At 50.3% G+C, this 57671-nt stretch carries 50 protein-coding genes, 1 pseudogene and 1 riboswitch (1 of these 52 running past the window's edge); of the genes and pseudogenes, 27 read left to right on the forward strand and 24 right to left on the reverse strand.

From position 1 onward, the window contains the following. Positions 1-116: 116 nt before the first annotated feature. The 4 genes from mnmA to FH974_RS10445 all read left to right on the forward strand — a co-directional run bounded on the left by mnmA (position 117) and on the right by FH974_RS10445 (position 4638). Complete coding sequence (gene mnmA / locus FH974_RS10430) at positions 117-1226, forward strand: tRNA 2-thiouridine(34) synthase MnmA (RefSeq protein WP_047884069.1); 1110 nt, start codon at positions 117-119, stop codon at positions 1224-1226. 14 nt (positions 1227-1240) lie between these two features. Then, a complete protein-coding gene (gene hflD / locus FH974_RS10435) occupies positions 1241-1858 on the forward strand; it encodes a high frequency lysogenization protein HflD (RefSeq protein ID WP_047884068.1) in 618 nt (205 codons plus the stop codon). Between the two features lie 160 nt (positions 1859-2018). Beyond that, on the forward strand, positions 2019-3386 hold the full coding sequence (purB, locus tag FH974_RS10440; RefSeq protein ID WP_047884067.1) for an adenylosuccinate lyase: 1368 nt from the start codon (positions 2019-2021) through the stop codon (positions 3384-3386). A 118-nt stretch (positions 3387-3504) separates the two neighbouring features. Next, positions 3505-4638 (forward strand): ribosomal protein uL16 3-hydroxylase, encoded by a 1134-nt coding sequence (locus tag FH974_RS10445; protein ID WP_047884066.1) that lies wholly within the window; start codon positions 3505-3507, stop codon positions 4636-4638. A gap of 83 nt (positions 4639-4721) precedes the next feature. Here FH974_RS10445 and oppF read toward each other — a convergent pair whose 3' ends face one another. The 6 genes from oppF to FH974_RS10475 all read right to left on the reverse strand — a co-directional run bounded on the left by oppF (position 4722) and on the right by FH974_RS10475 (position 10972). Continuing rightward, the gene (oppF, locus tag FH974_RS10450; protein WP_047884065.1) at positions 4722-5711 is read right to left on the reverse strand and encodes a murein tripeptide/oligopeptide ABC transporter ATP binding protein OppF; all 990 of its coding nucleotides are present in this window, start codon (positions 5709-5711) and stop codon (positions 4722-4724) included. Continuing rightward, the gene (oppD, locus tag FH974_RS10455) at positions 5711-6676 is read right to left on the reverse strand and encodes an ABC transporter ATP-binding protein (RefSeq protein ID WP_047884064.1); all 966 of its coding nucleotides are present in this window, start codon (positions 6674-6676) and stop codon (positions 5711-5713) included. Before oppD ends, oppF begins: the two co-directional genes overlap by 1 nt. A gap of 77 nt (positions 6677-6753) precedes the next feature. After that, a complete protein-coding gene (oppC, locus tag FH974_RS10460; protein ID WP_047884217.1) occupies positions 6754-7665 on the reverse strand; it encodes an oligopeptide ABC transporter permease OppC in 912 nt (303 codons plus the stop codon). A gap of 14 nt (positions 7666-7679) precedes the next feature. Further along, complete coding sequence (gene oppB, locus FH974_RS10465) at positions 7680-8600, reverse strand: oligopeptide ABC transporter permease OppB (RefSeq protein WP_047884063.1); 921 nt, start codon at positions 8598-8600, stop codon at positions 7680-7682. A gap of 118 nt (positions 8601-8718) precedes the next feature. After that, entirely contained in the window at positions 8719-10350 is a 1632-nt protein-coding gene (locus tag FH974_RS10470) for an ABC transporter substrate-binding protein (RefSeq protein WP_047884062.1), read from the reverse strand. A gap of 445 nt (positions 10351-10795) precedes the next feature. Continuing rightward, the gene (locus FH974_RS10475) at positions 10796-10972 is read right to left on the reverse strand and encodes a hypothetical protein (protein ID WP_157038305.1); all 177 of its coding nucleotides are present in this window, start codon (positions 10970-10972) and stop codon (positions 10796-10798) included. Positions 10973-11631: 659 nt separating this feature from the next. Between FH974_RS10475 and FH974_RS10480 the strand changes: the two genes are divergently transcribed. Further along, positions 11632-12036 (forward strand): MerR family transcriptional regulator, encoded by a 405-nt coding sequence (locus FH974_RS10480; protein WP_047884061.1) that lies wholly within the window; start codon positions 11632-11634, stop codon positions 12034-12036. Positions 12037-12229: 193 nt separating this feature from the next. Here the strand turns inward: FH974_RS10480 and FH974_RS10485 are convergent, their stop codons facing one another. The 6 genes from FH974_RS10485 to moaA all read right to left on the reverse strand — a co-directional run bounded on the left by FH974_RS10485 (position 12230) and on the right by moaA (position 16863). Continuing rightward, on the reverse strand, positions 12230-13264 hold the full coding sequence (locus FH974_RS10485; RefSeq protein WP_047884060.1) for a porin: 1035 nt from the start codon (positions 13262-13264) through the stop codon (positions 12230-12232). A gap of 467 nt (positions 13265-13731) precedes the next feature. Further along, positions 13732-14268 carry a hypothetical protein gene (locus FH974_RS10490; RefSeq protein ID WP_047884059.1) on the reverse strand — a complete coding sequence of 179 codons (537 nt, stop codon included), beginning with the start codon at positions 14266-14268 and terminating at the stop codon, positions 13732-13734. 394 nt (positions 14269-14662) lie between these two features. Beyond that, the gene (moaE, locus tag FH974_RS10495; RefSeq protein WP_047884058.1) at positions 14663-15109 is read right to left on the reverse strand and encodes a molybdopterin synthase catalytic subunit MoaE; all 447 of its coding nucleotides are present in this window, start codon (positions 15107-15109) and stop codon (positions 14663-14665) included. Positions 15110-15111: 2 nt separating this feature from the next. After that, positions 15112-15357: a molybdopterin synthase sulfur carrier subunit gene (gene moaD / locus FH974_RS10500; protein WP_047884057.1), complete on the reverse strand. Its 246-nt coding sequence runs from the start codon at positions 15355-15357 to the stop codon at positions 15112-15114. Then, entirely contained in the window at positions 15354-15833 is a 480-nt protein-coding gene (moaC, locus tag FH974_RS10505) for a cyclic pyranopterin monophosphate synthase MoaC (protein WP_047884056.1), read from the reverse strand. The genes moaD and moaC overlap by 4 nt, the downstream gene beginning before the upstream one ends. A gap of 40 nt (positions 15834-15873) precedes the next feature. Next, the gene (moaA, locus tag FH974_RS10510) at positions 15874-16863 is read right to left on the reverse strand and encodes a GTP 3',8-cyclase MoaA (RefSeq protein ID WP_207103263.1); all 990 of its coding nucleotides are present in this window, start codon (positions 16861-16863) and stop codon (positions 15874-15876) included. Beyond that, positions 16852-17010, reverse strand: a riboswitch (molybdenum cofactor riboswitch). (Overlaps the previous gene by 12 nt.) A gap of 181 nt (positions 17011-17191) precedes the next feature. Between moaA and FH974_RS10515 the strand changes: the two genes are divergently transcribed. The 3 genes from FH974_RS10515 (at position 17192) to yvcK (ending at position 19294) form a co-directional block, all read left to right on the forward strand. After that, complete coding sequence (locus FH974_RS10515; protein ID WP_047884054.1) at positions 17192-17419, forward strand: hypothetical protein; 228 nt, start codon at positions 17192-17194, stop codon at positions 17417-17419. 154 nt (positions 17420-17573) lie between these two features. Further along, positions 17574-18149, forward strand: a complete 576-nt coding sequence (locus tag FH974_RS10520; protein WP_047884053.1) for an LON peptidase substrate-binding domain-containing protein — start codon at positions 17574-17576, stop codon at positions 18147-18149. A gap of 197 nt (positions 18150-18346) precedes the next feature. Next, the gene (gene yvcK / locus FH974_RS10525; RefSeq protein WP_084712470.1) at positions 18347-19294 is read left to right on the forward strand and encodes a uridine diphosphate-N-acetylglucosamine-binding protein YvcK; all 948 of its coding nucleotides are present in this window, start codon (positions 18347-18349) and stop codon (positions 19292-19294) included. Here the strand turns inward: yvcK and FH974_RS10530 are convergent. From FH974_RS10530 to uvrB, 3 genes are all read right to left on the reverse strand, one after another. Then, entirely contained in the window at positions 19256-19615 is a 360-nt protein-coding gene (locus tag FH974_RS10530) for an Hpt domain-containing protein (RefSeq protein WP_047884052.1), read from the reverse strand. The genes yvcK and FH974_RS10530 overlap by 39 nt on opposite strands. An 18-nt stretch (positions 19616-19633) precedes the next feature. After that, positions 19634-21067: a quorum-sensing sigma-54 dependent transcriptional regulator LuxO gene (gene luxO, locus FH974_RS10535; RefSeq protein ID WP_047884051.1), complete on the reverse strand. Its 1434-nt coding sequence runs from the start codon at positions 21065-21067 to the stop codon at positions 19634-19636. A 466-nt stretch (positions 21068-21533) separates the two neighbouring features. Continuing rightward, entirely contained in the window at positions 21534-23570 is a 2037-nt protein-coding gene (gene uvrB, locus FH974_RS10540) for an excinuclease ABC subunit UvrB (RefSeq protein WP_047884049.1), read from the reverse strand. A 965-nt stretch (positions 23571-24535) separates the two neighbouring features. On the opposite strand from uvrB, the gene rsxA reads away from it, so the two are divergent. From rsxA to nth, 7 genes and pseudogenes are all read left to right on the forward strand, one after another. Then, positions 24536-25117 (forward strand): electron transport complex subunit RsxA, encoded by a 582-nt coding sequence (gene rsxA, locus FH974_RS10545; RefSeq protein ID WP_047884214.1) that lies wholly within the window; start codon positions 24536-24538, stop codon positions 25115-25117. Continuing rightward, positions 25118-25699, forward strand: a complete 582-nt coding sequence (gene rsxB, locus FH974_RS10550) for an electron transport complex subunit RsxB (RefSeq protein ID WP_047884048.1) — start codon at positions 25118-25120, stop codon at positions 25697-25699. Position 25700: 1 nt separating this feature from the next. Then, a pseudogene (rsxC, locus tag FH974_RS10555) lies at positions 25701-28137 on the forward strand (electron transport complex subunit RsxC). Between the two features lie 2 nt (positions 28138-28139). After that, positions 28140-29186, forward strand: a complete 1047-nt coding sequence (rsxD, locus tag FH974_RS10560) for an electron transport complex subunit RsxD (RefSeq protein WP_047884046.1) — start codon at positions 28140-28142, stop codon at positions 29184-29186. Between the two features lie 10 nt (positions 29187-29196). Next, positions 29197-29823: an electron transport complex subunit RsxG gene (gene rsxG, locus FH974_RS10565; RefSeq protein ID WP_047884045.1), complete on the forward strand. Its 627-nt coding sequence runs from the start codon at positions 29197-29199 to the stop codon at positions 29821-29823. Positions 29824-29833: 10 nt separating this feature from the next. After that, on the forward strand, positions 29834-30526 hold the full coding sequence (locus tag FH974_RS10570) for an electron transport complex subunit E (protein ID WP_047884044.1): 693 nt from the start codon (positions 29834-29836) through the stop codon (positions 30524-30526). 126 nt (positions 30527-30652) lie between these two features. Next, on the forward strand, positions 30653-31294 hold the full coding sequence (gene nth / locus FH974_RS10575; protein WP_047884043.1) for an endonuclease III: 642 nt from the start codon (positions 30653-30655) through the stop codon (positions 31292-31294). A gap of 81 nt (positions 31295-31375) precedes the next feature. Here the strand turns inward: nth and FH974_RS10580 are convergent, their stop codons facing one another. After that, positions 31376-31750: a hypothetical protein gene (locus tag FH974_RS10580; RefSeq protein ID WP_242551822.1), complete on the reverse strand. Its 375-nt coding sequence runs from the start codon at positions 31748-31750 to the stop codon at positions 31376-31378. 117 nt (positions 31751-31867) lie between these two features. Then, positions 31868-32755 (reverse strand): flagellar protein MotY, encoded by an 888-nt coding sequence (gene motY, locus FH974_RS10585; RefSeq protein ID WP_047884042.1) that lies wholly within the window; start codon positions 32753-32755, stop codon positions 31868-31870. Between the two features lie 274 nt (positions 32756-33029). Here motY and rnt point away from each other — a divergent pair, with 274 nt between their 5' ends. The 4 genes from rnt to FH974_RS10605 all read left to right on the forward strand — a co-directional run bounded on the left by rnt (position 33030) and on the right by FH974_RS10605 (position 39608). Continuing rightward, positions 33030-33698 (forward strand): ribonuclease T, encoded by a 669-nt coding sequence (gene rnt / locus FH974_RS10590; protein WP_047884041.1) that lies wholly within the window; start codon positions 33030-33032, stop codon positions 33696-33698. A 417-nt stretch (positions 33699-34115) separates the two neighbouring features. Continuing rightward, positions 34116-35375 carry an outer membrane protein transport protein gene (locus FH974_RS10595; RefSeq protein ID WP_047884040.1) on the forward strand — a complete coding sequence of 420 codons (1260 nt, stop codon included), beginning with the start codon at positions 34116-34118 and terminating at the stop codon, positions 35373-35375. A 34-nt stretch (positions 35376-35409) separates the two neighbouring features. Next, entirely contained in the window at positions 35410-37845 is a 2436-nt protein-coding gene (locus FH974_RS10600) for a VolA/Pla-1 family phospholipase (protein WP_047884039.1), read from the forward strand. Positions 37846-38345: 500 nt separating this feature from the next. After that, a complete protein-coding gene (locus FH974_RS10605) occupies positions 38346-39608 on the forward strand; it encodes an outer membrane protein transport protein (RefSeq protein WP_207103264.1) in 1263 nt (420 codons plus the stop codon). Positions 39609-39875: 267 nt separating this feature from the next. Here the strand turns inward: FH974_RS10605 and FH974_RS10610 are convergent, their stop codons facing one another. Beyond that, positions 39876-40481: a peroxiredoxin C gene (locus FH974_RS10610; protein WP_047884035.1), complete on the reverse strand. Its 606-nt coding sequence runs from the start codon at positions 40479-40481 to the stop codon at positions 39876-39878. A 320-nt stretch (positions 40482-40801) separates the two neighbouring features. Between FH974_RS10610 and FH974_RS10615 the strand changes: the two genes are divergently transcribed. After that, a complete protein-coding gene (locus FH974_RS10615; RefSeq protein ID WP_047884034.1) occupies positions 40802-42124 on the forward strand; it encodes a Na+/H+ antiporter family protein in 1323 nt (440 codons plus the stop codon). A 158-nt stretch (positions 42125-42282) separates the two neighbouring features. Here the strand turns inward: FH974_RS10615 and FH974_RS10620 are convergent, their stop codons facing one another. After that, complete coding sequence (locus FH974_RS10620) at positions 42283-42621, reverse strand: Grx4 family monothiol glutaredoxin (protein WP_047884033.1); 339 nt, start codon at positions 42619-42621, stop codon at positions 42283-42285. Positions 42622-42927: 306 nt separating this feature from the next. Between FH974_RS10620 and sodB the strand changes: the two genes are divergently transcribed. Further along, positions 42928-43512, forward strand: a complete 585-nt coding sequence (gene sodB / locus FH974_RS10625) for a superoxide dismutase [Fe] (RefSeq protein WP_047884032.1) — start codon at positions 42928-42930, stop codon at positions 43510-43512. Positions 43513-43776: 264 nt separating this feature from the next. Here the strand turns inward: sodB and asd are convergent, their stop codons facing one another. After that, positions 43777-44892, reverse strand: coding sequence for an aspartate-semialdehyde dehydrogenase (asd, locus tag FH974_RS10630; protein ID WP_107193821.1), 1116 nt, complete (start codon positions 44890-44892; stop codon positions 43777-43779). 786 nt (positions 44893-45678) lie between these two features. Between asd and nhaC the strand changes: the two genes are divergently transcribed. The 4 genes from nhaC (at position 45679) to fldA (ending at position 53232) form a co-directional block, all read left to right on the forward strand. Further along, positions 45679-47124 carry a Na+/H+ antiporter NhaC gene (gene nhaC / locus FH974_RS10635; RefSeq protein ID WP_047884030.1) on the forward strand — a complete coding sequence of 482 codons (1446 nt, stop codon included), beginning with the start codon at positions 45679-45681 and terminating at the stop codon, positions 47122-47124. Between the two features lie 363 nt (positions 47125-47487). Next, positions 47488-48837 (forward strand): hydroxylamine reductase, encoded by a 1350-nt coding sequence (hcp, locus tag FH974_RS10640; RefSeq protein ID WP_047884029.1) that lies wholly within the window; start codon positions 47488-47490, stop codon positions 48835-48837. A 124-nt stretch (positions 48838-48961) separates the two neighbouring features. Continuing rightward, a complete protein-coding gene (gene nifJ / locus FH974_RS10645) occupies positions 48962-52642 on the forward strand; it encodes a pyruvate:ferredoxin (flavodoxin) oxidoreductase (protein ID WP_242551823.1) in 3681 nt (1226 codons plus the stop codon). A 101-nt stretch (positions 52643-52743) separates the two neighbouring features. Then, a complete protein-coding gene (gene fldA / locus FH974_RS10650; protein ID WP_047884028.1) occupies positions 52744-53232 on the forward strand; it encodes a flavodoxin FldA in 489 nt (162 codons plus the stop codon). 165 nt (positions 53233-53397) lie between these two features. Here fldA and FH974_RS10655 read toward each other — a convergent pair whose 3' ends face one another. The 4 genes from FH974_RS10655 to yejK form a co-directional block, all read right to left on the reverse strand. Then, entirely contained in the window at positions 53398-53754 is a 357-nt protein-coding gene (locus FH974_RS10655; protein ID WP_047884027.1) for a nitrous oxide-stimulated promoter family protein, read from the reverse strand. A 129-nt stretch (positions 53755-53883) separates the two neighbouring features. Then, positions 53884-54075, reverse strand: a complete 192-nt coding sequence (locus tag FH974_RS10660) for an Hpt domain-containing protein (protein ID WP_217393214.1) — start codon at positions 54073-54075, stop codon at positions 53884-53886. Continuing rightward, on the reverse strand, positions 54063-55100 hold the full coding sequence (locus tag FH974_RS10665; protein ID WP_207103266.1) for a hypothetical protein: 1038 nt from the start codon (positions 55098-55100) through the stop codon (positions 54063-54065). Before FH974_RS10665 ends, FH974_RS10660 begins: the two co-directional genes overlap by 13 nt. 208 nt (positions 55101-55308) lie before the next feature. After that, the gene (gene yejK / locus FH974_RS10670; protein WP_047884025.1) at positions 55309-56322 is read right to left on the reverse strand and encodes a nucleoid-associated protein YejK; all 1014 of its coding nucleotides are present in this window, start codon (positions 56320-56322) and stop codon (positions 55309-55311) included. 84 nt (positions 56323-56406) lie between these two features. On the opposite strand from yejK, the gene FH974_RS10675 reads away from it, so the two are divergent. Together FH974_RS10675 and FH974_RS10680 are read left to right on the forward strand one after the other, a co-directional pair. After that, positions 56407-56625 (forward strand): YejL family protein, encoded by a 219-nt coding sequence (locus tag FH974_RS10675; protein WP_047884024.1) that lies wholly within the window; start codon positions 56407-56409, stop codon positions 56623-56625. Positions 56626-56676: 51 nt separating this feature from the next. Beyond that, positions 56677-57671: the 5' portion of a DUF3413 domain-containing protein gene (locus FH974_RS10680; protein ID WP_047884023.1), read on the forward strand. 859 nt of this gene lie beyond the right edge of the window; the window shows 995 of its 1854 coding nt (coding positions 1-995); its start codon is at positions 56677-56679; the stop codon falls past the right edge of the window.

The following is a 57671-nucleotide window of genomic DNA, read 5'->3' on the forward strand; positions in this document are numbered from 1 at the left end:
AACCACTGATTTGAGTCCGTTAAATAATTAAAGTGTGATTCTGCTCTCGCTCTGTTTCGGTAAAAAGCTTTCTGTTAGAATCACGCTCTTAACTTTCTTAACGACTGAAGAGAATTATGTCAGATAACAGCCAGAAAAAAGTCATTGTCGGTATGTCCGGCGGCGTTGATTCCTCGGTGTCCGCTTACCTGCTGCTTCAACAGGGCTACCAGGTTGAAGGCCTGTTCATGAAGAACTGGGAAGAAGACGACAACGATGAATATTGCTCAGCAGCGGAAGATCTCGCTGATGCGCAAGCTGTATGTGACAAACTGGGTATCCCCCTGCACACCATCAACTTTGCCGCTGAATACTGGGACAATGTGTTTGAGTACTTCCTGGCAGAATACAAAGCAGGCCGGACACCGAACCCAGACATTCTTTGCAACAAAGAAATCAAATTCAAAGCATTTCTCGAGTTTGCCGACGAAGTGCTGGATGCCGACTACATCGCCATGGGTCACTACACCCGCCGCTCTTTCCCGGCTGAAGGTGAAAAAGTGCAGATGCTGCGCGGCGTCGACAATAACAAAGACCAAAGCTACTTCCTGTACACACTGAGCCACGAGCAAATCGCACGCAGCCTGTTCCCGGTTGGTGAACTGGAGAAAACAGAAGTACGCCGCATTGCAGAAGAGCAAGGTCTGGTTACCGCGAAGAAAAAAGATTCCACAGGTATCTGCTTCATCGGTGAGCGTAAATTCACTGAATTTCTGAGCAAGTACCTGCCAGCCCAGCCGGGTAAGATTGAAACGGCAGAAGGCAACGAAATCGGTGAGCACCAAGGGCTGATGTACCACACCCTGGGGCAGCGTAAAGGTCTGCACATCGGTGGCCAGAAAGGCGGCAACGGTAACGAAGATCCTTGGTACGTTGTCGACAAAGATGTAGAACGCAATGTACTGATCGTAGGCCAGGGTAAAGACCACCCTCGTCTGCAGTCTTTAGGCCTGATTGCCTCGCAGCTGCACTGGGTTGACCGTCAACCAATCCGTGAACCGCGCACTTGTACAGTGAAGACCCGTTACCGCCAGCAGGACATTCCTTGTACCGTTATCCCAGTGGATGATGAAACCATCAAGGTGATTTTTGATGAGCCGCAAATCGCGGTAACACCAGGCCAGTCTGCCGTTTTTTATGACGGTGAAATCTGCCTGGGTGGCGGGATTATCGAGAAGCGTATCTAAGGGAGTTGATACACGTGGCACACACTTTATATGACCGTACTATTGCATTCGCAGCTATTTGCCAGGCAGTAAAGCTTGTTCAGAAAGTCGCCCGTGACGGCCACTGTGATGATGACGCGCTGGAAGCGTGCCTGAACAGCATCATGGTGACTGACCCGTCCAATACCCTGGAAATCTACGGCCAGGAATCCAAACTTCGCCTGGGTCTGGAAGCACTGGTATCTGAAATTGACAATACACCGTCAGGCAATGAACTGACCCGCTATCTGGTCAGTATTATGGCTCTGGAACGCAAACTGGCCAGCCGCCGCGACAGTATGGCTCAGCTGGGTGATCGCATTGATACTGCGAAGCGTCAGATCGAACATTTCGAGCTGATGGAAGATCAGATGATCAGCAACCTGGCCAGTATTTACCTGGACATCATTAGCCCGCTGGGCCCGCGAATTCAGGTGACCGGTACCCCGGCACACCTGCAGCAGCAAAGTGTTCAGCATAAAGTCCGTGCCCTGCTTCTTGCCGCAATTCGTGCCGCAGTGCTGTGGCGTCAGGTTGGTGGTAAACGCCGCCACCTAATCTTTGGTCGGAAGCAGATGGTTGAGCAGGCGAAAATTCTGCTGGCTCGCAGCTAATCAACGACTCAAAAAGCAATACCGATTGCGATACAACAAAAAGCGTTAGGTCGCCCGTCGATTGGCGGCCTGAGATAAAAAAGTCCTGCTGAGTGCCATTCAGCTTGGCAGGACCCTCAGTTATACCTTGTTTAAACCTCAAAAATCAGGAGAGAGCAACATGGAACTGTCAGCATTGACTGCTGTTTCCCCGGTAGATGGCCGTTACGGAAGTAAAACGAGTGCCCTTCGCAGCATTTTCAGTGAATTTGGTCTGCTAAAGTACCGCACCATCGTTGAGATCCGCTGGCTGCAAAAACTGGCCGCTACTGATGCTATCGTGGAAGTTCCTGCGTTTAGTGATGAAGCCAATGCCTTCCTTGACCGCATTGCTGCTGAGTTCAGCGAAGAAGACGCAATGCGCATCAAAACCATTGAGCGCACGACCAACCACGATGTAAAAGCTGTTGAATACTTCCTGAAAGAAAAAGTTGCTGAAGTTCCTGAACTGCATGCAGTGAACGAGTTCATTCACTTTGCCTGTACGTCTGAAGATATCAACAACCTGTCACATGCCCTGATGCTGAGTGAAGCGCGCGCGCACGTGATGCTGCCGGAAGTGCGTAACGTCATCGATGCGATTAAAGGCCTGGCGGCTGAATACCGTGACGTACCGCTTCTGACTCGTACTCACGGTCAGCCGGCTTCTCCGTCGACCATGGGTAAAGAGATGGCTAACGTGGCGTACCGCATGGAGCGCCAGTTCAAGCAAATCGAAAACGTTGAAATCCTTGGTAAAATCAACGGTGCTGTTGGTAACTACAACGCACACCTGTCTGCGTACCCTGAAATTGACTGGCACCAGTACAGCGAAGAGTTCGTGACGTCTCTGGGTCTGACCTGGAACCCGTACACAACGCAGATCGAACCGCACGACTACATCGCAGAGCTGTTTGACGCCTTCGCGCGCTTCAACACCATCCTGCTGGACTTCGACCGTGACGTATGGGGCTACATTGCTCTGGGTCACTTCAAGCAGAAGACAATCGCTGGTGAAATCGGCTCTTCAACCATGCCGCACAAAGTTAACCCAATCGACTTTGAAAACTCTGAAGGCAACCTGGGTCTGGCCAATGCGATCTTTTCTCACCTGGCACAGAAACTACCGGTTTCTCGCTGGCAGCGTGACCTGACGGACTCTACTGTTCTGCGTAACCTGGGTGTTGGCTGTGGCTACGCGATCATCGCGTACACATCTACCCTGAAAGGTATCAGCAAGCTGGAAGTGAACCGCAGTGCACTGGAAGCTGAGCTGGACAAGAACTGGGAAGTACTGGCTGAGCCTATTCAGACAGTCATGCGTCGCTACGGCATTGAAAAACCTTACGAGAAGCTGAAAGAGCTGACCCGTGGTAAGCGTGTTGACGGCGAAGGCATGCGTAACTTCATCGATGGTCTGGAACTGCCAGAGCACGAGAAGGCACGCCTGAAAGAAATGACGCCAGCCAACTACATCGGTGCAGCAATCGAGCTGACTGACAAGCTGTAATCACGTCATACAAAAATTTATATTCAAGGCCAGCACGATGCTGGCCTTTTTCTTTCTACAATAAAACTACCGACATTCGGGTATACTACCCGCTTACACAGTCAGCTATATATCAGATATGTATCAACTCACCTTCTCAATGGATGAATTTCTGGCCGAATACTGGCAGAAAAAACCCACGATTATCAAAGGCGGCTTCAAGCATTTTATCGACCCGATCAGCCCGGATGAGCTGGCCGGTCTGGCGATGGAAGAAGAAGTCGACTCCCGTTACATTGCCCGTCAGGGAAAAGAGTGGGACGTGAAGCACGGGCCGCTCAGCTTTGACCATGTCCCGGAAGACAACTGGTCGTTTACCGTCCAGGCAGTTAACCACTGGCACGAAGGTGCAGCTCGCCTCGTCACACCTTTTCGGGCTCTGCCAGGTTGGCTGTTTGACGATTTGATGGTCAGCTATTCCACCCCGGGCGGCGGTGTCGGCCCTCATATCGATCAGTACGATGTGTTTATCGTACAAGGTTCCGGCAAACGTCACTGGCGGGTCGGACCGAAGAAAGATGACTATGAGGAAGAATTTGGTCATCCGGCCCTGCGCCATGTCAAAGGGTTTGATCCTATCATCGATGAAATTCTGGAAGCTGGCGATATTCTTTATATTCCGCCAGGTTTTCCGCATGACGGCTATGCCATTGAGACCGCGATGAGCTTCTCTATTGGTTTCCGTTCGCCGAAGAAACAGGAACTGCTGAGCAGTTTTGCCGATTATGTGATTGCGAATGATATTGGCGATGTGCATTACCACAACCCGAAACTGCATGCCCGCAAGGCCAGTGGTGCCATTCCGGCCAATGAATTTGCCGATCTGGAAGGGATGCTGCGCAGTCTGATGGATCACCCACAGCTAATGCGTCGCTGGCTGGGTGAACACCTGAGCAACAATCGCCATGATCTGGATGTGATTGCCGCAGAGCCACCATGGCAACAGGCGGAAATTTACCAGTTCCTGGAAAGCGGCGAAGCACTCAAGCGTCTTGGCGGCCTGCGAGCTTTCTATTACCCGGAGCAACCACATGTGGTCTTCATTAATGGTGAGACTTATGAATTACCTGAAGAGTGCGGTGTTGCGGCAACCTATTTGTGTGATGAAGAAAACATCACCCAAAACCTGCTCGGTAAACTGTTGGACCATCCGGCCTTTATTGCCCTGCTGACCCAGCTGGTCAATCAGGGATACTGGTACCCGGTTGAGTAAATAAAGACAGCTTAGCCTGCCGGATACAGGCATAAAAAAAGCGCGGCTTTGACGCCGCGCTTAAAGCCTGTCACAGGCTTGGATTAGTGAGCATGCAGACAAGACACAGCGTGAATGTCAGTGCCTTCCAGCTGTGGTTTTTTCTCTGCACAAGCCGCGGTGGCTACCGGACAACGTGTACGGAAAACACACCCCGACGGCGGGTTCATTGGGGATGGTAAGTCGCCTTCCAGCAACTGAATTTCTTTATTACGTTCGAGCTCCGGATCCGGAATCGGCACGGCTGACATCAGCGCTTTGGTATACGGGTGCTTAGGTTCGGTGAACAACGCATCCGCTTCTCCCATCTCCACCGCATTACCCAGATACATCACCATCACGCGATCAGAAATATGTTTCACCACTGACAAGTCGTGAGCGATGAAAATCAGACTCAGACCCATTTCTTTTTGCAGCGATTTCAGCAGGTTGACCACTTGCGCCTGAATCGACACGTCCAGAGCAGATACCGGTTCATCACAGATAATCAGCTTCGGCTTCAGAATCAGGGCGCGGGCAATACCAATACGCTGACACTGGCCACCGGAAAATTCGTGCGGGTAACGGTTAATCACGTTCGGCAGCAGGCCCACTTTCGCCATCATGGCTTTAACCTGTTGCTTTACATCATCAGAAGACAGTTCCGGGAAATACGCTTTTAGCGGCTCAGCAATGATTTCGCCAACCGTCATACGCGGGTTCAGCGATGCCAGTGGATCCTGGAAAATCATCTGAATGTCTTTACGCTTTTCACGCATTTCTTTGTGATTCAGCCGAGTCAGATCCTGGCCCAACCACACAACCTTACCGTCAGTCGCTTCCACCAGGCCAATGACGGCACGAGCAAAGGTCGATTTACCACAACCAGACTCGCCCACGACCCCCAGCGTTTCACCTTCGTAAAGGCGAATACCGACCCCATCCACGGCTTTCAGCTTGAGAGGTTTGGTCCACGGCCAGGCCGATTTCTGGGCAATATCAAAGTGAACTTTCAGATCTGTAATATCCAGCAGCAGGTTCTTTTGTACATCCATTACCATGTCCCCACATCAGAAAAACAAGCACGTAAGCGGCCATCGGCAAACGGTTCCAGCGCAGGCGCCTCCTGCGAACAGCGGCTGGATGCCCGGTGGCAACGCTCCTGATACGGACAGCCAACTGGCAGACGCAGCAGGTTTGGCGGGTTACCCGGGATTGTCGGCAGCTCTTCCCCTTCCGTATCCAGACGCGGGATCGCTTTTAGCAGGCCTTCGGTGTACGGGTGCGCCGGCTTATAGAAAATCTCATCGATTTTGCCGTACTCCATGGTACGTCCGGCATACATGACCAGCACTTTGTCACAACTACCGGCTACCACACCCAGATCGTGAGTGATCATAATGATCGCCGTATTAAAGTCGCTCTTCAGCTCGTTCAGCAGTTCCATGATCTGCGCCTGAACGGTCACGTCGAGAGCCGTAGTCGGCTCATCGGCAATCAGCAGTTTAGGACGACACAGCAGCGCCATAGCGATCATCACACGCTGACGCATACCGCCGGAAAACTCGTGCGGGTACATAGTGATACGCTTGCGGGCTTCAGGAATTTTCACCGCTTCCAGCATACGTACGCTTTCTTCAAACGCTTCTGCTTTACCCATCCCTTTGTGCAACATCAGGACTTCCATCAGCTGATCGCTGACTTTCATGTACGGGTTCAGGGAGGTCATCGGATCCTGGAAAATCATGGCGATTTGTTCTGCCCTGATCTTATTCAGCTCTTTTTCCGGCAGGTTCAGGATCTCACGGCCTTCAAATTTGGCACTGCCAGAGATCACGCCGTTTTTCGCTAGTAATCCCATGATAGCAAAGACGGTCTGGCTCTTACCTGAGCCTGATTCGCCAACAATACCCAGGGTTTCACCCTGTTTCAGAGAGAAGTTCAGATCGTTTACCGCGGTGACAATGCCATCCTGAGTCTTAAACTCTACGCGTAGATCTTTGACATCTAATAAGCTCATAATACTTCCTTATAACTCTTCACCTTCAGCCTGAACGGTCAAGTTAAGCCGTCAGGCCGACGGGCGTCTTATTATTGTTATCTGTCTTTCGGATCCAGTGCGTCACGCAATCCGTCACCCACATAGTTAAAGCAGAACAGGGTCACCACCATAAAGGCGGCAGGGAACATCAATTGCCAAATCGCCACTTCCATTGTCTGTGAGCCTTCTTGCAGCAATGCGCCCCAACTGGTCATTGGCTCTTGTACCCCAAGGCCCAGGAAGCTGAGGAAGGATTCTGTCAAAATCATTGACGGTACCAGCAGCGTGGAATAAACAGCAACGATACCCAGTACGTTAGGCACGATATGGCGGGTAATGATGCGCCATTTGCTTACGCCTGAAACATGCGCGGCCTCGATGAACTCTTTGCTGCGCAGCGACAGTGTCTGACCACGCACGATACGCGCCATATCGAGCCAAGAAATGGCCCCGATTGCCACGAAAATCAGCATGATGTTTCGGCCAAAGAAAGTTACCAGCACGATCACGAAGAACATGAACGGAATGGAGTACAGGATTTCCAGAATACGCATCATGATGCGGTCTGTTCGGCCACCGATGAAACCAGAGGCCGCACCGTAAAGTGTACCGATAATCACGGCCACCAGCGCGCCCATGATACCGACCATCAATGAGATTCGACCGCCGATCAGGGTACGGGTGTAGAGGTCACGCCCCAGGCTGTCCGTCCCGAAGAAGTGCCCTTCCGGACCCAAACTTGGCGCGCTATGCAACGCGTACCAGTCAGTATCATCAAATGCGTACTGACTGAACATCGGGCCAAAAATCACGGCCAGGGAAATCAGGAACAGGATCGCCAGACTCACCATGGCCGCACGGTTGCGGGTGAATCGAATGCGGGCATCCTGCCATAAGCTACGGCCTTCAATTTCCAGCTGCTCGGAAAAATTTTCAACGGCCTTCACGTTTTCTTTTTTAGTAAGCATCATCTGTTGGCCTCTTAGTAACGAATCTTCGGATCAATGTACGCCAGCACAATATCAACCACGGCGTTGAAAATAATCGTTAGTGTCCCGATCAGGATAGTGATACCCAGAACCAGCGAGTAATCGCGGTTAAAGGCAGCATTCACGAACAACTTACCGATACCCGGCAGACCAAAGATAGTTTCGATAACCACAGAACCTGTGATGATGCCGACAAAAGCCGGACCCATGTATGACACCACCGGTAACATCGCTGGTTTCAGAGCATGCTTCAGGATGATGTAGGTGTAGCTCAGTCCCTTCGCACGTGCAGTACGGATGAAGTTACTGTTTAGCGTTTCAATCATGCTACCACGGGTAATACGGGCGAATGTCGCCACGTAAAGCAGCGACATGCCGATCATCGGCAGCAGCACAAATTTTGTAGAACCGTCGTTCCAGCCACCCGCCGGCAACCAGCCCAGGTTGATGGAGAAAATGTAAATCAGTACCGGCGCGAGGATAAAGGACGGCATCACTACCCCGGCCATCGCCGTCGACATAATGCAGTAATCCACCCAGCTATTCTGTTTCAGGGCGGCAATGGTACCGACCGTGACCCCCATTACCAGAGCAAAGATAAACGCAAAGAAACCGATTTTTGCCGATACCGGCAAGGCTTCAGAAACCAGCTCATTAACGGTGAAATCTTTGTATTTAAATGACGGGCCGAAGTCACCCTGGACGATATTGGTCAGGTACGTGGTGTACTGATCAAATACCGGTTTATCCAGGCCGTATTTGGCTTCAATATTCGCCATCACTTCCGGCGGAAGCGGGCGCTCACTTGAGAAAGGGTTACCTGGTGCAAAGCGCATCAGGAAGAAGGAAATTGTAATTAACACCAACAGGGTCGGTATTGCTTCAAAAATCCGTTTAGCGATGAATTTAATCATAAACTCCACCGTTCATCAGTCTGTGACAGTCAAATCAACTGGTATAAAAATACCAAAGCTGCACTGCTCTCTTCCTGAGAGCAGTGCATAAAGGATCATTGCTTATAGTAACTATGAATTAGTCAGCGATGATGTAGAGGTCTTTACTGAAGATGTTATCTTCAGGGTTACGCTCTGGGTAACCGCCTAGCTTAGGATTTACCAGACGTGCGTTCACATAGTGGTAGATAGGCATGATAGGCATGTCTTTCGCCAGCAGTGATTCCGCATCTTTGTAAGCACTTGAACGGTCTGCGTCAGATGCAGCAGTCAGTGCCAGGTCCAGTTTTTTGTCGTAAGACTGGCTAGTGTACTTCGGATAGTTCTGAGAGTGGCCATCACGCATGATTGCCAGGAAGGTAGATGCTTCGTTGTAGTCACCACACCAGCCGGCACGGGAAACGTCGAAGTTACCCTGACGCTTGCTGTCCAGATAGCTCTTCCACTCCTGGTTTTCCAGCACTGCTGTCACACCCAGGTTTTTCTTCCACATAGACGCGATAGCGACCGCAATCTTCTTGTGGTTTTCACTGGTGTTGTACAGCAGGTCGAATTTCAGTGGATTATCTTTGCCGTAACCCGCTTCAGCCAGCAGGGCTTTCGCTTTCTCTACGCGCTCTTTCTGAGACAGCTTAGAGTAGTCAGGCATTTCAACTTCCAGACCATTGGTCGCCAGTGGCGTGAAGTTGTAGGCTGGTGTTTCACCTTTACCAACGATGAATTTGGCAATAACGTCACGATCGATTGCATAAGACAGTGCTTTACGTACTTTCTCGTTATCAAACGGTGCTTTCGCCGTGTTGAACTCGTAGTAGTAAGAACACAGGTAAGGTGTCACTTTGACATCTTCCGGATGCTCTTTCACCAGACGGCTGAAGTGCTCGTTTGGCATTTCATAAGTAACGTCTACTTCACCGGCCAGGAAGCGGTTCATTTCAGCAACCTGATTTTCGATCGGCAGGTAAGTGACTTTGTTCAGTACCGTGTGGGCATTGTCCCAGTAGTTCGCATTGCGCGTCAGAACGATACGCTCGTTCACTACCCAGTTATCCAGCACGTATGCGCCATTGCTGACGTAATTTTCAGGGCTGGTCCACTTGTCACCGAACGTTTCAACGACCTTCTGGTTTACCGGCTTCATAGAAGTATGCACGGTCATTGAAACGAAATAAGGAACGGGTTTTTCCAGAGTGACTTTCAGAGTGTGCGCGTCTACCGCTTCTACACCCAGAGTGTCAGGAGATTTTTTGCCAGAAATAACATCTGATGCGTTCTGCATTGTTGTCATTTCCAGGTATGAAGCATAAGGAGAACCCGTTTTCGGATCCGCCAGACGACGCCAGGCGTATACGAAATCGCCGGCAACCACTGGGTCGCCGTTAGACCATTTAGCGTCTTTACGCAGGTGGAAGGTCCAGGTTGTGTTATCTGTTGTTTCCCATGACTCAGCAACACCGCCAACCAGCTTGCCTTCACCATCCTGGTTAACCAGACCTTCCAGCAGATCACGGATAACGTTAGATTCTGGTACACCAGATACTTTTTGCGGGTCCAGGGATTCTACTTCGGTGCCGTTGCCACGAACCATTTCCTGTTTATCAGCCAGTTTGACACCAGCAGGAACATTCGCAGCAAGAGTAGAAAATGATGTGGTTGCTACCGCCATACCCGCACCCAGAAGAAGAGCCTGGGTAATCTTATTCTTATACATGCATTAACTCCGATACATAGATTGTACGTCCTTGAGTCTCTTCGGTCGGCATAGACTCTAACCTGTTGCAATATTTGCATCGTTAATCCTAAACGACACAAAGCAACCGAAGAATTGGTCAAAACATTAGCAGGCATCGAAGTAATTTGCCACATTTTGTTTACAGAAAGCGACATAATTCCGATCTGTAACACCCATATAGAACAACCCACCAGATGCAACAAATGTTGCAGTTTGATGTATCACAGAACAGGTAATGAGGAGTAATTTCCGCCAGAAAACCCAAAAAACAACAAAAATTGAATAAATAATCATAAAACTGAACAAACCGGCAGCATATTCATCTTTTTGCAACGTTTAAAAAAAGAACAGTCAACTGGAGGTCTGTCAAAACTTGAACTCATACCAAAAAAAGCGCCTTTTCGGCGCTTAAAATTTGATCAGGCTATTTATTTTCACTGTCTATGTTGATGTTTGGCGGGATATCATCCATCGATTCTGCTTTTTTCTCGACGACAGGCTGCCTGCCTTCATGACTGACCACCTCGTCAAACAGACCATCGTGGTTAATATCACCCAGCATTTGTTTAATCCGGCGATTGCTCATGCGTTTGTGCTTCATGGAACCCTCCGCTGTTAACCGTTAAGTGCAGTGCATGACAAGCCCGGTTGCCATGCAGGGCTGATAAAACAGACAAAGCAGACGTAGTGCAATACTCTTTTCTGACGGCTGTCATTTAGTCTGATAAACCAGCACTTCTACACTATGGCACAGGATGACCTATCCTGCCGGAAGGGTCCGATTCTCAGCGCTTTTTTAATAACTGCTATGCATATAAAAGAGACCTTATAGAATAAGTTTTTACATAGACTCATTTTCAAGACGGACACGTTTCTCTAACACATGAATAACGCTACTATCATCTCTGTTGGCTATGCACTTCATAACATTAGTCTTAACCAACACATTCCGTTCCCGTTCCGTTCTATCTTGAGAGTTTGAAAAGTATGAGACCAGCTGGTTGTTTTTCACGTCCAAGCCCTTCCCGTGTACGTCATGGTTATGTGCCTCCGGCTCATAAAACCAAAGACGGTACCAACGGTGCCAAATAAGCGTTAGCAGCCTTGACACCACCTCTAGCCCCTTGATTTCAAGGGGCTAGTTTCTTCTTTATTACCTCACTTGTTATTTGCTCCCCACTGTGAAATTATCCGGAAGGATCAAGGAACAGGTCCCGGCCCTGACGGCCGTAACATCAGTGGTAATAAACGGAATGTACAATGATCACCAAACCCTCCTCCCGGCAACACACCTACTCCATTTCTGAACTGGCTGAAGAATTCTCAGTAACCTTAAGAAGTATCCGCTTTTACGAAGATCAGGGGCTTCTGAAACCACAGCGAGAAGGAAAAAACCGCATTTTCTCTCGTCAGGACAGAGCACGCCTAAAATTAATCCTGCGCGGAAAAAGACTGGGCTTTACGTTGAATGACATTCAGGAGCTGTTTAATTTGTACGATGCTGAGGCTCAAAACAAAAAGCAGGTGCAGGTGATGCTCAATACTATTCGGGCACGGCAGTATAAACTGCTGCAGCAACAGGCTGATATCGACCTGATCATGATGGAGCTCAACGCTGCCGAGCGCAGGTGTTACCAGCAAATGAACAAATTCGACGAACACTGATGATACAGAACAGGCCACGTTCCCGATTTTTCCCTCTTTATATAGGAGGTACCTAAAGATAAAAAAGGTGCCTAAGTACAAGAGCATCTATATAAAGAAGGAGTAATTCTCAGCTGGCTGGTTAGCCTATCCGATAAAAAAGCCCGGCAGATACCGGGCAAAAATAAACAAGACAATGAACCATGGACCAGAATTACCAGTAAACGCGAGCACCTACAGCAAACGAGCTTTCGCCGTCAGCAGTTGCAATACCAACGAAGCTATCGCTTTCTTTGTTGGTGTAGCCCAGTGTGCTGCCGTCAGCATACGCGTATTCAACATACACACGTGACCAGCTGTTGAAGTGGTAATCGGTGCCAATGTAGAACAGTTTACCGTCACCATCTTCGGTGAATGCATCGGATTTCTGATCTGTATATTCATAGCCCGCGTAAGCTGTTGCATTGTCCGCCCAGCTGAAAGTACCGGCCAGACTGTATGCGTCTTCATCGATGGTTGCACCAGTCGCTTTGTTTTCCAGTTCCGCGTTGTAGTACGTGAAACCGATCAGCGCCGGGCCAAAGGTATACTCAACAGTACCTTCATAGTAAGTGTTTTCGATATCCGCAGAAACACCATCGCCAATAGAAACGGTTTTATCACGGTTAACACCACCACCCAGGTGGAAGTTAAAACCACCAAAGCTTGATGCGACGAACAGCTCAGACAATTCCTGATTTGAATCATCTTCTGGCAAACCGTAGTTAGCAGCCAGAATGAAGTTTTCACCTTCGTAGTTATATTTAATCAGTGAATCGTGGCGAGCACCTGATAGCGTTGAATAACGCAGACCGGTTCCACCGAAGAAGTACGAGTAATCTGCACCGTAGATATCATCAGCAACAACCCACTGACGACCAAAGGAGATCTTTCCGAATTGAGTGTCCAGTCCCGCAAAGTGCAGGCGGTTTTTCATTGCATAATCTTCAGTATCGGTAGTGTAGTTAAGTCCGAATTCAACCTTACCGAAAACATCCACAGTATCATTAACTTTGTACTGCGCTTGCACACCAGCTCGTGATGAACCGGCATTTAGAGTCACATCCTTGTCCTCTAGCTTTTTGATTTCCGTACGCAACTGACCATAAAAATCGACCAGGGCCTCATCACTTTTCACGATTTCGACGGCCGACGCGGTGGTAGAGAATAATACGGCGGGAATAACTGCTGCTAGTAGTGTTTTTTTCATTTTACTTTCCTGTAATTATTTTGTGTATCAACTCGTCCTGAGTCGCCACGAAACATAGCAACAGAACTTTTTAACATCAACATAACAAAATACTGCTAAACAGCTTTCTAAAAAGATCTAAACCCAACCACCAAAAACATACAATCAACAAAAAAATGAATAAAAAACCAAAAAAACAGAACCAAGCAATTGATAAATTAATCATTAAATGACTAAAACACCTTTTCACATCAGGAAAAATTAAATAACTAAAAGGAATATTTAAACTATAAACAAACAAAATAAATATAAAAAATCACATAAAACAAACATGAACACCACAAAGCAGAACAAAAAACAGTCTATTTTTATCCTCACAAAGAATTTAATAATGGGGGATTTTTGCAGGGACTTAAGATTGGGATGGGCAAAAACAAAAAAGCGGATATGAAAATACCCGCTTATCAAATATGAAGATGAATGAATATTTAATGAAGTGGAATTCTGACAACCCACACTTTATGCTGTTCACACACATCGACACCTTGTTCAGCCATTTGACGTAAATAGGCTAAACGATGATGCCCTTCCAATAAGTTAAACGGGGCTTTCAGCGTTTTGCCATTAAGCATGGGTAGATCTCTTTCATAGTGGAGAACGATAGGCGCAACTGGCCAAGTCCCCAGCAACTGCATTTCCTGAACCAGCCAGCTTCTCTGGAACAGTGGATTCATCATTCGACCCGATAATTTGTTCACTGTATCAATATGAGGCGTTTGGATTTTTGACTGAATATTCGTGGTCGTCCACTCTTCTAAACTGAATCGCATTGACTGAAAATCCAGCCAGCCCCAATTATAAAAAACGCCTTTCCAATGGCGATACACCCATTGTTCCAACACATCATCCGGAAAATGCGGCAAAACGCGCTGCGCTTTTTCTTTCCATTGTTCCCAGGGTTCGCAGAAGCGACTGCCAAATCCCTCGGGCTCTAATTCATAGAGTAAACGATCGCTCCTGATCATAGGCCAGCTCCCTTGTCTCATTCTTCGTTGACTGACTAAGTGATTTGTTACTGAATGCAATCTCATGATTAGCCGGATATACAAGCCCCTCACAACGCCCGATTAACCATTCAGTTTTAATGGTTATTTATCACCTTTAAATTCAAAGTAGCACAGGGATAACAGAAAAAACACCTGAATAATCAAGAAAGTTTATGCAGCTGAATATAGGGGGATAGTTCGTGGTACAGCGTTTTCAACTGAAAGGGATAAGGGATTGAATTTCTCTTTAGAGGATATAGCTAGGTACGCGGCAGGGAGAACCAAAAATTGTAGCCGGAAAATGGTAACGCAATGTAGCACAGCACCTGAACAGACAGATATCAGGTGCTGATACAGGTCAGCAGACTGCTGATTATTTTTCCCAACGTTTAGCAGCGTTAGTATCTGTCTCTCGGGCATCTACCCATCGGGACGCTTCCTGGGTTTGCTCTTTCTTCCAAAACGGGGCCTGCGTTTTCAGGTAGTCCATGATGAACTCACAAGCTTCGAAAGCAGCACCGCGATGCGCGCTGGTCACGCCAACGAACACAATCTGATCACCCAGATTTAAATCACCTACCCGATGAATCACGCGCACTTTTAGCAGCGGCCAGCGTGTACGCGCTTTATCGACGATCTCAGCCAGCGATTTTTCCGTCATTCCCGGATAATGCTCCAGCGAGAGTCCGGTAACACTGTCTCCCTGATTGAAATCACGGACTTTACCGATAAACGTGACAACCGCGCCGGCGTCCGTCCCTTCCGCTAGCAGCGCATATTCCTCAGCCACCGAGAAATCTTCAAACTGAACAGAAATCATCATCAGCCTCCGGTCACTGGTGGGAAAAAGGCCACTTCATCACCGTCAGTCAGTTCGCTATCAAGAGACGTGATTGTCTGATTGACCGCAACCAGCAGCTTACCTGGCTCCAGCGCCAGCTGCCATTTATCACCCTGCTCCGCCAGATGGGCACGCAGTGCTTCAGCCGTCGCAAATTCAGGTGTCATTTCCAGGCTATCCGTCCCCACCAACTCTTTAACCTGTGCAAAAAACAGAACTTTAATCATGCTTCCACCTTAAAATGACCCGATTTACCGCCCGTTTTTTCCAGCAACCTAACCTGACTGATGACCATATCTTTTTGCACCGCTTTGCACATATCGTAAATTGTCAAAGCAGCAACCGATGCAGCAGTAAGAGCTTCCATTTCTACGCCGGTTTTTCCTGCTAGCTTACAACAAGATTCAATCCGTACTTTGTTTTCTGACTCAATGGCTTCCAGCTGTACTTCCACTTTTGACAGTAGCAGCGGGTGACAAAGCGGGATCAGATCCCAGGTTTTCTTCGCTGCCTGAATACCAGCGATGCGGGCTGTCGCGAAGACATCCCCTTTATGATGCTGTCCTGAGACAATCAACTGCAGTGTTTCAGGCGCCATATGCACAAAGGCTTCTGCGCGTGCTTCTCGTACTGTGTCTGCTTTTGCAGACACATCAACCATGTTTGCTTCGCCTGAAGCATTAATATGCGTAAACTGATTCATCCGTATTTACCAGAAGAAAAGAATTAGAGATCAGGCAGTCTTAACCGCCAATAGATGCCAGATGAGGAGTCATCCCGGTGTTGCCTTCCTGAAGAAAATGGCTCACCGCTTTATCATTCAACCCACCCTGAATACGCGCGATCAACGCCTCTCGCTGGTCATCCTGCTGCATGAGATCACGTAAGTCGACACCGTGATCGCCAAACAGACACAGGTGCAGTTTCCCCATAGCAGAGACACGCAAGCGGTTACAGCTTTTACAGAAATCTTTCTCGTAAGGCATGATCAGACCGATTTCACCCTGATAGTCCGGATGACAGAACACCTGAGCCGGGCCATCATTGCTGCTCTTGAGTTTAAGCACCCAACCGTTAGCAATGAGATGATTGCGGATCGCGACACCAGAGACATGGTGGTTATTGAATAACGTGTCCATCTCACCGGTTTGCATCAGTTCAATAAAGCGCAACTGAATAGGACGATGTTTGATCCAAGCCAGAAATTGCGGCAGCTGCTGGGAGTTCAGATCTTTAAGCAGCACGGTGTTGACCTTCACCTGCTCAAAACCGGCATCAAAAGCCGCATCAATGCCTTCCATCACCTGCTGAAACATGTTCTCGCCAGTGATCTGGTAGAACATTCTGGGGTCAAGGCTATCGACACTGACATTGATGCTCGTCAACCCGGCGTCACGCCATTGACGTACCAGCTTGGCCATCCGGTAACCATTGGTTGTGGTAGCCACTTTCTTAATGCCCGGCTGTTCTGCCACGGTGCGGATGATGTCGGTAAAATCTCGACGCAGGCTTGGCTCTCCGCCAGTGATGCGGACTTTTGTTGTGCCACATTCTGCAAAAGCAGCCGTAACTCGATGGATTTCATCCAGCGTCAGAAAAGACGGCTTTTTCTTCTCCGCCGGGTGGTAGCCATCAGGCAAGCAGTATGTGCATTTGAAGTTACAGACGTCTGTAACTGAAAGACGCAAATAATAGAATTTGCGATGGAAGCTATCTTCAAATTGTTTCGCCACGGAACACCTTTCCAAATATGGGAGGCCGATGCATTTCTTTATCGACCCTGGTGACAACCTGTCACTGGCTTAACTCACCTATCCCCGTCACAGACCCTTGGCCAAGATCAGGAACTTAGTGCAGCAAGCTCGGAGTTATGGCAATTGTGCCTCTGTTGATTAAACCGAAATGAGCACAATAGCGTACTGTTAATAAAAGTATCAGATCATTAGCACGTGTGGCAAATCACTGCAAAAAATTCGTGCCGCATTCTACCGTTCCACAGATTTCACGACAATACTACTTAAGTAAGTATGGGAATATTTTCTTACAAAAAGTGAGGATATTATGTCCAATATTATCGAATCGGCTTCAATTGATGATATTGCGCTCTACTTGCAGCGGGAAGAAGGTCTGGATGCCAAGCAAGCCAGGAAACAAGCTCAGCAAGTGATCGACGGTTTTCTGGATATGCAGGAGAAAGGATTAATTAAAGGATGGTACTTTGACGAACAAAGCCATTTAGAGCTGCTGCCTAGTGACAACGCGCTAAAAATCATTGCAAATCAAAAATGATTCGCAAAATGCACAGGAATATATGCAATTCGTTTTGCAAAATGAAACTACAACATTTTAAAACGGCCACCAGCGTAGAAATAGCAGCAGTCTGAAATTCCGGCATCACATTTGCTTTGTCTATATCACCAGACAAAGGCAACCGGAGCAGACTATGAAACAGTACATTCCACTATTATTTCAAAAACGTCATATCTTGCCTGGTGGCCGTATTCCAATCCGTATCGCCCCTGGTACACAAATGGAAAACTTTAAATCGGCCATGAAGTCCAGTCAGAGTCTTGGTGTTTGCATGTTTGATCAAGATGAACACGGTCAGCACTTCTTCCATATTGGCACCCGCGTGACTGTCGAAGATTTTGACATCTCACCAGAAGACGGAACGCTGATTGTCACCGTGGTCGGCCACGAAACGTTTCGTATCGACAGCTTGCAGGAGTGCGATGAAGGCATGTTCATGGCGGAATGCGAAAGTATTCCACGCTGGCCGGACATTGAGCTTCGCCGGGATCAGCAAATTCTGGCAGACAAACTGAAAGTCGTGTTTGACAAGCACCCCGAACTCAGCGGGCTACACAAGAAAAAACAATACAACAACCTGAGCTGGCTGTGTCAGCGTTGGCTGGAGTTATTACCGGTACCGGCGAGTGAGAAACAAGTACTGTTGAGTGCTCCGAACTGCCATGACACCTACGACTATCTGATGAGCATTATGCAAAAACCGCATTGATACCTTAAACCGCATTGATACCCAATTGCTGCCGATGTTGTCTTTCCGCCCTCTCCGCCTTTTTGAGAGGGCATTTTTTATTCAGCCCACCCATACTAAACGTGATTAATATATCATCCCGGCACCTGCAGTTGTTTCCTCTGACATTGACAGGTTACACTCGGGGCACAGCAAGAATTTGATCACAGACAGACTCCATGACGTCAGACAGTACCCGCGCAATTACGGTTGACCCTCTTACACCGACCGATACCACTCCGGCCGACACCGGCCCACGCATTGTTGCCATTGGCGGTGGACATGGGCTTGGCCGCATGCTTTCAGCCCTATCCGACTTTGGCGATAAGGTCACCGGCATTGTCACCACAACGGACAACGGAGGTTCAACCGGCCGTATACGAGCCTGTCAGGGCGGTATCGCCTGGGGGGATACCCGCAACTGTATTAACCAGCTGATTACTGAGCCTTCGGTAGGGTCGATGATTTTTGAGTATCGGTTCAAGGGCAATGGCGAACTGGATGGCCATAACCTGGGTAATCTGATGCTTAAGGCGCTTGATAATCTGTCCATTCGGCCGTTGGAAGCCATCAACCTGATCCGGGATATGCTCAAAGTGCAACCTCATATTCTACCGATGTCAGAACACCCGGCTGATCTTTCTGCCATGACCCCAAGCGGAGAAATCATCTGTGGCGAGACCAGCGTCGATGAGCTGGAAGACGTACCGCTGCGGCTTTACGTTGAACCGGCAGTGCCTGCGACCAAAGAAGCGGTTCAGGCAATTGAACAGGCCGATTTAATCCTGCTGGGCCCGGGTAGCTTCCTGACCAGCATTATGCCGCCGTTATTGCTCAAAGAGATTGAGCTGGCACTGAAGCGCTGCCGCGCGAAGATCGTCTTTGTAATGAATCTGGATAAGGAAAAAGGCCCTGCGGGAAAAATGACCCTGGCCGATATGCTGCGTTGGTGTGAACGTTCGATGGGCGGCCGCCCGATTGATGTGATTGTAACTGATCGCCAGCAGGAGGCGATTGATGCGAAGTATCAGCAACTGATTATGCCCCTCGCATCAAACAACCACCAGTGGCGGCACGACAGAGAAAAGTTACGACAGGCAGTTGACCGGATTCTCCAGGCTCGCTAATCGTCTGTATTCTATCGCCATACCTTCCACCATCTGTCTGTATTCAGGCAGATGGTCCAGAATCCACTGATCCTGCCCCTGTTTCACCCGAGACTCGCATTCCTGAGCCATTACGGCCAGTTCATCTGCCCCAAAGCTGGCGGCACTGCTTTTAATCGCGTGGCTGATCTCCCGTACCTGGCTGATCGTAGGCTGGGAGGATAATTGACGAAAATACTGGTCAAGTTCGTCGCTGAACACATTCAACAGCAGCTGCAATGTGTCGTGACCCACTTCATCAGCCATTCGTTTGATGGTATCTGCATTGATAATCGATGTCATGCAATACTCTCCCTACAACTAACCTTGGGCTTCCTGCCAGGTTTGTAATTTTCGATAAATCGTTGACGGACTGACTTCCAATAAGCCCGCAGCGCGCGGAATATTTCCATCACAGGCATCGATGGCCGCCTGAATCGCTCGCTTTTCGACTACCCAGAGCGGTTCAACCTGTGACTTATCTACAATTTGGCTGGTTCCCACCGACGGTACTGGATCGCCCTCCAGCGGGGTACTCACCACTGTGTTACGAGGAGATGCAAAATTAACGCCACCATTGTTAATGGGAGGCGGAACCATCATCAGGGTGACTTCTTCACCACTATTGAGCACGACGATATTCCGAATTACATTCTGCAACTCTCGGACATTCCCCTGCCAGTGGTAGCGACGGAATAACTCCATGACTTCAGGTGCAAAACGGCTGAAATTTTTGCCCTCTTCCACTGACATCAACGCCAGCAGGGCATGCGCAATTTCAAGGACATCCTCCCCACGATCACGAAGTGGTGGCAGGGTTATCGGAATAACATGCAGGCGGTAGTATAGATCTTCACGAAAACGACCTTCTTGCACTTCCAACCACGGGTTACGGTTTGTTGCACAGACAAAACGGACGTCAACCGACTGCGTTTTGGATGAGCCCACCTTCTGATAAGTGCCGGTTTGAATAAAGCGAAGCAACTTGCTTTGCAAATCCAAATCCATTTCACATAACTCATCAAGAAACAGGGTGCCGTTGTTCGCCATCTCCACAGCGCCCTGACGCTCGGTCGATGCCCCGGTAAACGCACCTTTCACGTGGCCGAACAGTTCACTTTCAATCAGCTCTTTTGGAATCGCGGCACAGTTAAGCGCGACAAACGGCTTATCGCTGCGTGGGCTGGCAGCATGAATGGCTTCGGCACACACTTCTTTACCGGTTCCGCTTTCACCGGTAATAAAGACTGTCGCTTTACTGGAAGCCGCTGATTCAATCACCCGATACACGGCTTGCATCGGTAAGCTGTTCCCGATAAATCCCTGATACTGCGCACCGGTTTGTTTTGAGGTTGTCTGCCCTTCACTTTTGCGCTGTTCTTCTTTCAGCGCCTGATTGACTGTCACCCGGAGCCGATCGGCTTCGCACGGTTTAATCAAAAAGTCCTGAGCGCCATATCGCATGGCTTCAACCGCCACATCGATTGAACCATGCGCCGTCATGATCACGACCGGCACATTCGGATAATCATTTTTGACCGCTTCCAGCACTTCTAAACCGGTCATATCAGGCAATCGCAAGTCAAGCAGGATCAAATCCGGGACGGTATCTTTAATAAACGCCAGCGCATCGGAACCTGTTCCAACGATAGTGACAGCCACTCCAAGCGGATTCAGGTAGGACTTGTACAACGTCGCTACGGACGCCGTGTCTTCAACCATCAAGACTTGACGCTGTTTAGATTTGCTCTCCATTGCCCCTCCAAATCCAGTGACTCTTTACTAATTGTAATAAATAGAAAAAAAGAGGTATCACTTTTTTATTATGTTTGCATTTTTGTGCGAATTTTTCATTATGAATTGCATATTGATTTGCAAAATGCAATTCGCAGTACGGTTCTGCAAGTCAATCATGTTCAAAAACCCCACTATCCCCAATAAAAAAGTGCAATTAAAGAACACAACAAAAGTTGGCACAGTGCCTGCATTAACTATTGTGACTCTTCCTGAGAGTCAACCTAGCCAACTGACGTTGTTTGTGGAATATTTTCACTTAAACAATGACGCCAACCGACCTATTTTCGGTTGGCTTTTTTTTACCTGAAATTTGGCTACGCTGAACCGTTTGTCCTAATTCAGGCTGAAAAACTTGCCTTTCAGCCACTGATTACATGCAGCAAAGATACAAACTACAAAAAAACTACGGCTCAGCGACGACTACTCAACTGTTCGCGATGAACTGCTCTCTCAGGCTGTGGATCTTATCGCGCAACTCGGCCGCGGTCTCAAACTCCAGGTTCTGGGCAGCATCATACATTTGCTTTTCAAGTCCCTGAATTTCCGACTCCAGCTGCTGCGGAGTCATCGTGCTATACGTACCTTTCTTCTCAGCCACTTTATGCAGCTGTGCAGCCCGATTCGTTTTACGGCCTTTACCGGCACCACCCAGCTCCATGATGTCGGACACTTTCTTGTTGAGTGCTTGTGGCACAATGCCGTGCTTTTCATTGTGCGCGATCTGCTTGTCACGACGCCGGTTAGTTTCGTTGATCGCCCGTTCCATTGACCCGGTTATCCGGTCAGCGTACAGAATCGCGCGGCCTTCAAGGTGACGTGCCGCACGGCCAATTGTCTGGATCAGAGAACGCTCAGAGCGCAGGAAGCCTTCTTTGTCGGCATCCAGGATTGCCACCAGTGATACTTCCGGCATATCCAGACCTTCCCGCAACAGGTTGATCCCGACCAGCACATCAAACTCACCCAGACGCAAATCACGAATAATCTCAACCCGCTCAACGGTATCAATATCTGAGTGGAGGTACCGCACTTTTACCCCATGCTCACTCAGATATTCAGTCAGGTCTTCTGCCATACGCTTGGTCAGGGTTGTTACCAGCACCCGCTCATTTTTGGCCTCTCGAATACGGATTTCCGAGAGCAGATCATCCACCTGGGTGGCTACCGGTCGCACCTCAATTTCAGGATCCAGCAGGCCAGTAGGACGAACCACCTGCTCTGCAATTTCACCACCAGATTTATCAATCTCATAGCTGCCCGGCGTCGCAGAAATATAAAGCGTCTGCGGAGCCAGTGCTTCAAATTCTTCAAATTTCAAAGGTCGGTTATCCAATGCCGACGGCAGTCGGAACCCGTACTCAACCAGATTTTCCTTCCGGGAACGATCCCCCCGGTACATAGCCCCGATTTGCGAAACCGTCACGTGGGATTCATCGATGATCAGCAAACCATCTGGCGGCAGGTAATCAAACAGTGTCGGTGGCGGTTCACCTTCCGCGCGCCCACTGAGGTAACGGGAGTAGTTTTCGATACCGGAACAAAAGCCCAGTTCATTCATCATCTCAATATCAAACTGAGTACGCTGAGTAATACGCTGCTCTTCCACCAGCTTATTATTTGCCAGCAGATCTTTTTTACGGCTTATCAGCTCGACTTTGATGCCTTCAATAGCTTCCAGTACCCGTTCTCGCGGCGTGACGTAGTGGGTTTTCGGATAAATGGTATAACGCGGCAGATCGCGCTGCAGAATGGCGCCGGTAAGAGGATCAAACACACTGATACATTCCACTTCCTCATCAAACAGCTCGATACGGACGGCTTCTTTTTCCGATTCCGCCGGGAAGATATCAATGACTTCGCCACGCACCCGGAAATGCCCCCGCTCAAAAGCCATCTCATTACGGGTATATTGCAGCTCCGCAAGACGACGCAAGATATCGCGCTGGTCGATAATATCGCCACGGCGAATATGCAGCATCATTTTCAGGTATGAGTCCGGATCCCCCAGACCATAAATCGCCGACACCGAAGCAATAATGATGACATCGCGTCGCTCCATCAGCGCCTTAGTGGCCGACAGCCGCATTTGCTCAATGTGAGAATTCACCGAGGCGTCTTTTTCGATAAACGTATCCGTGGTCGGCACGTAGGCTTCCGGCTGATAGTAGTCATAATAAGAGACGAAATATTCCACCGCATTTTCCGGAAAGAACTCTCTCATCTCGCCATACAACTGCGCTGCCAGCGTTTTATTGGGAGCAAGAATCAAGGTAGGACGATCTGCTTCGGCAATCACATTCGCCACTGTGAAGGTTTTACCGGTTCCCGTTGCGCCCAGCAGCGTCTGGTGCGCCAGTCCGGCTTCCAACCCCTCCAGCAACTGCTTAATAGCCCCCGGCTGGTCACCGGAAGGAGCATAGTTGGAAGACAGCTTAAACGTTTTGCTAGAAGACTTATCCATAGAATTACCGTACTGGCTATATGATCAGTGGCCTACATTGTCCTATGCCGTTTTATTATGTCAATCATTCATCCAAGATCCAGCGTGCCACAATAGCTTTATGTATCTCCTGATCAGGGATTAACTGGCCTTATCTACACTCGACGCCATGGTTCAAAACTGAAACAAAAAATTTATATCTCACCTATTGATCCTAACTGGCTATCGGCGTATTATCACTGCCCTCACACAGCACATTGTCAACTTTATTTGGCAATACATCGCTTATCACCACCTCTTTTATACCTTTACTAGCACTTAGTTTCCCACAGCTTATCCAAGTTTCTGAGATTCTTAATTCACAGAAAAACGTGCCAGAAGAAATACCTGAAGTAATTACTCTAAATAAGATTTTCTGCCTCTTGCTTTTTTAGCTCATACCTTCTATTACAGCCATTTATTCCCTTTAACGATATCGATCAAAAAGCAACCACACCGTATCAAAAGGGCGCTCTATGCTATTTTTCCATATATCAATTAACACACTTATCCACAGTTTCCGTGGATAACTCAGCTAACGCCTTGTCTTTACAGGCCAAGAAAAAAGCAAGCGGATAATGACGCTTTTCACGCTTTTTCTAACGAGCGTTTAATTCAAACTCTAATTGAGCAACATTTAACCATAAACTCTTACTTTAGCCCTTCAACTTTACGAAACACTCCACCTAGGATCGGAATCTGATTCTGAGGTTCCCTCCTTTACATTCGCCCCGAGGGTCAAGCGGATAACTGCCGACAGTGACAAAAGGATGCCATGCTTTAAATTCTGGTGACTTTGGTTAAGGAAAGTTAACTTAACCGTCAACAACCGCAGAATGAATGGCGAAAAGGTCGCCGAAGAGCAAAAACCCTGCTCGATGGGAGTTGTTATAGATCTTACAAAGGCAGATAATATTAGGATCTTTTGGAAATTGTATTTTGGCGGTATGACTGAATACCTTCTGCTTCTTGTCGGTACAGTGTTGGTTAACAACTTTGTACTGGTCAAATTCTTAGGGCTTTGCCCCTTCATGGGGGTCTCCAAAAAACTGGAGACCGCAATCGGTATGGGCCTGGCAACCACATTTGTGCTGACGCTGGCCTCGGTCTGCGCGTACCTGGTCGAAACCTACATCCTTGTCCCGTTGGGCATTCAATATCTCAGAACCCTGAGTTTTATTCTGGTGATTGCAGTTGTCGTTCAGTTCACCGAAATGGTTGTGCATAAAACCAGTCCGACACTTTACCGACTGCTGGGTATCTTCCTGCCGCTGATCACGTCGAACTGTGCCGTTCTCGGCGTCGCGCTGCTGAACATCAATGAACGCCATAACTTTATCGAGTCCGTGATTTACGGTTTTGGCGCGGCTGTGGGCTTCTCACTGGTGCTGATACTGTTTGCCTCCATGCGTGAGCGCATTGCTGCCGCTGATGTACCGACCCCCTTTAAAGGTGCCTCTATTGCCATGATTACCGCGGGCCTGATGTCTCTGGCCTTTATGGGCTTTACTGGATTGGTGAAACTATAAATGAGTGGGTTAATCATTGCGGTTATCGCGATTGCCGTCCTTGCCGCTATTTTCGGTCTGATCCTGGGGTTCGCCTCCGTCCGCTTCAAAGTGGAAGCTGATCCGATTGTCGAACAGATTGATGCCATCCTACCGCAGACTCAGTGCGGCCAATGTGGATACCCGGGCTGCCGCCCTTATGCAGAAGCCATTGCCAACGGCGATGACATCAACAAATGCCCTCCGGGCGGTCAGCCAACCATCGAGAAACTGGCCGATCTGATGGGCATTGAAGTGCAGGAAATGGCGCACGATCCGGAAAAAAGCATCAAAAAAGTCGCTTTTATCCACGAAGACATGTGTATCGGCTGTACCAAATGTATTCAGGCTTGTCCGGTTGATGCGATCGTCGGCGGCACGAAGGCCCTGCACACCGTCATCAAAGAAGAATGTACCGGTTGCGACCTGTGTGTGGCACCTTGCCCGACGGATTGTATTGAGATGATTCCGGTCGAAACGACGCCTGAAAACTGGAAGTGGAATTTAAACCAGATTCCGGTGGTAAACCTTCCGGCAGAGCACAACGAGAACGCGGTGAAGTAACATGCTGTCAATTATCGAACAAATTAAACAAGGCCAGCTGTGGGACTTCCCCGGCGGAATTCACCCGCCTGAAAATAAAAAATTTCCAACAAAACACCCATCACTCATGCCGGTATTCCGGACGAACTGGTGCTGCCGTTAAAACAGCACATCGGTACCAAAGGCGACATTCTGGTTGCTGTTGGCGACAAAGTCCTGAAAGGCCAGCCGCTGACTAAAGGCGGCATGAGTATGTCGGTACCGGTTCACGCACCGACATCCGGCGTGATCACTGCTATCGAGCCCCGTACAACGGCACACCCGTCAGGTCTGACCGATTTGTGTATCGTGATCCAGACTGATGGCAACGATACCTGGGGCTCACAGCATAAAATCCCGGATTACCAGGAAAAGGAGTCCGGCGAGCTAATTGACGCCATCCGTTTCAGCGGCATTGCCGGTCTAGGCGGCGCGGGTTTCCCGACCGGACGGAAAATTCAGGGTAGCCTTGGTCTGGCTGAAATTCTGATTATTAATGCGGCTGAATGTGAACCCTACATTACCGCCGATGATCGCCTGATGCGCGATTACGCCGAGGACGTGATTGAAGGGATTCGCATCCTTCGTCATATCCTCAAACCCAAAATGACCATCATCGGTATTGAAGACAACAAGCCAGAGGCGATCAAAGCGCTGGAGCAGTGTGTCACGCCTGATGATAATATTCTGATCCGTGTCATTCCGACCAAATACCCGTCCGGCAGCTCCAAGCAGCTGGTGAAAATTCTGACCGGACGTGAAGTCCCGACTCAGTCACGTTCATCAGCCGTCGGCGTAATTGTTCAGAACGTGGGTACCGCTTTTGCGGTTAAGCGCGCCATTATCGATGGTGAACCACTGCTTGAGCGTGTCGTCACCCTGACCGGCGAAGCCATTAAAAAACGTGGTAATGTTTTTGCTCTGCTGGGCACGCCAATCTCTTACCTGCTGGACAAATACAGCTATAAAGCAGACAAAAAATACCCACGCGTGATTATCGGCGGGTCGCTGATGGGCTTTACCCTGCCCACCCGAATGTACCGATCACCAAGATCACAAACTGTATTCTTGCGCCCAAACGCCGCGAACTACCGCTCTACAACCATGAAATGGCCTGTATCCGATGCAGTGCCTGTGCGGAAGTTTGTCCTTCGTCTCTGTTACCGCAACAACTGCAGTGGTACGCCAAAGACGAGGATTTCGACAAATGTGAAGAATACAACCTGTTCGACTGTATCGAATGTGGGGCCTGCGCTTATGTCTGCCCGAGTGAAATCCCGCTGGTAAGCTACTACCGTCAGGCTAAAGCCGAAATTTACGCACGCCGTGAAGAAGCCGCAAATGCTGAACGTGCGAAACAGCGCTTTGAAGCTAAACAGGCCCGCTTTGAACGCGATAAAGCAGCACGAGAAGAACGCTTCAAGAAAGCCGCCGACACCCGCCGCCAGGAAATGGCAGACAAAGGGGGTGACGATGCTGTTGCAGCCGCTATCGCTCGCGTGAAAGCCAAACAGGCCGCCGCGACCCAAGAGACCGATAAGAAACCAGCAGTGGCTGCTGCGATTGCTCGCGCCAAAGCCAAACAGGCCGAAGCTGCGAAAGCCGCAACGACCGATGCCGTACCTGATAACAGTGAGATGGCCAAACTGCGCGAGGAGCGTAAACGTCAGGCACGTGAGCGTAAAGCCGCGAAAATGGCTGAAGATGCACAAAGTGCATCGGTAGACGCAACGAATACACCGCAATCCTCTGCCTCCGGCGATGAGAAAAAAGATGCGGTTGCCGCCGCCATTGCCCGTGCCAAAGCCCGCAAAGCGGCGCAACAGGCTCAGACTGACAGTAGTCTCGACGATGATGAGCCAGCATCTGAGGCAGCATCAACTCCGGCTGATGCAGCGCAATCAGATGATCCGAAGAAAGCCGCTGTCGCCGCCGCGATTGCACGCGCCAAAGCCCGCAAGGCCGCGCAACAGGCTCAGGCTGACAGCAGTCTCGACGATGCTGAGCCAGCATCTGAGGCAGCATCAACTCCGGCTGATGCAGCGCAATCAGATGATCCGAAGAAAGCCGCTGTCGCCGCCGCGATTGCCCGCGCCAAAGCCCGCAAGGCCGCGCAACAGGCTCAGGCTGACAGCAGTCTCGACGATGATGAGCCAGTTTCTGATGCAGCGCAATCAGATGATCCGAAGAAAGCCGCTGTTGCCGCCGCGATTGCTCGCGCCAAAGCCCGCAAGGCCGCGCAACAGGCTCAGGCTGACAGCAGTCTCGACGATGCTGAGCCAGTTTCTGAGGCACCATCAACTCCGGCTGATGTAGTGCAATCAGATGATCCGAAGAAAGCCGCTGTCGCCGCCGCGATTGCCCGCGCCAAAGCCCGCAAGGCCGCAAAAGAAGCTCAAGAAAAGAATGAGGAAAAATAACCGTGGCGTTTAATATTGCCAGCTCACCCCATGCGCACAGCCGTCGCAGCACCAGCAGCCTGATGCGCACGGTTATCTTCTGCACGTCACTGGGTGTTGCTGCCCAGTGGTATTTCTTTGGTTGGGGAGTATTAATTCAAATTGCCCTCGCTGCACTTGTTGCCGTTGTTACGGAAGCAGCAGTGCTGAAACTGCGTAAGCGCCCAATCACACCGTACCTGCGTGACAATAGTGCGCTGCTGACCGGGGTATTGATTGGTCTGTCGATTCCCCCACTGGCTCCTTGGTGGATTGCCGTTATCGGTACGCTGTTTGCTATCGTTATCGCCAAGCATCTTTACGGGGGCTTGGGGCAAAACTTGTTCAACCCCGCGATGGTTGCCTATGTGGTTCTGCTGATCTCTTTCCCGCTACAAATGACAACCTGGTTGCCGCCACAATCCCTGGCTGCAGAGCCTGTCAGCCTGACTGATAGCCTGATGGCTGTCCTGACCGGTTTCACCACCGACGGCTTCAGCATCCATCAACTCAGACTGTCTGTTGACGGGGTTACCATGGCAACGCCGCTGGACACCCTGAAGACTTCCCTGACAACAGGCCACACCGCCACTGAAATCCTGGCTGGGCCGGTTTTCGGCACCATTGCCGGCATCGGTTGGGAATGGGTCAATATCGGTTTTCTGATTGGCGGCCTGATCATGCTGAAAATGCGGGTCATTCAATGGCATATTCCAGTCGGTATGCTGGGCGCCCTGTTTGTGATCAGCCTGCTGGGCTTTATGATCAGCCCGGATAACACGGCTTCGCCGGTTTTCCACCTGTTTTCTGGCGCAACCATGCTGGGTGCCTTTTTTATCGCGACCGATCCGGTTTCGGCCTCAACAACAGTGAAAGGACGACTCGTGTTTGGCGCCCTGATTGGGGTTCTGGTTTACCTGATCCGCACCTTTGGCGGTTTCCCGGATGGCGTCGCATTCAGCGTGCTACTGGCCAATATGTGTGTACCCTTGATTGACTACTACACGCGCCCGCGCACCTTTGGCCATTAATGGAGCAACAATGATTAATGCAATGAAGAAAAACGGGGGATTGCTGGCAATTTTTGCCTTGCTGGCGACCACTCTGGTTTCAGTAACAAATCTGCTGACTGAAGACCGGATTCAGGAACAGCAGCAAAAAGAATTGCTGAAGGTACTCAATCAGGTTATCCCGGCCGACAGCCATGATAACGAACTGTATAAAAGCTGTACGCTGATCAACAATGAACAGTATTTGGGTACACCCACCCCAATGCCAGCCTATGTCGCTGAAAAAGCTGGCCAGAAAACCGGTATCGCTATCGAAGCCGTTGCGCCTGACGGCTACAGTGGTGCTATTAAACTGGTCGTCGGCCTGAATATTGATGGCAAGGTAACCGGGGTTCGCGTGCTCAATCACAATGAAACCCCTGGACTGGGCGACAAGATCGATACCCGGATCAGTAACTGGATTAACAGCTTTACCGGTAAAAAAGTCAACGGCGAGAAAGATACCCGCTGGGCAGTACGTAAAGACGGCGGGGAGTTTGACCAATTTACAGGGGCAACCATCACCCCACGTGCTGTGGTCGGTGCGGTAAAACGTGTATCACTGTACTACCAGCAAAATCAGCAGCACATTTTCGATCAGCCGCTGAATTGCGGATAAGGTTGAGGTCATGAACAACGAATTGATGAAAAACGGCCTGTGGAATAATAACCCGGCCATTGTGCAGTTGCTCGGGCTCTGCCCGCTGCTCGCGGTCTCTGCCACCGTCACCAACGCCCTGGGCCTGGGTCTGGCAACCACCGCTGTCCTGGTGGGCTCAAACCTGATTGTGTCTCTGGTACGTCAATGGGTGCCGTCGGAAGTCCGTATCCCGGTCTTTGTGATGATCATTGCATCGCTGGTGACATGTGTTCAGTTACTGATGAATGCTTACACCTTCGGCTTATACCAGTCTCTGGGGATTTTCATCCCTCTGATTGTGACCAACTGTATCATCATCGGCCGTGCCGAAGCGTTCGCTTCCAAAAATAACGCCCTGCCAGCCGCCCTTGATGGACTATGGATGGGACTCGGCATGACTGCGGCGCTGGTTGTACTGGGCGCACTGCGGGAAATTCTGGGTAACGGTACCCTGTTTGACGGTGCTGATCGTCTGCTGGGTGATTGGGCCGCCGCCCTGCGCATTGAAGTGTTCCACTTTGACAGCAGCTTCCTGTTGGCGATTTTGCCGCCAGGCGCATTTATCGGCGTAGGCTTTATGATTGCCCTGAAGAATGTTATTGATAAAAAGCGTGAAGAAAAAACCGCCGCGGAAAAAGAAAAGCCGGTTATTGAACGCGCCCGGGTTACCTCGGCTCAATAAGGCAATCGGCCCAAAGTAAGGTAACGCCCCGAAACGATCCCGCCGGGCAAGGATGTCCGGTGGATTTAAACCCAAGCACAAAACTATAAATACAAATTTACCTGTTAGCTTTAACTGGAAGTAACTATGAACAATGAAAAGCGTGTCCAGATTCTGGAACGCCTGCGAGCAGCAAACCCTCATCCGGAAACGGAGCTGAACTGGAGCTCCCCCTTTGAACTACTGATCGCTGTCCTCCTCTCTGCTCAGGCTACCGATGTCAGTGTTAACAAGGCGACAGACAAACTTTACAAAGTAGCCAATACACCACAAACCATGCTGGATCTGGGTGTCGATGGGGTGAAAGAGCACATCAAAACTATCGGTTTGTTCAATTCCAAGGCCGAAAACGTCATCAAGACCTGTAAAATTCTGGTTGAACAGCATGGCGGTGAAGTACCGGAAGATCGTGAGGCGCTGGAAGCATTACCCGGTGTCGGGCGTAAAACGGCGAATGTGGTCCTGAATACAGCCTTCGGCTGGCCGACCATCGCGGTCGATACGCATATTTTCCGGGTATCCAATCGCACCAAGTTTGCAATGGGTAAGAATGTCGATCAGGTCGAGCAGAAGCTACTGAAAGTGGTACCGAAGGAATTTAAAGTGGATGTTCACCACTGGCTGATCCTACACGGACGCTATACCTGTGTCGCGCGAAAACCACGTTGCGGCAGCTGTATTATTGAAGACCTCTGCGAGTACAAAGACAAGGTCTACCCGGAAGAATAAACCCGTTCGGGTTTCCGGCAACAAACAGTAAAAAGCCCGCATTACGGGCTTTTTACATATGGCGAGATGCGACGGAAAAGGCTATTCGTCTTCCGCGTTATCTCCCGCGTTTTCTTCGGAATCCACCTTGCCGAAATATTCCGTCACGACCGCACGATACATATTGTCGTCCGATGTCGGATCGTTAAATTCGATCGAATAGTACGGCATGATGCTTTCTTTAAGCTTTTCGGCGATTTGCATTTCCAGGTTCTCGACACTGACCGTACTGGTCAGTTCATAAGTCTCTGCCCTGTTCAGCCCCATTTCTTCTGCCTGCTCTTCAGTGATTTGCTGAGCGCTCACTTCGCCCGCCAGCTCTTTATCCACCTTGGTCGTGTCGCTGCCTAACACCACATCGTCCGCGGCCAGCACAGTGCCGGTACAAAACATTAAGAGCCATAACAGATTTTTCATAGCCACTACCTATCTTACTATTGTTGTTCTTAGTAAATTTAGTCAGTTCAGCTATAAGGTCCGCATTATTTATAAGACAGCGAAAATTCCGGTTCAGGCAGTACCAAATGCGCCCAGTTAAATAATTGAACGACCTAAGGAAATCACTACCCTGCGGTTTTTCCCTCGACCAATCGGGTTACTGCTGTCAGCAATCGGGCGGCGCTTACCGTACGCCTGTACCTGAATACGGTCTTTCGGCATCCCTATGGTCACAAAGTAGTCTTCCAGTTTCTTGGCTCGTCGTTCTGACAGTTGCTGATTTTCATCCTTGCTGCCTTCTGCATCGGTATAGGCTGCCACCAGCACCAAATCCACATCATCACTGTAGCGGATAAAGTCAGCAATCTGGGCCAGGCGCTGCTGAGACATTTTGTTCAGCTCATCGCTGTTATGACCATAATGCAATACGGTAAAGGCGATATCATCGAAACTGTACGGTAAGAGGTTGTCGATACACTGGCTGAACTGGTTGTATGAGTTCTGAAATGACACCGCAGACAACGACACTTCCACCAGCTTATTGCGGTGCTGCCAGTCGGCATAACTGAAGGTTGGATACCGGCCACTTTCCAACTCAGAAAGCATTGTCCAGGCCGTCTGCCCTCCGACATACCCATCGAACTGTTTATAAAATTTCAGACGGGTTATACGTTCGGCCTTGTCACCAGGCATCCAGCGTGGCGGCATCGACACCAGGCTGACATTGCTGCTCTGCCCCATCGGGCGGCGCATTTTCAGTTCAAAATCCAGATTCAGCTTTTTACCGGCACGGGAAACAAATTGTGCTTCACCAAAGTTCGGCACCGTGTGCAGCATTCGACATTCAAGTGGGGTATCCACAGCGACCTTCCAGCTCGACAGCGCTGGTTTAGCGACATACAGCTGTCTTGCTGAGACAGACGTATTCACCGCCATAGCCATGCAAAGCGCCAGACCGCTATATGTGAGAAGAGATTTCATCATTGCTACCGCACTCATTCACCGTACTTTTTCGTTAACGTGACATCGTTTGAACCGATTCCCGGCCAGAAGAGCAATCATACCGCGGTATTGACCGGTTCAACACCAGGACTTTCTCAATGCCCCGTTCTATTACCTAACGTATCGGGCTGTTCGTCAAAAACTTTAGCGTTTCCCTCCCTGGGTGTCCTTGGCCAGCCTGAACAACCAGTTTAAGGTTTAGGTCTGGAAATGAATCTGACATAATGGCCGACTCATTTTTATTCAGCACCGTGTTATGAGCCAAGATAACGAACTAAATACTCTCAAAAGTCGCTTTCGCGGCTACTTTCCTGTCGTCGTTGATGTTGAAACGGCAGGCTTCAATGCGAAAACCGATGCACTGCTGGAAATTTGTGCAGTCACCCTGCAAATGGATAAAGACGGCTGGCTGAAACCTGCCACCACCCTGCATTTCCACATCGAGCCTTTTGAGGGCGCGGTGATTCATCAGGAAGCATTGGATTTTAACGGTATTCGCGACCCGTTCAGCCCGCTGCGGGGTGCCGTGTCGGAAAACGCCGCGCTGAAAGAAATCTACAAGCAAATCCGTAAAGAGCTCAAGAACGCTGGCTGCTCTCGTGCCATCATGGTGGCGCACAACGCCACCTTTGATCACAGTTTCGTGATGGAGGCTTCTGAGCGCGCTAACCTGAAGCGCAATCCATTCCACCCGTTTGTGACTTTCGACACTGCGGCACTGAGTGGGCTGGCCTTCGGACAAACAGTTCTGGCCAAAGCCTGTACTGCGGCAGGGATCCCATTTGACAATAAAGAAGCCCATTCCGCTCTGTATGACACAGAGCGAACCGCGGAATTATTTTGTGAGATTGTTAACAAATGGAAAAAATTAGGGGGCTGGCCGGTTTTCGAAAATCAAACAGCTGACCTAGAAGAAGAAGCATAATTCAAACGAAGTCAACTCATCAGACCTCAGACCAAGCCCTGTAAATCAGGGCTTTGTCACAAACCTGCAAATCAATCCCCTCAATTTAATTGTGCGTTTTAAACGCAAAGCAATTAAACAATGCTCAATTAGACAGTTATATGAAAAACATAACGTTACATTAGGTTAACATTTCTAAGTTTGCCCGATATACTGATTTTCACTGTTTTGTCATGTTTAAAGTGATTTCCGTACAATAAAAATGTGCTGGTCGACAGCCGTGCTTCATCCCCCCGCTTGAGCAGGGCGAATAACGTTAAATACAGGGTTACCCCCAAGGCACCTGGCGGAATCACTCAAGACATTACAGCCATATATTGTTTTTCATTCATGGATTGAAGAACTAGAAGCAAAGTCTACAAAGAGGCAAGAATAATAATGTCTAAAAGAATCTCCATCACGGCCATAGCCGTCACCGCTGCGCTATTTAGTCTGAATACCCAAGCGGCCGGTTTCCAGGTCAACGAGCACTCTGCGTCAGGGCTAGGCAGAGCATTTGCTGGTGAAGTCGCCATCGCAGATAACGCATCCGTTCTTGCGCGTAACCCGGCCGCGATGGCAAGGTTCAAGCGTATGGAATTTTCTGGTGCGATCTCGTTGATTGATCCGTCAATCGACATCAGCACCGTCGGTTCATCACCCGCGCAAACGTATGAAGATGTGGCACCATTTGCTGCAGTTCCTGCCGGTTACTTTATCCAACCTATCAATGACAAATTTGCCTGGGGTATCGGCCTTTTCTCTAACTATGGTTTCGCCACTGATTACCCGACCGATGCCAACTTTGGCGCCCTGGCCGGTAAAACGGAACTGCTGACAGTTAACCTGAACCCGAACATTTCATGGCGAATCAACGATCAGTTCAGTGTCGGTGCAGGTGTTTCACTGGTTTATGCAGATGCAGAGCTGAACCGCCATTTCGGCAGCCTGGGCGCGGTTTTCGGTACATCTCCGAGTCAGACGCTGATTAACCTGAACGGCGACACCTGGGAGTGGGGCTGGAATGTGGGCATGCTGTGGGAACTGAACGAAAACCACCGCTTTGGTCTGAGCTACCGTTCGCAGGTTGACCTGGATTTTGACGGCAAATTCACCGATTACCTGGGGTCAGGTGTTGCCGGCTCCACACCGGGCAATCCGAAAACCGTTGATGGCAAGCTGTCTATCCCCCTGCCGGCTATTGCTGAATTTGGCGGCTTCCACCAGCTGACCAAACAGTGGGCGATCCACTATGGCATTCAGTGGACAGAGTGGAGCGAGTTCACCGAGCTGAAAGCCACCAGCCCGGACTGTGTCAACAACACCTGCCTATTTAAAGATGAAAGCTTTGACGACAACACCCGTTATTCCATCGGTGCGACTTACACGCTGAACCCGGAATGGACCCTGCGTGCAGGCTTCGCCTTTGATGAACAAGCCGGTGTAGCAACACTGAGTATCCCGGATACCGATCGCTACTGGTACTCTGCGGGCTTTACCTACACCTACAACAACGACCTGTCGATGGATGTGGGTATCACCTACCTGTACGGCAAGAGCAGTAACTTCGAAGAAGAATACGTCGATAGCCGTGAATACGAATTCCGTAGTGAAAACGACGCCTGGCTAGGCGCAGCACAGATTAACTACAAGTTCTGATTCTGACCACCTGATAACGCATAAAGGACATAACATGAATAAACATCTACTTGCTCTGGTGGTTGCCTCTTCTCTGGGCCTGACGGCTTGTGGCGATGACACCAAACTCAGCGGCGATCCAACTCAGGACCCGAGTATTGGCGAGAGCTTGAAAGCAGAAACCAAAGTCAAATTTGACATTGTTTCAGACCCGTCGAATCCCGTTATCGTCAAGCCAACGTACCTGGCGATGGACTCCGTCGATGGCACCATCAAATCTGATGGCAGCGTAGGAACTGAAACCTACTCAACTGATATCTCAAACCCGGAAGTGGCCTTCGGCAAAAATGACGGCTGGAGTACCAGCCAACCGCTGGTGATCGAGTTTACCGGCAATGCATTGGATGCCACCACTGCGGCAGCCAGCTTCTTTATGCTGGAAACCGGTAACCCGACGTCAGCCGATTACGCCAACGTTCAACCGGTCAAATTGTCAGAGGCCAATGGTGATTTTAAAGTGGTCGCGTCCGGCAATAAGCTGATCGTTACCCTGCTCAAACCATTGAAGCCATCGAGCCAATATCAGTACGCCGTGACCTCTGATCTGAAAGATGCGAAAGGTAACCCGGTTGGTATGAGCAACAGTTACTCGATTCTGAAATCGACTAACCCAACCCCAAACATTGCGCTGGAACCTGCCCAACAACTGACCCACCTGAGTGAAGCAACGTTTGCTGCCGCGGGCGTCGATAAGAGCAAGATCATCTTCTCTAACTGGTTTAGTACCGCCTCTGTAGGTAAAGTGCTGGATACGACCAAAGCCGTTCTGGCACAAACTATTGCGACAGTGCAAGCCGGTGGCCAACCAGGTGATATCTGGAAAGGGGAAGCCAACCCGAACAACGTGGATCTGACCTCGCTGTATCGTATGGATATTACCCCTGTAGATAATATTCCGACATTTTTGAACAACAACCCGGCACTGCGCGCGCTGGTTAACAACGATCAAGCAACGCTGGATCAACTGGCAGGGGCATACACAACGCTGGGCCTTCAAGTTTTCACCGGCACTATCAACCTGCCTTATTTCCTGAGCGACGAAACAGACAACCAGGAGTGGATGAAAACGCCTTGGCAGAGCGCAGTACCAAGTCTGGCGAAAATCAAGCACATCATGACCGAAGGCAGCGATGCGGATAAAGCCGCTGTGATGACATCGTTACAAGGCATCGACATCACGAAGCTGCTGCAAGGTGACACTGTCGAGTTTATCAAACTGATCGGTGCTAAAGTCACGCTGGCTGATGGCTCTCGTCTCGACAGTGAACGTCTGGTCACACAGTACAGCCCGCTGCCGCAGATCAAATCGGTCAAACAAGTTCCGATCGTTCTGATCATGCCGGCAAATGCGGCTGATGCCGGTGCCGTTATCTATCAGCACGGTATCACTTCTGTGAAAGAAACCGCGTTTGTCTTTGCTGCCCAGCATATCGGCGCAGCATCAACCGCAGGCATGACCCCGAAAACAATCATCGCGATTGATCATCCTCTGCATGGTGAGCGAGCGTTAGCTGACGGTACCGTCACCACTCCGGCCACCGCATCGGTTTACATGAACCTGCAATACCTGAATGTGGCACGTGACAATATCCGCCAAAGCATCATTGATGATCTCGGGGTACGTACGTCTCTGACAATCATGCAAGCAGGTGGCCACCCGCTGCTTACGCAGATGAATACGCAGGATGTCAGTTTCTTTGGTCACTCACTGGGGGCGATCAGCGGCATTGGCACTTATCGTCTGGCAAACCAGTCGCTGGGTAAACCAGAGGCCGATGCATTATTCAACTTCACTTCCGGTGCCTTTGCTAACCCAGGCGGTGGTATTCCGTCCCTGCTGCTGGAATCTGCCACTTTCGGCCCGACAATCAAGCACTCGCTGCTGATGGGAGCAAAAGTGGATGCCTATGTGGCGAACTGTGGCAGTGCAGGCGCTTTAGGCGGAGCATGCTTCAACACCTTCTACGGCAGCCTGGATACAACGACTCAGGGCACAATTGATGCGCTTTTCAGTGAGTTTGGCTACGCTGCACAAACGGTACTGGATACAGTGGATCCATATAACCTGGCGAAAGATGTCAACGGCCCGGTGTACGTGATGCAAGCGGCCAATGACAGTGTCATTCCGAACCAAACCATGAAATTCAGCATTATGGGTGGTACAGAACCGTTAGCCAAACAGCTGAAACTGGATGATCTGAACAACTACAGCAGTGGTGAAGTCAGACACATTGCCCGCTTTAACAGCGGCTCGCTGGCACAGCACAGCACAGTGATTGCGCCTCAGCTGGTCGATGGCGAAGGGAATCCTCTTGACCCGGGTACGGCTCAAGCCGCTACCAATGAGGCCCAACTGGAAGTTGCGACCTTTAACGCCAGCGGCGGTCAAGGTGTTTTTGTCGCGGATGGCACGCTGATTCAACCGGAATAACACACCGTCACACCCCGCTATTCGTAGCGTAAAGAGGCCAGCGTTTAAGCTGGCCTCTTTTATTTTGTCCTCATGCTACGTGCCCTTTGCTCTTTGATTTTCTCTTTACGGTTTGTCATAGCCCGACATTTCGCTGCGCCATCGCAATCTATTTTGTGATCGTAATAGCAAATACGAAAACGCAGAAAAAAAGAGACACAGTGAAAATTAAACGCTCGCACTTTTAGCGCCTGATTCATTCAAACAACACCTTCACCGCGCTTCTGAAAAGAAGTCTCACAGAGCAATCAATAGAGTAAATAATCCAAACGGTCATTTCATTTTTATTGACCACTTTGAAATTAAGACGCTGAGTTTTCGTATATTTTATAAAAAAACCCATTGTTAACGACATGTTAACAATGGGTTTTTCCGTCTTTATACTGCTTTTGACCGACTGGAGAGGTTCAACAATTTTCATTCACGGACAGAACAATCAGAATTATTAAAAGGCGAACATCATGGATAGAAAAATCGCACCCACGCTCCTTCCTGCAACTTGTATCTTCCTGTCATTCAACACATTTGCTGCCGGATTTCAGGTGAATGAGCACTCCGCCTCTGGACTTGGCAGAGCATTTGCCGGCGAAGCGGCCATTGCCGACAACGCCGCGTCGCTGGCCCATAACCCGGCATCAATGACCCGATTTGACCGCATACAGATTGCCGGCGCATTAACCTTACTGAACCCGGAAGTCGATATTGAAACACTCAATACCGAGCCACCTCAGAGATACAATGACATCGCGCCATTTGCGGCAATACCGGCCTCTTACTTCATCCAGCCGGTCAACGACCAGTGGGCATGGGGGCTGGCGCTGTTTTCGTCCTATGGCGTCGCCACCGAATACCCGACGGAAGCCCATTTCGGGTCACTGGCCGGTAAAACGGATTTACTGACCATCAACATCAACCCAAACCTGGCATGGCGTATCAATGAACACTTGAGTGTCGGCGCAGGCGTGTCACTGGTTTACGCCGATGCGGAACTCAAAAGGCATTTTGGCGGGTTGTCGACCGCTTACGGCATATCGCCATCCCAGGATCTCGTCAAGATGACCGGCGACACCTGGGAATGGGGCTGGAATGCCGGGATACTGTGGGAGCTGAATGCCAATCATCGCTTTGGCCTTAATTATCGGTCGCAGGTGGATTTGGACTTCAGCGGTGAATTTGTTGACTCTCAGGGTGCCAGTATTCCCGGCGCCTCGTATGATACCCCACAAAAAACAACCAGTGACTTAACCGTGGTGCTCCCTGCCATTGCAGAATTTAGTGGCTATCATCAGTTCACCAGCCAGTGGGCGCTTCATTATAGTATTCAGTGGACCCAGTGGAGTGAGTTTAAAGAGCTCAGGGCAACCAGTAAGGAATGCCGCAACAGCTTGTGTCTACTGAAAGAAGAAGATTTTGATGACAGTTTCCGTTATTCCATCGGTGCCACTTACTTTTTATCGCCGCAATGGACCTTACGTGCCGGGTATTCCTACGATGAGCAAGCCGGTGCCGCAACGCTGAGCATTCCTGATGCCAGCCGTTACTGGTATGCGACAGGCGCGACTTATCGCTACACCTCTCAGTGGTCATTCGATGTCGGTATCATGTACATCCGAGGAAAAAGGGATACATTTACAGAAACGTATGTGGATGGGCAGGAATACCCGTTCCGCAGTGCGAAAAGCGACGCCTGGGCGGGCTCAGCCCAAGTTAACTATACGTTCTGATGACTGTATTTAACGCAATTAATCTCAATACGTTAAAGCTTACACACACCAAATGACACGGCATGGATTCACCAGCCAGAAACCATGTCGCGTCCACTGTATGAACTAAAAAGGCTAGCCAACCGGCTAGCCTTTGATTATCTGTGACGCTATTGATTGCTTCTTACTATTGATTGTTTCTTACTTCTGGGTGTTTCTAAATTCATTGATATCTTCTGGCTTCACAGTATTTGCGTATCACGCCAGCGCAAGGGCCAATGAAAGTGATTACAGATCGTCAGTGTGAGCAGACAGGTATTTAGCGACACCTTCTGGTGACGCGTTCATCCCTTCTTTTCCTTTTTCCCACTGCGCCGGACACACTTCACCGTGCTCTTCGTGGAATTGTAGCGCATCGACCATACGCAGCATTTCGTCGATATTACGCCCCAGAGGTAGATCATTCACGACTTGATGACGCACAATACCGTGTTTATCAATCAGGAATGAACCACGGAAAGCCACACCGGCTTCCGGATGTTCAACATCGTACGCCTGGCAGATTTCATGCTTGGTATCAGCCACCAGCGGATATTGGACAGCACCGATACCGCCGTCTTCCACCGCCGTGTTACGCCAAGCATTGTGGGTGAACTGTGAGTCAATCGATACGCCAATCACTTCCACGCCACGTGCTTTGAACTCGTCGTATCGCTTATCAAAAGCGATCAACTCAGATGGGCATACGAAAGTGAAATCCAGTGGATAGAAGAAAAGAACAGCCGGCTTGCCTTCAATGTGCACATTCAGGTTGAAACGCTCAACAATCTCACCGTTACCCAATACAGCAGCGGCAGTAAAATCAGGGGCAGGACGGCCTACAAGTACGCTCATAACAAACTCCATGTTGAAAACGCCGGGCAGATAAACGCAGCCGGCAGAGTGGTTAGTCAGCCGTTATAACGCTATGATCTAACGACTGGTTCTAGATAATGTTCTGGCTGAACCAGTATAGGCAGACCATGATGACAACGATAAGACATGGCGCACAGATAAAGAAATTTGCCGCGAATATGAATTTTTACTCGACATGTTGTCATTTTTCAGCAAACTGATCGTTTTTGAGCAAAAAGCCAAAAATAAATAAGAAATACTGCATACCTTTGCAGTAACACGTAATTTTATGACATACACAACGGACGGATCTTAAGTATATGAACCCTGTAGTGATATCGGTATGCGTAATGCTTTTGCTCGCACTGATGCGGGTAAATGTTGTTGTCGCGCTTACCTTCAGTGCCATACTCGGCGGTCTGATTGGCGGACTACCCCTGGCTGAAACGATCTCTGCCTTTGAAGGCGGCTTAGGTGACGGAGCAACAACCGCGCTAAGTTACGCAATGCTGGGCACCTTTGCCGTAGCCATTTCCCGTTCAGGCATCACAGATGTTCTGGCGCAAAAAGTCATTACCCGTATTAGCGGCCACCATAATGCGGCGGCGGCAACCGGCGTTAAATATTCCGTTCTTACCATTCTTGTGCTGTTAGCCATCTCTTCTCAGAACGCGATCCCGGTACATATTGCTTTCATTCCGATTGTCATCCCGCCCCTGCTGCATGTTTTTGCCAAGCTGAAGCTGGATCGTCGTCTGATCGCCTGTGTACTGACTTTCGGCCTGGTGACTCCGTACATGGTGCTGCCGCTGGGCTTTGGCGGTATCTTCCTAAACAACATCCTGCTGAAAAATCTGCATGACAACGGTCTGGATGTCAGCGCGGCTCAGGTACCTTACGCGATGCTGTTACCGGCGATGGGGATGGTGTTTGGCCTGCTGCTGGCCGTGTTTGTCAGCTACCGCAAGCCACGTGAATACTCGGAAGAGAAAATCCTGGCCAACGAGCCTGAACACGCCACCATTAACATGCACCATGTGTATATCGCCATGGTTGCCATTGTAGCCGCGTTGGGTGCTCAGGTGTTCAGTGGCTCAATGATCATCGGTGGTTTGATTGGCTTTATGGTGTTTACGTTCGCCGGTGTGATTAAGTGGAAAGAAACCCACGATGTGTTCACTAAAGGTGTTCACATGATGGCGATGATTGGTTTCATCATGATTGCTGCGGCTGGCTTTGCTTCAGTGATGAAAGCCACAGGCGGCGTAGAAACGCTGGTCAGCTCTCTGGCAGACGTCATTGGCGACAACAAACCGATGGCAGCTCTGCTGATGCTGGTTGTGGGTCTGCTGGTAACTATGGGTATCGGCTCATCATTCTCGACGATTCCGATTCTGGCCACTATTTATGTGCCGCTGTGTCTGACTTTCGGCTTCTCACCGCTGGCAACCGTTGCGCTTGTAGGTACTGCTGCCGCGCTGGGTGACGCGGGGTCCCCGGCTTCAGACTCTACATTGGGTCCGACATCTGGCCTTAACGCTGATGGGCAGCACGAGCATATATGGGAAACCGTCGTACCGACATTCATCCACTATAACCTGCCGCTTATTGCATTTGGTTGGCTGGCGGCCATGGTGCTGTAATCTCAGCGACACTAACCAAATCATCCGTTCCCTCATGAGGGGATCAGACAAAAAGACCGCTTCGGCGGTCTTTTTTCTTTCACCGGCTTATTGCCCTGCAGATAAACAAAAACCCCGGCCATTTGGCCGGGATTTCAGTTGCGTTCAGCAATAATGCCTTATTCGGCAGCGGCACCGTCACGGCGCTCAGCAGCTTCTTTGATCAGCGGCTGAAGTTCACCTTTCTGGAACATCTCAATGATGATGTCGCAACCGCCAATCAGTTCACCTTCAACCCATAGCTGTGGGAAAGTCGGCCACTGTGCGTAAGCAGGCAGTTCAGCACGGATATCTGGGTTTTGCAGGATATCGACGTAGGCAAACTTCTCACCACAAGCCATCAGTGCTTGAGAAGCTTGAGAAGAAAAGCCACAGCTAGGCAGTTTTGGTGAGCCTTTCATGTACAACAGAATTGGGTTTTCGGCAATCTGCTGCTTAATTTTGTCGATGGTTTCCATAGCTTCCTCTTACGACTTGCTTATAAGTTAAATATATCAGTCCCTCATTCTACTTTGTCAGCCAGGAGAAAAACAGGACTTAATTATAGGGTTATTCAAGACCGAACTTTTTTACCCCGAACACTTTTAATAAAGAAAAAAGTTGCTAAAATGATTTCAAAGTCGCAAACGGCCCTTTACCTTAAAATTATAGTTATTCAGGTACCGCGGTCCTTTCGATGTGAGTCAGTTTCAAAAAAGTTGGCTGATGCCGACTGGAAGCAATGTCGAGGGGATATCCCCCAAACCAAAATGGAGAACCGAGCAATGGCATTTGAACTACCAGCTCTACCTTATGCAATCAACGCTCTTGAGCCGCACATCTCTCAAGAAACTCTTGAGTACCACCACGGCAAACACCACAACACTTACGTGGTTAAGCTGAACGGTCTGATCGAAGGTACTGAGCTAGAAAACCAATCTCTGGAAGAAATCATCAAGACTTCTACTGGCGGCGTTTTCAACAATGCAGCTCAAATCTGGAACCACACTTTCTACTGGCACTGCCTGAGCCCAAATGGTGGCGGTGAGCCAACTGGCGAAGTGGCTGACGCTATCGTTAAAGCGTTTGGTTCTTTCGAAGAGTTCAAAGCGAAGTTCACTGACGCAGCAATCAACAACTTCGGTTCTTCTTGGACTTGGCTGGTGAAAAAAGCTGACGGTTCTCTGGACATCGTTAACACGTCTAACGCTGGTACTCCTCTGACTGAAGAAGGTGTAACTCCAGTTCTGACTGTTGACCTGTGGGAACACGCTTACTACATCGACTACCGCAACCTGCGTCCAGACTACATGAGCGCGTTCTGGGCTCTGGTTAACTGGGAATTCGTTGCGAAAAACCTGGCTGCTTAATCTGCCCGGTTAACAACGTATCCCGAGTCTGTTTCAGACTCTCTAAACGCCTGCCTTGTGCAGGCGTTTTGTTTTCTGCCCAGCCAGAACCTATTGGCTTTCTTCCCTCGTGCACACGGGCTGTTTTTTCTCTTTTCCCCGCCGCTCCCGTTTATTCCCGCTATAACGTTGCCGCCAAACAGCAGGCATAAAAAAACGCCTGCCAAGGGCAGACGTTTTTGGTGTTTGTGAACCAACCTTGCTTTCGGCAGGTTGTTCTGGCACTTAGTGTTTTTCAGCCAGAATAATACGCAGCGTACGACGCAGCGGCTCCGCAGCACCCCACAGAAGCTGATCACCAACGGTGAATGCATTCAGGAAGTCGTCGCCCATGGCCAGTTTGCGCAGACGCCCGACTGGCACAGTCAGCGTACCGGTTACTTTCGTCGGGCTCAGTTCTTGTGCTGTGATATCGCGATCGTTCGGGATCACTTTCACCCAATCGTTGTGAGATGCGATGATTTCTTCAATCTCGTCCAGCGGCACATTTTTCTTCAGTTTCAGCGTCAGTGCCTGGCTGTGACAACGCATTGCGCCGATACGTACGCAAGTACCGTCGATAGCAATCGGGTTGCTTTCCGTACCCAGGATCTTGTTGGTTTCTACCGAACCTTTCCACTCTTCTTTGCTCTGGCCGTTGTCGCGCTTAACGTCGATCCACGGAATCAGAGAGCCCGCCAGCGGTACACCAAATTCTTGGGCAGGGAAGTTTGAAGAGCGCATGACCTCAGCCACTTTACGGTCGATATCCAGAATAGAGGTAGATGGATCAGCCAGCTCACTTGATACTGCGTCATTGATCACGCCCATCTGGCTGATCAGTTCACGCATGTTCTTGGCACCGGCACCTGACGCCGCCTGATAGGTTTGCGCCGTCATCCACTCAACCAGACCGGCTTTGTACAGACCGCCAACAGCCATCAGCATCAGGCTGACAGTACAGTTACCGCCTGCAAACGTGGTCACCCCTTTGTGCAGACCCTGAACCATTTGATCGTAGTTCACAGGATCCAGCGCAATGATGGCATCATCTTTCATTCGCAGCGTTGACGCGGCATCAATCCAGTAGCCTTTCCAACCAGCCTGGCGTAGCAGCGGGTACACCTTCTCGGTATAGCTGCCACCCTGACAGGTAATGATAGCGTCCAGTTTTTTCAGACTCTCGATATCAAACGCGTCCTGAAGGACACCGGCATCTTTACCAAAATTTGGGGCAGGAATCCCAATCTGGGAGGTAGAAAAGAAAACCGGCTCAATCAGATTGAAATCACCTTCTTCTACCATGCGCTGCATTAGGACAGAGCCCACCATACCGCGCCAACCCACTAAGCCTACTTTCATCATGTGCACAACACTCCCTGATCATTTCCTATCGGTTGAACTATCGAAAACATCATTTCACTGGCATGACGTTGTCGATAGCAGTAACGACAGCCAGCCCTCATCTATATTAATTTCAGCCCCGAAACACAAGTAATTTATGCACCGGCGCTGTAAGAAAAATCACTTCAGTGTAATGGAATTACTCGGCGAGATCATTTCCCTGGTGTTCAACTGCTGCAAATTCATGCTTTCAATTGTCGAGATTTGCGGGCCAGAAATCAGCCACATCTGGATCAAACAACCACCGAAACAAATGATAATGAACAAAAACATAGCCAATAATCAAAAAATGCAACGTAACATCATAAATTTAACTCATCACTTTTTTTGATCATTTCAACACACACTGATAACCTATAAAAGAAAATACAGGCGATATTTTAATCTGAATTATTAGATAAAAATTATCTTTAAAACTGCAAACACAGGGAAATACACAAAAGGACACAACTAATATCCACAGTTAAAAAACAACCAAAACACAACATTCACACGCAAAATTAACATTAATTTAAATAGTATTTATGTTTTTTTAAGTGTTTTATCGAAGTGGTTGGATGAGCTCACAGAAAGTGACATTTTCTATCGCCGCACCTCCAGCAATCGGCTAGAGTAGCGGCGATTTAACGTTGGCACCTATATTGGGCATCCTGCCATAAGAATTATTAAATACCTGCCTCCAATTATTACAAGCAAACAGGAGGCTGCTTTTATGTACAGGTTCGAACTTACAAGGTTAGAAGTATGAACACACAGACTGTGAAACTACCATCGCTGACACAGGTTGTTATCGCGCTTGGTATCTTTCTTGCGCTGGCATTTTCGTTCACCGCTAAACTAGATCTACCAATCCAGCTGGCACTTTATATCGGCTGGTTTGTCATTATGTTGCTTGGTCTCAAGCTTGGTCACGATTACAAATCGCTGGAAAAAGCGGCAACTCAAGGTATCGCTAACGGTCTTGGCGCTGTCCTTATCCTGCTTGCCGTGGGGGCGCTGGTCGGCACCTGGATTGCCGGTGGTATTGTTCCGACGATCATCTACTACGGCCTGAAAGCCATTCACCCGTCTATCTTCCTGCTGGCAACCATGCTGATCTGTTCCATGACAGCTCTGGCTACCGGTACTTCATGGGGTGCGGCCGGTACAGCCGGTATCGCTATGATGGGGATTGGTCAGGGGCTGGGAATTCCGGCACCAATGACTGCCGGTGCGGTTCTGTCAGGCTGTTACTTCGGTGACAAAATGTCTCCGCTGTCTGACTCCGTGATCCTGGCATCTTCAATGTCTAACGTTGAAATCGTGGAACACATCAAAGGCATGCTGCCAATCGCACTGATCAGCTACGTGATCACCGGTATCCTGTTTACGGCTGTGGGTTTCCACTACGCCGGTAACGTGGACATGTCACAGGTTGAATCTGTGATCACCGCGATGGAACAACAGTTTGTGATTTCTCCTTTCTCCTTTGTCCCTGTGATTATCGTGCTGGCGCTGCTGGCAATGCGCATGCCTTCATTCCCGGTGATTTCCTTTGGTTCACTGCTGGGTATTGCCTGGGCGGTACTGATTCAGGACATGGATCCACTGGTTGCCTTTAATACTGCATGGGCACCATTCTCGATTAACTCTGGTGTAGACTTCATCGATGCCATCCTAAACCGCGGCGGCATGTCATCCATGCTGGGCTCAGTGGCTGTTATCGTATTCGGTCTGGGCTTTGGTGGCCTGCTGGATAAAGTCGGTGTTCTGCAAACCATCGCTAAAATGTTCGAGAAGCGTGTTAACTCTGCAGGCAGCCTGTCAGTGTCGACGATCGCAACAGCGTTTCTGGGCAACGTATTTGGCTCGGCGATGTATGTATCGCTGATTCTGACGCCAAAAATCTGTGCCAAGAACTACGACCGTCTGGGCTTCCAGCGTAAGAACCTGTCCCGTAACGCCGAATTTGGCGGTACGCTGACATCAGGCATGGTGCCTTGGAGTGACAACGGCATCTACATGGCGAGTATTCTGGGTGTTGCCACCTTCTCATACGCACCGTTCATGTGGCTGAGCTTCGTCTGTATTCTGGTAACCATCATCTCGTCTTACATGGGCTGGTTTGTTGACCGCTGCCCACCAAAAGCCATTGATGAGCCAGAAGAAGACGAACAGACTGCGGTAACCGGTCAGCAGCAGACGGCATAGTCGCCCACTGCACCAGACCAACCCGGTTAAGAGAGAAGAGCGCCATCAGGCGCTCTTTTTATTGGCCTGATAAGACTTTGTGTGCTGATGAAATCAGGCACTCTTTCCCCCTCTCTGGTTCATTTTTCGCACCTGTCACTCCGCTCCGCTCCCAACACTCAGAGTTCCATCTGTGTTCCAATGGCTTCGCTGCAATTACCGGATACCCCTAAAGCGTTAATTTCGCTGTTTACCCCCACATAAGTTATATCTGATATATATCTTTATATTCATCCCTGATCTTGATCAATGATCGCACCTGGTTATCACCGTATTCTCACCCCCATAAAGATGCAATACAAATACACCTTTAAGGATGCAACGATGTCTAACCTAGCAATGTTCTGCCACCAATGTTCCATGGCTCAAACCGGCGGCTGCGGCAGCTCCGGGAAAACGCAGGGAACCTGCGGTAAAGATGACACTCTGTCTCGCCTGCAGGATATTATGATTTTTGGTCTGAAAGGCCTGTCAGCTTACCGTACGCATGCCAATGATCTGGGGGCCGCCACCAAGTCGGTTGATGATGTCATTGCAGAAACGTTGTACTTCACCCTGACCAACGTGAATTTCAGCTTTGACCAACACATTGCGCAACTAATGAAAGTCGGCGCTGCCGGCAGCGAAATCATGTCACGCCTTGGGGAAGCCCATCATCAGCGTTTGGGCGTACCGACCCCGGTATGTGTCCCGCAGAACAAAGCAGAAGGCAAAGGTATTCTGGTCACTGGCCACGATCTGGAACTGCTGGAACGGCTGCTGATCGCGACCGAAGGAACAGGCATCAACATCTACACCCACTCCGAAATGTTGCCGGCGCACGGCTACCCGGAGCTGCGTAAGTACCCGCACCTTAAAGGGAACATCGGTAAAGCCTGGTTCGACCAAAAACAGCTGTTCCAGAAATGGAACGGCACTATTATTGTCACCACCAACTGCATCGTGCCGCTGACAGGACGCGCTGATTATGCTGATCGCCTGTACCGCTACGGTATTGTCGGCATTGATGGCTGCCGTCAGCTGGGCGAGGACTTTGCTCCGCTGATTGAACACACGCTGAGCCTGCCGGATATTGAAGGCTTCGACAGCGACGAGACCCTAACAACCGGCCACAACTACAAAACTATTCTGGGGCTGGCACCGCAAATCCTGGGGGCGGTAAACAGTGGGAAAATCAAACAGTTCTTTGTAGTTGCCGGCTGCGATAAACCAGGCAAACAAAATGATTACTACCGGGAGCTGGCACTGTCTATCCCGAAGGATTGCATCATCCTGACTTCGTCATGCGGCAAGTTCCGTTTCAACGACCATGATTTTGGCACAGTACCCGGCACCGAGATTCCTCGCTATATCGACCTGGGCCAATGTAATGACAGTTACGGCGCTGTCATGATTGCGCTGGCACTGAGCGATGCCATGGGCGTTCCGGTCAATGATCTGCCGGTCAACATCGTTCTGTCGTGGATGGAGCAGAAAGCCGTACTGATTCTGCTGGCGCTGTTCAATCTGGGTATCCAGAACATTTATCTGGGCCCGAATCCACCGGAATTTGTGAATGAGGCCATTTTTGAATTCCTGCAACAGCAGTTCAACCTGAAACTCACCAGTGATGTCAAAACGGATCTGGACGCCATGCTCAATCCTCAGCCAACGCTGAGTGTGGTTGACGCGTAAGCCTTTCAGCACCGTCGTACACTTCCGGGCCGGCCTCTCGCTACCCACTTGGGGTTGGCCCACCTCCCTTTCACCACATCGGCACCCAGAAGGCCGGTACTGTGTTCAGTCGCAGGAGTGAGTCATGTCTATTACTGAGCAACCCGGTATCGCAGACAAAGCAATGATACCGGCAAATCCATCTACCCCCGTGTTTGTCACTATAGATGGCAATGAAGCCGCAGCCTCCGTGGCTTATCGCTGCAATGAGGTTATCGGCATCTACCCGATCACGCCGTCATCGCCGATGTCCGAAGCCTGTGAACAATGGGAATCGCAAGGTCGGGAAAACCTGTGGGGACAGGTACCACGCGTTATTGAGATGCAATCGGAAGGCGGTGCCGCCGGTGCCGTTCACGGCGCATTAATGGCCGGGGCGCTCGCGACCACTTTCACCTCTTCTCAAGGATTGCTGCTGAAAATCCCGAATATGTACAAAATTGCCGGAGAGCTGACGCCATTTGTCATGCACGTGGCTGCTCGCACGCTTGCCACCCACGCGCTGTCTATCTTCGGTGACCACTCCGATGTCATGGCTGTACGGCAGACAGGGTTTGCCATGCTGGCTGCCGGCAGTGTCCAGCAGGCGCATGATTTTGCGCTGATCAGTCAGGCCGCAACACTGGCCAGCCGAATCCCTTTCGTGCATTTCTTTGATGGTTTCCGCACTTCGCACGAAATCAATAAGATCGCGTTTATCGACGACCATACCCTGCAGGCGATGATCGACCCGGCTCATGTCGAGGCGTTTCATCAGCGCGGGCTGACGCCGGACGCACCCAGCTTACGCGGAACCGCCCAAAACCCGGACACATTCTTCCAGGCACGGGAAGCCGCCAATGTGTTTTATCAAGCCTGCCCGGATGTGGTGGCCGACTGCATGACACAATTTGGCCGCCTGACCGGCCGTTTTTACCAGCCGTTCACCTACCACGGTGATCCGGCGGCCACCGATATCATCATTGTGATGGGCTCTGCCAGCGCTGCTGTCCAGCAGGCCGTTGCTTTTCTCAACCAGCAGGGCCATGCCGTGGGTGTGCTTACCGTACATCTGTATCGGCCGTTCTCGCTCAAGCATTTTATTGACGCTCTGCCCGCTACCATCAAACGCATTGCAGTTTTGGATCGCACCAAAGAGCCGGGGGCAACCGGCGAGCCGCTGTATCAAGATGTGTGCGCCGCCCTGCAACAGGCCTGTCGCCAGTCACAGTATCCGCACTTGCCGGATATCGTAGGCGGCCGCTACGGCCTTTCCTCTAAGGAGTTTACCCCGGCCCATGCTGCCCGCGTCTTTGAAGCCCTCAAGACGGGAACCCTGCACCAATCTTTCACGGTCGGTATCCAGGATGACATTACTCACCTGTCACTCCCTCAACCCGTAAAGCCACTGAGAGAGCCAGAGAGCCGATTCCGTGCCCTGTTTTACGGTTTAGGTGCCGACGGTACAGTCAGTGCCAATAAAAACACCCTGAAAATTTTGGGTGAACATACTCCGCTACATACGCAGGGGTACTTTGTGTATGACTCGAAAAAGTCCGGCGGGGTGACGGTCTCTCATCTGCGTATTGATTCCGTGCCAGTCGAAGCGCCCTACCTGATTGAACAGGCCGAATTTATTGCCTGTCACCAATTTGAATTCATTCATAAATTGGCCATGTTCGAGAAAGCAGCACCGCAGGCAACCCTGCTGCTGAACAGCCCGTACCCGGCTGATCAGGTATGGCAACATCTGCCACGCGAAGTGCAAAGCACGATTATCGACAAACAGCTCCGACTCTATGTTATCGACGCGGTCAGCCTGGCCCGTCAGCTGGGTCTGAAAAATCGGATTAACACCGTGATGCAGGCCGCTTTCTTTGCCCTGAGCGAATTGCTGCCGATAGACACAGCGCTGAGCGCGCTGAAAGCAGCCATCAGCCGCAGCTACAGCAAACGCGGACCGGCCATTGTGGATGCCAACCATGCCGCGGTTGACGCCACCGTTGCCCGCCTGGCACAGGTTGCTATTCCGGAACAAGCCAGCGCAGCACACTCTCGCCCGCCGGTGGTCAGCCCGGATGCGCCAGCATTTATCCAACAGGTCACCGCTCTGATGATGGCCGACAAAGGTGACTTGTTGCCGGTCAGTGCATTCCCGGTTGACGGTAAATGGCCGACGGCGACCTCACAGTGGGAAAAACGCAACATCGCGCAGGAAATCCCGGTCTGGGAAGCGGATTTGTGTACCCAGTGCAATATCTGTACGCTGGTTTGCCCACACGCGGCAATCCGGGCCAAAGCCGTTGCTCCGGGCGAGCTGAGCGAGGCACCGGCTGGTTTCAAACACACCGATTACAAACAACGGGATTTCAAAGGTCAGGCCTATACCCTGCAAGTATCGCCGATGGATTGCACCGGTTGTAATCTGTGTACCGAAGCGTGCCCAGCCAGTGAGCCGAGCCCTGAACCCGGCCAGCTGGTCCGAAAAGCCCTGAACATGTCGGCCAAAGCCCCGCAACAGACTGAACAGCAGCGACACTTTGCCTATTTCCAGACTCTGCCTGAGCTCAAGCGCATTGACATCAAACGGATTGACGCGCGCTCCAGTCAGTTGCTGCAGCCCCTGTTTGAATTCTCGGGAGCCTGCTCCGGCTGCGGCGAAACCTCCTACATTAAGCTGCTGACTCAGCTGTTTGGCGATCGCCTGCTGATAGCTAACGCGACCGGCTGCTCATCCATCTACGGCGGGAACCTGCCGACAACGCCGTACAGCACCGACAGCCAGGGCCGGGGCCCAGCCTGGGCAAACTCCCTGTTTGAGGATAACGCCGAGTTCGGGCTAGGTATGCGCCTCGCCCTGAACAGCAAGCGAGACCGAGCGTTGAGCCTGCTGAGCGACAGTCAGGCCCTGCTACCGGAAGAGCTGGCCACACAAATCCGCCAAGATGCTTTCGACAGCAGCGAGGCTGCAGTCATTCGTCAGCGCCAGAACCTGTCAACACTCAAAGAATACCTTGCCGAGAATGCAGAAACAGATGCGCTGCTGGCCAGATCTGACGATCTGGTCGCGAAGAGCAACTGGATTGTCGGCGGTGACGGCTGGGCTTACGACATCGGATTTGGCGGGTTAGACCATGTCCTCGCCGGGAGCGATAACGTCAACGTGCTGGTGATGGATACTCAGGGATACTCCAATACCGGAGGGCAGCAGTCTAAAGCCACCCCAACTGGCGCTATTGCCAAGTTTGCCAGTCAGGGAAAAACCAGCGACGGCAAAGACCTCGCGGTTCACATGATGATGCACGGCAATGTCTACGTCGCCAAAATCGCGCTGGGCGCAAACATGAATCAGGCCGTCAAAGCCTTGCAAGAGGCCGAAGCTTACCCCGGCCCGTCTCTGGTGATCGCTTATTCGCCTTGCATTACCCATGGCTATGACATGGCAGAAGGCGTCAGCCACCAGCAACTGATGGTCGAAACCGGGTTATGGCCGCTGTTCCGCTTTGATCCGCGCCGTCTGGACAAAGGCCGCGCCGCACTGCAACTGGACTCCAAACCACCCAAGCAGGATGTAGAAGCGTTGGTCAGCCGCGAAGCACGCTTTACCCAGTTGCAACGCAAGCATCCTGAACGGTATGCCCAGTCGTTGTCCCAGCTTCGCCGTCAGGTTGCCCACAAACAACGTCTGCTGGCTCAGTTGGCCGACTGGACACCGTTAGAACCGGAGAAGCCCGCGGAGACAACGCCGTCTATTCCGACCAGGCAACCAGCGCCCCACCAGCAATAAACCGATTTAACTGCGGCAGCCTCTGTTAAGGCCGCCGCTCAACACTTGAATACCAATGTCTGCCAGAGTCACGACTCTGGCAAAAGCAACAGGAGACACACATGGCTAACGTTGGAATTTTCTTCGGCAGCGATACCGGTAACACAGAAAAAGTGGCAGTGATGATCGCCAGCCGTCTTGGCCTTGAAGCGCAGGACATTGCCGGTCTCAGTCACGACATATTTGATGCGTATGATCTACTGATTCTCGGCACTCCGACGGCTAACTACGGCGAAATGCAGCCGGACTGGGATTACTTTGTCCCGGAGCTGGAAGAAGCCGATTTAACGGGAAAAAAAGTCGCTTTGTTTGGTCTTGGCGATCAAATTGATTACCCGGACAGTTATCTGGATGCCATGGGCGATCTGGCCGATCTGGTCATGCAGGCTGGCGGCGAGCTGATTGGCCAATGGCCCGCAGAAGGTTATCAGTTCAATGACTCCCGCGCATTTCGGGATGGTCGGTTCATCGGGCTGGCACTGGATGAAGATCGTCAGCCGGAACTGACCGAAGATCGCGTCGCAACCTGGCTGGCGAGCCTTGGTCTGTAGGTTGTAATTCTAGTAACAGCCCCCCCGGCTAGCCAGTACGTGCAGGTGGTCAAACATGACATTTCTCCGAAGTGGCACCAAGCTAAGCTGAAAATAACAACGGAAACGAAGACAAAGGGCTGCCAGCAGGCGGCCCTTTGTCATGTTGAACCATAGAGAATAAATTCAGGAAGACACCGAAGACGAGGATTCCGTCTCACAACGTCGGAGACAGTCGATCTTAAACTTCAGCGCTTTGATTGGCTGTCGCCAGGCAAATTTGCGCATTGACCAGCGTAAGACATGAACAAAGTGCAATCTTTTGGCAGGTTGATAACAGGGCGTTTCACACACCAGGCAATTCGGTTTGGCTTCCCCTAACCGGCAACTGGCGATGCGCTTTTCAACATAGTCAATCAGCCCTTCACATTCGGGACAAACAATCGCCCCCCGATGCAGCGTTTTACAATAAAGCCTTATCATCGCCTTAGTGATGTCCAGTTCACGCTGCTGTCGAACCGGTTCGTTGGATTGAATATTCATAACGGCGGTATTATCCACCGCCGTTTGAAGATTCCTCTGATCCAGATCAACCGTGCGAAATATCACACTTTTTCGCTTACCTTGTTATCGGCGCATCCGAATTGTCTGTTGACCGCATGACTTCGCTTGCTACGCCCCTTCAAACACATCTACTGTATAGCGCCGCGCACTGTCCATGGTATCGTTCAACACCCGGGACAGCGCGTTACAATCATCCAGCGTGACCGGCTGCTGATGTTTGTACTGAGCTTCAATGTGTGCCGCGACCTCTTTCAAAGCCCGAGCTCCCAAACTGCCGGCAACCCCTTTCAAGGTATGCACCAGACGCTGCGCTTCTTCGGTCTGTCCCCCCGGCGTACCATCGCAGTCAGAGCCGCCGCGTCACCGGCATGCTCTTCGATAAACAGCTCAACCAGCATCTGCACAGCGCTGACATCATTGTCGAGCGATTGCATCAGAAACCGCACATCAATTTCTGCCGCCGGAAGTGCGTTAGCCTGATTTTTGACAGCTTGTCTATTGGTTGCTTGCAACCTGTCTAACGAAGCGGCTGGAGCGGTTGATTCTGGGGATAGTGCGGATGTGGTTACGGTTGCCGATGAAACAAGCGCCTCTGCCGCCTTCACATCGTTTACCTCTCCGATAAATGGTTCTGCTCTGGCGTTATCGGTATCAGGTTCCACAGCAGGCGTATCACCAGAACCAACATGATGTTTCACTACATCGGTAGCCACGAGCACCACATCTTCCAACGCAACCTGCAGCTGGCGGCAATCTGCTTCTGAGACCACGTATTCAGAAAGAAAACCGGGCTGGTTAAGCCGTCCGGCGATTTTTCCAGCCTGATCACTGAGCTCACCGGCCCCCAGGCTGGCAGAAACCTCCCTCAGCGCCTCTGCTAATTTGCCGGCGGTCAGATAATCTTGCTGTCGCACAGCCCGCAAAATGTTGTTGCCGTCTTCGGCATGATCAGTCAGAAAAATTTCGAGCAGCAGTACCACTGAGCCAATATCATGATCCATTCGGTCCATTAAATAACTCAAGTCCAGTACTGCCTGCGGTTTTGCACCGCCGGTCAAGACATCTGAATTGAGGTTAATGTCATCGGCCGGGGTCACCCGTGGCGACATGGTATCAGTGTCACATTCAGGCTCACGCTGCTGTCTTAACAGCCCGACGACGCTGACCGCAGCCATGATCCCCACGACCGCTGCCGCATAGCCCCAATCAGCCTGTGAGACAACACCAAGATAGAGCCCGATAAGTGCCACCAAAGCACATCCAATTACGGCAACCACCAGTGTGATTTTACCTGCTTGCCGAGAATGCCAATCTTTCACCATCATGCTGTCTCCTTCCCTGCCGCCGAGGTTCGTTCATGGCAGACCGTTCGGACGGCCGCCACCTGTCCTGTTTTACAGGTCATACGAATCTAAAAATCTATACATCTACTTTAGGCAATAAAGTCAAAAGAGAACAACTCAGGAAAAGCAAACAGTGACTGGGCTGGCAGTAAAAAGCCCGTCACCAGAAGGCAGCGGGCTTTGCGAGGAATCAGTCGTCAGCGTTCAGGCGACGTTGCAGCTGATCTTTGAGGTTAGGCGGGATGCCCTTAATGGTCAGCGTGTCAGTGTCAGCATCGTAAAAAACCCGCTCACCCAGCAACATGCTGTCAAAATTGATGGTCAGGCCGCCGCCGGAACCCACAAACTTGGTCAATTTGCGCATCGCCGTGCGGTCTGCCGGGAAGCTTTCTTCCAGCTCATAACCCTGCTGTGACGTAAACTGGTAAAAATCTGTGCCGTCTTCGGCCGGTGGCAATTCAGCCGCCAGCTCTTTCACCGTCACTTCATCACCGCTTTGCAGCTGGCTGTTGCAGTAATCATAAACCTGCTTGCGATACTGCTGCTTTTCTTCCTTGTCCAGACGCGAGTCTGCACAGAAATCTTCCACCGCCTGCATCAGAACCTGATTCTGGGTTTTCACATCCAGCCCCACTTCTGCCTGCATAAAGTCCAGGAAGAAATCTGCAATCTTACGGCCTACCCGCCCCTTGATGAAGGTCAGATAGCGATTAGATTCTGCATCCGTTTCCATTGTGGAAAGGTCAATGCGCGCGGCAATGTCCATTTTGGCCACATCCAGGTAATCAGTGGCACTGATATCCAGTTGCTCGGTCACTTTCATGCTATGGCAGGTTGGCAACAGGCCAATGAACAAGTAATCCGTTGCTAGCGACTGGTATTCAGCGATCACCAACGTGCCAACATCAGCAAACGGGTATTTCGCCAGCTCCGTATGCAGACGCTGTGCTGCCTGATTGGAAAAACCGAGAAAATCCAGCTCACCGCGGCGGACCTGTTTCAGCCAGTGGCCGAACTCACTGTCATCAGCGAAGTGACCGAAGCCCTTGGCTCCCTTGCTGCTGTACACACGGTGCAGCTCTGCCACTAGATCTTCAGTTGACGCTGAGTTTTCAAGCGTTTGTTTTCGAAGATGAACTTCAAGCTCATCCTGACCATTCTTAACCAGCTGGTGCAGAATGACGTTTGAAAGGGTAAGGCTCATAATGGAAAAATTTCAGTAAATGTAAAGTGTAGGGTATTATAAGTCGCTTTCTTTAACATTAAATAAGATTAAACAAGACTTCCTATGCCAATTACTTCAAAATACAGCAATAAAAAAGTTGAACAAATCATTGATGATATGTTCGATGTACTTGAGAAGCATGATGCTTCGGCAGAACTGGCACTGATGATTGTGGGCAATATCGCGACCAACATCATCAATGCGGACGTTCCGTCATCGCAAAGGAAGGCCATTGCAGAAAAATTCGCTCAGGCGCTGCAATCCTCTATCAAAGAAGACTAATCTTGTTGGCTTGCGTCACGGCATAACGAAGAGTGGGAAACACTGACATCTATGGTCTCTAGCGGTAACAATTACAAAGAGAAAGTCTCTCAGCTTATCAGCTGGGGACACTGGTTCAGTTTTTTCAATATCATCGCTGCCATGCTTCTTGGTACGCGATATATTGTCCATTCTGAGTGGCCAGACACCCTGTTTGGACAGCTCTACCTGGCTTTCAGCTGGGTAGGCCATTTTGGCTTTCTTGTTTTTGGGTTCTACATCCTCATCCTCTTTCCAGCCAGTTTTCTGATCCCGTCTCAGCGTCTGATGCGGCTGTTTGCCGTGCTGGTCGGTACCATCGGGCTGACCGCGCTGTTACTCGATACCCATGCGTACGAATCGCTGGATCTGCACCTGAGTCCACTGGTGTGGGACTTGCTGTTGAGTGGAGAAAGAACTGAACTCAATGCCCGTTGGCAGTACCTGTTTATTACCGTACCGGTAATTTTCCTGTTACAGCTGATCCTGTCAGAGTGGCTGTGGCGCAAGTTAAGAAAACTGACTCGCAAGCACGTGGGTGTGCCGATTGCGATGGTATTCGGGATCTGCTTTGTCAGCAGCCACCTGATGTATATCTGGGCCGATGCCAAACTGTATCGCCCGATCACGGTCCAGCGCTCTAATTTCCCGCTGTCATACCCGATGACCGCAAAATCCTTTATGGAAAAACACGGCCTGCTTGATCGTCAGGAATACACCAAAAAACTGAACGCCCAAGGCATCGAAAGCAGCGAGCAGATCCGCTATCCGCTTGAAAAACTGACTTTCGGTGATCCGGGGACCGGCCAGAATCTGCTGGTGATCATGGTAGACGGTTTGCGCAGTGATATGGTTGACAGCGAGACCATGCCGTACCTGACGGCGTTTGCGCGCCAGAACCTGCAATACAGCAATCATTACAGCAGCAGTAATGACGACACATCCGGGTTGTTTGGTCTGTTTTATGGCCTGCCAAGCAGCTACATCAACAGCATTCGCTCGGCGAATACCCCGCCGCTGGTGCTGGA

Origin of the sequence: Photobacterium ganghwense, from assembly GCF_017329545.1 — a bacterium.
In the GTDB taxonomy this organism is placed as follows: Bacteria; Pseudomonadota; Gammaproteobacteria; order Enterobacterales; family Vibrionaceae; genus Photobacterium; species Photobacterium ganghwense.

Coding starts and splice junctions, on each gene's coding strand:
- mnmA (WP_047884069.1), top strand. CDS start 117: ATGTCAGATAACAGCCAGAAAAAAGTCATTGTCGGTATGTCCGGCGGC.
- purB (WP_047884067.1), top strand. CDS start 2,019: ATGGAACTGTCAGCATTGACTGCTGTTTCCCCGGTAGATGGCCGTTAC.
- FH974_RS10445 (WP_047884066.1), top strand. CDS start 3,505: ATGTATCAACTCACCTTCTCAATGGATGAATTTCTGGCCGAATACTGG.
- oppF (WP_047884065.1), bottom strand. CDS start 5,711: ATGGATGTACAAAAGAACCTGCTGCTGGATATTACAGATCTGAAAGTT.
- oppD (WP_047884064.1), bottom strand. CDS start 6,676: ATGAGCTTATTAGATGTCAAAGATCTACGCGTAGAGTTTAAGACTCAG.
- oppC (WP_047884217.1), bottom strand. CDS start 7,665: ATGCTTACTAAAAAAGAAAACGTGAAGGCCGTTGAAAATTTTTCCGAG.
- oppB (WP_047884063.1), bottom strand. CDS start 8,600: ATGATTAAATTCATCGCTAAACGGATTTTTGAAGCAATACCGACCCTG.
- FH974_RS10470 (WP_047884062.1), bottom strand. CDS start 10,350: ATGTATAAGAATAAGATTACCCAGGCTCTTCTTCTGGGTGCGGGTATG.
- FH974_RS10475 (WP_157038305.1), bottom strand. CDS start 10,972: ATGAAGCACAAACGCATGAGCAATCGCCGGATTAAACAAATGCTGGGT.
- FH974_RS10480 (WP_047884061.1), top strand. CDS start 11,632: ATGATCACCAAACCCTCCTCCCGGCAACACACCTACTCCATTTCTGAA.
- FH974_RS10485 (WP_047884060.1), bottom strand. CDS start 13,264: ATGAAAAAAACACTACTAGCAGCAGTTATTCCCGCCGTATTATTCTCT.
- FH974_RS10490 (WP_047884059.1), bottom strand. CDS start 14,268: ATGATCAGGAGCGATCGTTTACTCTATGAATTAGAGCCCGAGGGATTT.
- moaE (WP_047884058.1), bottom strand. CDS start 15,109: ATGATTTCTGTTCAGTTTGAAGATTTCTCGGTGGCTGAGGAATATGCG.
- moaD (WP_047884057.1), bottom strand. CDS start 15,357: ATGATTAAAGTTCTGTTTTTTGCACAGGTTAAAGAGTTGGTGGGGACG.
- moaC (WP_047884056.1), bottom strand. CDS start 15,833: ATGAATCAGTTTACGCATATTAATGCTTCAGGCGAAGCAAACATGGTT.
- FH974_RS10515 (WP_047884054.1), top strand. CDS start 17,192: ATGTCCAATATTATCGAATCGGCTTCAATTGATGATATTGCGCTCTAC.
- FH974_RS10520 (WP_047884053.1), top strand. CDS start 17,574: ATGAAACAGTACATTCCACTATTATTTCAAAAACGTCATATCTTGCCT.
- yvcK (WP_084712470.1), top strand. CDS start 18,347: ATGACGTCAGACAGTACCCGCGCAATTACGGTTGACCCTCTTACACCG.
- FH974_RS10530 (WP_047884052.1), bottom strand. CDS start 19,615: ATGACATCGATTATCAATGCAGATACCATCAAACGAATGGCTGATGAA.
- luxO (WP_047884051.1), bottom strand. CDS start 21,067: ATGGAGAGCAAATCTAAACAGCGTCAAGTCTTGATGGTTGAAGACACG.
- uvrB (WP_047884049.1), bottom strand. CDS start 23,570: ATGGATAAGTCTTCTAGCAAAACGTTTAAGCTGTCTTCCAACTATGCT.
- rsxA (WP_047884214.1), top strand. CDS start 24,536: ATGACTGAATACCTTCTGCTTCTTGTCGGTACAGTGTTGGTTAACAAC.
- rsxB (WP_047884048.1), top strand. CDS start 25,118: ATGAGTGGGTTAATCATTGCGGTTATCGCGATTGCCGTCCTTGCCGCT.
- rsxG (WP_047884045.1), top strand. CDS start 29,197: ATGATTAATGCAATGAAGAAAAACGGGGGATTGCTGGCAATTTTTGCC.
- FH974_RS10570 (WP_047884044.1), top strand. CDS start 29,834: ATGAACAACGAATTGATGAAAAACGGCCTGTGGAATAATAACCCGGCC.
- nth (WP_047884043.1), top strand. CDS start 30,653: ATGAACAATGAAAAGCGTGTCCAGATTCTGGAACGCCTGCGAGCAGCA.
- FH974_RS10580 (WP_242551822.1), bottom strand. CDS start 31,750: ATGAAAAATCTGTTATGGCTCTTAATGTTTTGTACCGGCACTGTGCTG.
- motY (WP_047884042.1), bottom strand. CDS start 32,755: ATGATGAAATCTCTTCTCACATATAGCGGTCTGGCGCTTTGCATGGCT.
- rnt (WP_047884041.1), top strand. CDS start 33,030: ATGAGCCAAGATAACGAACTAAATACTCTCAAAAGTCGCTTTCGCGGC.
- FH974_RS10595 (WP_047884040.1), top strand. CDS start 34,116: ATGTCTAAAAGAATCTCCATCACGGCCATAGCCGTCACCGCTGCGCTA.
- FH974_RS10600 (WP_047884039.1), top strand. CDS start 35,410: ATGAATAAACATCTACTTGCTCTGGTGGTTGCCTCTTCTCTGGGCCTG.
- FH974_RS10605 (WP_207103264.1), top strand. CDS start 38,346: ATGGATAGAAAAATCGCACCCACGCTCCTTCCTGCAACTTGTATCTTC.
- FH974_RS10610 (WP_047884035.1), bottom strand. CDS start 40,481: ATGAGCGTACTTGTAGGCCGTCCTGCCCCTGATTTTACTGCCGCTGCT.
- FH974_RS10615 (WP_047884034.1), top strand. CDS start 40,802: ATGAACCCTGTAGTGATATCGGTATGCGTAATGCTTTTGCTCGCACTG.
- FH974_RS10620 (WP_047884033.1), bottom strand. CDS start 42,621: ATGGAAACCATCGACAAAATTAAGCAGCAGATTGCCGAAAACCCAATT.
- sodB (WP_047884032.1), top strand. CDS start 42,928: ATGGCATTTGAACTACCAGCTCTACCTTATGCAATCAACGCTCTTGAG.
- asd (WP_107193821.1), bottom strand. CDS start 44,892: ATGAAAGTAGGCTTAGTGGGTTGGCGCGGTATGGTGGGCTCTGTCCTA.
- nhaC (WP_047884030.1), top strand. CDS start 45,679: ATGAACACACAGACTGTGAAACTACCATCGCTGACACAGGTTGTTATC.
- hcp (WP_047884029.1), top strand. CDS start 47,488: ATGTCTAACCTAGCAATGTTCTGCCACCAATGTTCCATGGCTCAAACC.
- nifJ (WP_242551823.1), top strand. CDS start 48,962: ATGTCTATTACTGAGCAACCCGGTATCGCAGACAAAGCAATGATACCG.
- fldA (WP_047884028.1), top strand. CDS start 52,744: ATGGCTAACGTTGGAATTTTCTTCGGCAGCGATACCGGTAACACAGAA.
- FH974_RS10655 (WP_047884027.1), bottom strand. CDS start 53,754: ATGAATATTCAATCCAACGAACCGGTTCGACAGCAGCGTGAACTGGAC.
- FH974_RS10665 (WP_207103266.1), bottom strand. CDS start 55,100: ATGATGGTGAAAGATTGGCATTCTCGGCAAGCAGGTAAAATCACACTG.
- yejK (WP_047884025.1), bottom strand. CDS start 56,322: ATGAGCCTTACCCTTTCAAACGTCATTCTGCACCAGCTGGTTAAGAAT.
- FH974_RS10675 (WP_047884024.1), top strand. CDS start 56,407: ATGCCAATTACTTCAAAATACAGCAATAAAAAAGTTGAACAAATCATT.